Annotated in this window: 62 protein-coding genes; 34 read left to right on the top strand and 28 right to left on the bottom strand. The window is 52.9% G+C overall.

The genetic code is table 11. The annotated features are described in order from the left end of the window. Window positions 1-260 precede the first annotated feature (260 nt). Window positions 261-911: a GIN domain-containing protein gene (locus BM123_RS06940; protein ID WP_090166679.1), complete on the top strand. Its 651-nt coding sequence runs from the start codon at window positions 261-263 to the stop codon at window positions 909-911. 180 nt (window positions 912-1,091) lie between these two features. Here the strand turns inward: BM123_RS06940 and BM123_RS06935 are convergent, their stop codons facing one another. The 15 genes from BM123_RS06935 to BM123_RS06865 all read right to left on the bottom strand — a co-directional run bounded on the left by BM123_RS06935 (window position 1,092) and on the right by BM123_RS06865 (window position 14,207). Beyond that, window positions 1,092-1,850, bottom strand: coding sequence for a response regulator (locus tag BM123_RS06935; RefSeq protein WP_090166677.1), 759 nt, complete (start codon window positions 1,848-1,850; stop codon window positions 1,092-1,094). Window positions 1,851-1,854: 4 nt separating this feature from the next. After that, window positions 1,855-3,489 (bottom strand): sensor histidine kinase, encoded by a 1,635-nt coding sequence (locus tag BM123_RS06930; RefSeq protein ID WP_090166674.1) that lies wholly within the window; start codon window positions 3,487-3,489, stop codon window positions 1,855-1,857. 119 nt (window positions 3,490-3,608) lie between these two features. After that, entirely contained in the window at window positions 3,609-4,268 is a 660-nt protein-coding gene (locus BM123_RS06925) for a M48 family metalloprotease (RefSeq protein WP_090166672.1), read from the bottom strand. 233 nt (window positions 4,269-4,501) lie between these two features. Beyond that, window positions 4,502-6,100, bottom strand: coding sequence for a sulfatase-like hydrolase/transferase (locus BM123_RS06920; protein WP_090166670.1), 1,599 nt, complete (start codon window positions 6,098-6,100; stop codon window positions 4,502-4,504). Window positions 6,101-6,217: 117 nt separating this feature from the next. Continuing rightward, complete coding sequence (locus BM123_RS06915; protein WP_090166668.1) at window positions 6,218-7,591, bottom strand: YHYH protein; 1,374 nt, start codon at window positions 7,589-7,591, stop codon at window positions 6,218-6,220. Between the two features lie 79 nt (window positions 7,592-7,670). Continuing rightward, window positions 7,671-8,648: a cytochrome-c peroxidase gene (locus BM123_RS06910; RefSeq protein WP_090166666.1), complete on the bottom strand. Its 978-nt coding sequence runs from the start codon at window positions 8,646-8,648 to the stop codon at window positions 7,671-7,673. Continuing rightward, complete coding sequence (locus BM123_RS06905) at window positions 8,645-8,914, bottom strand: hypothetical protein (protein WP_090166664.1); 270 nt, start codon at window positions 8,912-8,914, stop codon at window positions 8,645-8,647. The genes BM123_RS06910 and BM123_RS06905 overlap by 4 nt, the downstream gene beginning before the upstream one ends. 29 nt (window positions 8,915-8,943) lie before the next feature. After that, window positions 8,944-9,999, bottom strand: a complete 1,056-nt coding sequence (locus tag BM123_RS06900; RefSeq protein WP_245748464.1) for a YHYH protein — start codon at window positions 9,997-9,999, stop codon at window positions 8,944-8,946. A 108-nt stretch (window positions 10,000-10,107) separates the two neighbouring features. Next, window positions 10,108-10,785, bottom strand: coding sequence for an MbnP family protein (locus tag BM123_RS06895; protein WP_090166662.1), 678 nt, complete (start codon window positions 10,783-10,785; stop codon window positions 10,108-10,110). A gap of 6 nt (window positions 10,786-10,791) precedes the next feature. Then, window positions 10,792-11,439, bottom strand: coding sequence for an SCO family protein (locus BM123_RS06890; protein ID WP_090166660.1), 648 nt, complete (start codon window positions 11,437-11,439; stop codon window positions 10,792-10,794). Continuing rightward, complete coding sequence (locus BM123_RS06885) at window positions 11,429-11,998, bottom strand: toxin-antitoxin system YwqK family antitoxin (protein WP_217642127.1); 570 nt, start codon at window positions 11,996-11,998, stop codon at window positions 11,429-11,431. The genes BM123_RS06890 and BM123_RS06885 overlap by 11 nt, the downstream gene beginning before the upstream one ends. A 31-nt stretch (window positions 11,999-12,029) precedes the next feature. Beyond that, window positions 12,030-12,848 carry a YHYH protein gene (locus BM123_RS06880; RefSeq protein WP_090166658.1) on the bottom strand — a complete coding sequence of 273 codons (819 nt, stop codon included), beginning with the start codon at window positions 12,846-12,848 and terminating at the stop codon, window positions 12,030-12,032. Window positions 12,849-12,879: 31 nt separating this feature from the next. Next, complete coding sequence (locus BM123_RS06875) at window positions 12,880-13,347, bottom strand: hypothetical protein (RefSeq protein WP_090166656.1); 468 nt, start codon at window positions 13,345-13,347, stop codon at window positions 12,880-12,882. Then, entirely contained in the window at window positions 13,344-13,634 is a 291-nt protein-coding gene (locus tag BM123_RS06870) for a hypothetical protein (RefSeq protein WP_090166654.1), read from the bottom strand. The genes BM123_RS06875 and BM123_RS06870 overlap by 4 nt, the downstream gene beginning before the upstream one ends. Window positions 13,635-13,637: 3 nt before the next feature. Continuing rightward, window positions 13,638-14,207 carry an RNA polymerase sigma factor gene (locus tag BM123_RS06865; RefSeq protein WP_090166652.1) on the bottom strand — a complete coding sequence of 190 codons (570 nt, stop codon included), beginning with the start codon at window positions 14,205-14,207 and terminating at the stop codon, window positions 13,638-13,640. Window positions 14,208-14,574: 367 nt separating this feature from the next. On the opposite strand from BM123_RS06865, the gene BM123_RS06860 reads away from it, so the two are divergent. Further along, on the top strand, window positions 14,575-15,162 hold the full coding sequence (locus BM123_RS06860; RefSeq protein ID WP_090166650.1) for a MarC family protein: 588 nt from the start codon (window positions 14,575-14,577) through the stop codon (window positions 15,160-15,162). A 77-nt stretch (window positions 15,163-15,239) separates the two neighbouring features. Next, a complete protein-coding gene (locus tag BM123_RS06855; protein ID WP_090166648.1) occupies window positions 15,240-16,472 on the top strand; it encodes a serine hydrolase domain-containing protein in 1,233 nt (410 codons plus the stop codon). A gap of 107 nt (window positions 16,473-16,579) precedes the next feature. Here BM123_RS06855 and BM123_RS06850 read toward each other — a convergent pair whose 3' ends face one another. Both BM123_RS06850 and mtaB read right to left on the bottom strand, forming a co-directional pair. Further along, window positions 16,580-17,353 (bottom strand): FkbM family methyltransferase, encoded by a 774-nt coding sequence (locus BM123_RS06850; RefSeq protein WP_090166646.1) that lies wholly within the window; start codon window positions 17,351-17,353, stop codon window positions 16,580-16,582. A 25-nt stretch (window positions 17,354-17,378) separates the two neighbouring features. Continuing rightward, on the bottom strand, window positions 17,379-18,731 hold the full coding sequence (gene mtaB, locus BM123_RS06845; RefSeq protein ID WP_090166644.1) for a tRNA (N(6)-L-threonylcarbamoyladenosine(37)-C(2))-methylthiotransferase MtaB: 1,353 nt from the start codon (window positions 18,729-18,731) through the stop codon (window positions 17,379-17,381). 193 nt (window positions 18,732-18,924) lie between these two features. Between mtaB and BM123_RS06840 the strand changes: the two genes are divergently transcribed. Beyond that, on the top strand, window positions 18,925-19,665 hold the full coding sequence (locus tag BM123_RS06840; RefSeq protein WP_090166642.1) for a glycosyltransferase family 2 protein: 741 nt from the start codon (window positions 18,925-18,927) through the stop codon (window positions 19,663-19,665). Between the two features lie 64 nt (window positions 19,666-19,729). On the opposite strand, the gene hisS is transcribed toward BM123_RS06840, so the two are convergent. Next, window positions 19,730-21,076, bottom strand: a complete 1,347-nt coding sequence (gene hisS / locus BM123_RS06835; RefSeq protein ID WP_090166640.1) for a histidine--tRNA ligase — start codon at window positions 21,074-21,076, stop codon at window positions 19,730-19,732. Between the two features lie 170 nt (window positions 21,077-21,246). On the opposite strand from hisS, the gene BM123_RS06830 reads away from it, so the two are divergent. Then, window positions 21,247-21,627, top strand: coding sequence for a four helix bundle protein (locus BM123_RS06830; RefSeq protein WP_090166638.1), 381 nt, complete (start codon window positions 21,247-21,249; stop codon window positions 21,625-21,627). A 58-nt stretch (window positions 21,628-21,685) separates the two neighbouring features. On the opposite strand, the gene BM123_RS06825 is transcribed toward BM123_RS06830, so the two are convergent. Beyond that, window positions 21,686-23,032 (bottom strand): hypothetical protein, encoded by a 1,347-nt coding sequence (locus BM123_RS06825; RefSeq protein WP_139211794.1) that lies wholly within the window; start codon window positions 23,030-23,032, stop codon window positions 21,686-21,688. A gap of 152 nt (window positions 23,033-23,184) precedes the next feature. Between BM123_RS06825 and BM123_RS06820 the strand changes: the two genes are divergently transcribed. Next, window positions 23,185-23,376, top strand: a complete 192-nt coding sequence (locus BM123_RS06820; protein WP_090166634.1) for a CsbD family protein — start codon at window positions 23,185-23,187, stop codon at window positions 23,374-23,376. 85 nt (window positions 23,377-23,461) lie between these two features. Here BM123_RS06820 and BM123_RS06815 read toward each other — a convergent pair whose 3' ends face one another. Further along, window positions 23,462-24,670, bottom strand: coding sequence for a murein hydrolase activator EnvC family protein (locus BM123_RS06815; protein WP_139211793.1), 1,209 nt, complete (start codon window positions 24,668-24,670; stop codon window positions 23,462-23,464). Window positions 24,671-24,705: 35 nt separating this feature from the next. Next, window positions 24,706-26,025 (bottom strand): ATP-binding protein, encoded by a 1,320-nt coding sequence (locus tag BM123_RS06810; protein ID WP_090166631.1) that lies wholly within the window; start codon window positions 26,023-26,025, stop codon window positions 24,706-24,708. 197 nt (window positions 26,026-26,222) lie between these two features. Between BM123_RS06810 and BM123_RS06805 the strand changes: the two genes are divergently transcribed. The 11 genes from BM123_RS06805 to BM123_RS06755 all read left to right on the top strand — a co-directional run bounded on the left by BM123_RS06805 (window position 26,223) and on the right by BM123_RS06755 (window position 36,493). After that, window positions 26,223-26,660 (top strand): hypothetical protein, encoded by a 438-nt coding sequence (locus tag BM123_RS06805; protein WP_090166629.1) that lies wholly within the window; start codon window positions 26,223-26,225, stop codon window positions 26,658-26,660. 113 nt (window positions 26,661-26,773) lie between these two features. Then, window positions 26,774-27,874, top strand: coding sequence for a glutamine-hydrolyzing carbamoyl-phosphate synthase small subunit (gene carA / locus BM123_RS06800; RefSeq protein ID WP_090166627.1), 1,101 nt, complete (start codon window positions 26,774-26,776; stop codon window positions 27,872-27,874). A 109-nt stretch (window positions 27,875-27,983) separates the two neighbouring features. Beyond that, window positions 27,984-29,279, top strand: coding sequence for a phosphopyruvate hydratase (gene eno, locus BM123_RS06795; RefSeq protein WP_090166625.1), 1,296 nt, complete (start codon window positions 27,984-27,986; stop codon window positions 29,277-29,279). Between the two features lie 150 nt (window positions 29,280-29,429). Further along, entirely contained in the window at window positions 29,430-29,765 is a 336-nt protein-coding gene (locus tag BM123_RS06790) for an FtsB family cell division protein (RefSeq protein WP_090166623.1), read from the top strand. Between the two features lie 187 nt (window positions 29,766-29,952). After that, on the top strand, window positions 29,953-30,825 hold the full coding sequence (sucD, locus tag BM123_RS06785; protein ID WP_090166621.1) for a succinate--CoA ligase subunit alpha: 873 nt from the start codon (window positions 29,953-29,955) through the stop codon (window positions 30,823-30,825). 282 nt (window positions 30,826-31,107) lie between these two features. Next, a complete protein-coding gene (locus BM123_RS06780; protein WP_090166619.1) occupies window positions 31,108-32,652 on the top strand; it encodes an aryl-sulfate sulfotransferase in 1,545 nt (514 codons plus the stop codon). Window positions 32,653-32,655: 3 nt separating this feature from the next. Continuing rightward, window positions 32,656-33,348: a sulfotransferase family protein gene (locus tag BM123_RS06775; protein WP_090166617.1), complete on the top strand. Its 693-nt coding sequence runs from the start codon at window positions 32,656-32,658 to the stop codon at window positions 33,346-33,348. A 150-nt stretch (window positions 33,349-33,498) separates the two neighbouring features. Beyond that, on the top strand, window positions 33,499-34,719 hold the full coding sequence (locus tag BM123_RS06770) for an IscS subfamily cysteine desulfurase (protein WP_090166615.1): 1,221 nt from the start codon (window positions 33,499-33,501) through the stop codon (window positions 34,717-34,719). Between the two features lie 115 nt (window positions 34,720-34,834). After that, window positions 34,835-35,248 (top strand): Fe-S cluster assembly scaffold IscU, encoded by a 414-nt coding sequence (gene iscU, locus BM123_RS06765; RefSeq protein ID WP_090166613.1) that lies wholly within the window; start codon window positions 34,835-34,837, stop codon window positions 35,246-35,248. An 85-nt stretch (window positions 35,249-35,333) separates the two neighbouring features. Continuing rightward, window positions 35,334-35,660, top strand: coding sequence for a HesB/IscA family protein (locus tag BM123_RS06760; RefSeq protein WP_090166611.1), 327 nt, complete (start codon window positions 35,334-35,336; stop codon window positions 35,658-35,660). A gap of 335 nt (window positions 35,661-35,995) precedes the next feature. Further along, window positions 35,996-36,493, top strand: coding sequence for a hypothetical protein (locus BM123_RS06755; protein WP_090166609.1), 498 nt, complete (start codon window positions 35,996-35,998; stop codon window positions 36,491-36,493). Window positions 36,494-36,586: 93 nt separating this feature from the next. Here BM123_RS06755 and BM123_RS06750 read toward each other — a convergent pair whose 3' ends face one another. Beyond that, window positions 36,587-38,185 carry a purple acid phosphatase family protein gene (locus tag BM123_RS06750; RefSeq protein WP_175489272.1) on the bottom strand — a complete coding sequence of 533 codons (1,599 nt, stop codon included), beginning with the start codon at window positions 38,183-38,185 and terminating at the stop codon, window positions 36,587-36,589. 260 nt (window positions 38,186-38,445) lie between these two features. Between BM123_RS06750 and glyA the strand changes: the two genes are divergently transcribed. From glyA to BM123_RS06700, 10 genes are all read left to right on the top strand, one after another. Further along, entirely contained in the window at window positions 38,446-39,738 is a 1,293-nt protein-coding gene (gene glyA / locus BM123_RS06745; protein ID WP_090166605.1) for a serine hydroxymethyltransferase, read from the top strand. A gap of 119 nt (window positions 39,739-39,857) precedes the next feature. After that, window positions 39,858-41,180, top strand: coding sequence for a coproporphyrinogen-III oxidase family protein (locus BM123_RS06740; protein ID WP_090166603.1), 1,323 nt, complete (start codon window positions 39,858-39,860; stop codon window positions 41,178-41,180). A 209-nt stretch (window positions 41,181-41,389) separates the two neighbouring features. Next, window positions 41,390-42,568 (top strand): S1C family serine protease, encoded by a 1,179-nt coding sequence (locus BM123_RS06735; RefSeq protein ID WP_090166601.1) that lies wholly within the window; start codon window positions 41,390-41,392, stop codon window positions 42,566-42,568. Window positions 42,569-42,599: 31 nt separating this feature from the next. After that, the gene (lptB, locus tag BM123_RS06730) at window positions 42,600-43,340 is read left to right on the top strand and encodes an LPS export ABC transporter ATP-binding protein (RefSeq protein ID WP_090166599.1); all 741 of its coding nucleotides are present in this window, start codon (window positions 42,600-42,602) and stop codon (window positions 43,338-43,340) included. A gap of 54 nt (window positions 43,341-43,394) precedes the next feature. Next, window positions 43,395-44,708: a UDP-glucose dehydrogenase family protein gene (locus BM123_RS06725; RefSeq protein WP_090166597.1), complete on the top strand. Its 1,314-nt coding sequence runs from the start codon at window positions 43,395-43,397 to the stop codon at window positions 44,706-44,708. A 198-nt stretch (window positions 44,709-44,906) separates the two neighbouring features. Next, complete coding sequence (gene yidD / locus BM123_RS06720; RefSeq protein WP_090166999.1) at window positions 44,907-45,188, top strand: membrane protein insertion efficiency factor YidD; 282 nt, start codon at window positions 44,907-44,909, stop codon at window positions 45,186-45,188. Window positions 45,189-45,210: 22 nt separating this feature from the next. Then, window positions 45,211-46,401, top strand: a complete 1,191-nt coding sequence (locus BM123_RS06715; RefSeq protein ID WP_175489271.1) for a thioredoxin family protein — start codon at window positions 45,211-45,213, stop codon at window positions 46,399-46,401. Between the two features lie 114 nt (window positions 46,402-46,515). Continuing rightward, complete coding sequence (locus tag BM123_RS06710; protein ID WP_090166594.1) at window positions 46,516-47,676, top strand: prolipoprotein diacylglyceryl transferase; 1,161 nt, start codon at window positions 46,516-46,518, stop codon at window positions 47,674-47,676. A 328-nt stretch (window positions 47,677-48,004) separates the two neighbouring features. Beyond that, window positions 48,005-48,829 (top strand): prohibitin family protein, encoded by an 825-nt coding sequence (locus BM123_RS06705; protein ID WP_090166592.1) that lies wholly within the window; start codon window positions 48,005-48,007, stop codon window positions 48,827-48,829. A gap of 289 nt (window positions 48,830-49,118) precedes the next feature. Next, entirely contained in the window at window positions 49,119-50,219 is a 1,101-nt protein-coding gene (locus BM123_RS06700) for an LptF/LptG family permease (RefSeq protein ID WP_090166590.1), read from the top strand. A gap of 10 nt (window positions 50,220-50,229) precedes the next feature. Here BM123_RS06700 and BM123_RS06695 read toward each other — a convergent pair whose 3' ends face one another. The 4 genes from BM123_RS06695 to BM123_RS24420 form a co-directional block, all read right to left on the bottom strand. Next, window positions 50,230-50,796 carry an energy transducer TonB gene (locus tag BM123_RS06695; RefSeq protein WP_090166588.1) on the bottom strand — a complete coding sequence of 189 codons (567 nt, stop codon included), beginning with the start codon at window positions 50,794-50,796 and terminating at the stop codon, window positions 50,230-50,232. Window positions 50,797-50,961: 165 nt separating this feature from the next. Beyond that, the gene (locus BM123_RS06690; protein ID WP_090166586.1) at window positions 50,962-51,402 is read right to left on the bottom strand and encodes a hypothetical protein; all 441 of its coding nucleotides are present in this window, start codon (window positions 51,400-51,402) and stop codon (window positions 50,962-50,964) included. After that, window positions 51,384-51,770: an alkyl hydroperoxide reductase gene (locus tag BM123_RS06685; RefSeq protein ID WP_090166584.1), complete on the bottom strand. Its 387-nt coding sequence runs from the start codon at window positions 51,768-51,770 to the stop codon at window positions 51,384-51,386. The genes BM123_RS06690 and BM123_RS06685 overlap by 19 nt, the downstream gene beginning before the upstream one ends. Before the next feature lie 313 nt (window positions 51,771-52,083). Continuing rightward, complete coding sequence (locus tag BM123_RS24420) at window positions 52,084-53,094, bottom strand: collagen-like domain-containing protein (RefSeq protein ID WP_217642126.1); 1,011 nt, start codon at window positions 53,092-53,094, stop codon at window positions 52,084-52,086. A 12-nt stretch (window positions 53,095-53,106) separates the two neighbouring features. Between BM123_RS24420 and BM123_RS24415 the strand changes: the two genes are divergently transcribed. Next, the gene (locus tag BM123_RS24415) at window positions 53,107-53,670 is read left to right on the top strand and encodes a hypothetical protein (protein WP_217642125.1); all 564 of its coding nucleotides are present in this window, start codon (window positions 53,107-53,109) and stop codon (window positions 53,668-53,670) included. On the opposite strand, the gene BM123_RS24410 is transcribed toward BM123_RS24415, so the two are convergent. Next, window positions 53,667-53,987 carry a hypothetical protein gene (locus tag BM123_RS24410; protein ID WP_217642123.1) on the bottom strand — a complete coding sequence of 107 codons (321 nt, stop codon included), beginning with the start codon at window positions 53,985-53,987 and terminating at the stop codon, window positions 53,667-53,669. The genes BM123_RS24415 and BM123_RS24410 overlap by 4 nt on opposite strands. Window positions 53,988-54,078: 91 nt before the next feature. Between BM123_RS24410 and BM123_RS24405 the strand changes: the two genes are divergently transcribed. Beyond that, complete coding sequence (locus BM123_RS24405) at window positions 54,079-54,237, top strand: hypothetical protein (RefSeq protein ID WP_217642121.1); 159 nt, start codon at window positions 54,079-54,081, stop codon at window positions 54,235-54,237. On the opposite strand, the gene BM123_RS24400 is transcribed toward BM123_RS24405, so the two are convergent. Then, a complete protein-coding gene (locus tag BM123_RS24400; RefSeq protein WP_217642120.1) occupies window positions 54,234-54,842 on the bottom strand; it encodes a hypothetical protein in 609 nt (202 codons plus the stop codon). The genes BM123_RS24405 and BM123_RS24400 overlap by 4 nt on opposite strands. Before the next feature lie 10 nt (window positions 54,843-54,852). Here BM123_RS24400 and BM123_RS24395 point away from each other — a divergent pair, with 10 nt between their 5' ends. From BM123_RS24395 to BM123_RS24375, 5 genes are read left to right on the top strand one after another with little or no spacing between them, the layout of a single operon-like run. Next, complete coding sequence (locus BM123_RS24395; protein ID WP_217642119.1) at window positions 54,853-54,993, top strand: hypothetical protein; 141 nt, start codon at window positions 54,853-54,855, stop codon at window positions 54,991-54,993. A 21-nt stretch (window positions 54,994-55,014) separates the two neighbouring features. Continuing rightward, window positions 55,015-55,191: a hypothetical protein gene (locus BM123_RS24390; RefSeq protein ID WP_217642117.1), complete on the top strand. Its 177-nt coding sequence runs from the start codon at window positions 55,015-55,017 to the stop codon at window positions 55,189-55,191. A 21-nt stretch (window positions 55,192-55,212) separates the two neighbouring features. After that, window positions 55,213-55,605, top strand: coding sequence for a hypothetical protein (locus BM123_RS24385; protein WP_217642116.1), 393 nt, complete (start codon window positions 55,213-55,215; stop codon window positions 55,603-55,605). A gap of 21 nt (window positions 55,606-55,626) precedes the next feature. After that, complete coding sequence (locus BM123_RS24380) at window positions 55,627-56,046, top strand: hypothetical protein (RefSeq protein ID WP_217642114.1); 420 nt, start codon at window positions 55,627-55,629, stop codon at window positions 56,044-56,046. A gap of 39 nt (window positions 56,047-56,085) precedes the next feature. Continuing rightward, the gene (locus BM123_RS24375; RefSeq protein ID WP_217642113.1) at window positions 56,086-56,244 is read left to right on the top strand and encodes a hypothetical protein; all 159 of its coding nucleotides are present in this window, start codon (window positions 56,086-56,088) and stop codon (window positions 56,242-56,244) included. Window positions 56,245-56,379 lie beyond the last annotated feature (135 nt).

Genomic DNA, 56,379 nt, shown 5'->3' with positions numbered 1-56,379 from the left:
AAGATTTCGCTGGGCAATAAATTGAATAAAACCAAAAGCCAACAGCCTTGAAAAACAGCTGACACGAAGCATTTCGGCGAGCTCAGTGCCCACGTGGTTACTGAGCTCGCCAAGTGTACAGTTGCAGGGGAAAGTCAGCATAAGCCGTGGAGTTGAGCTTTCCCAATCGGGGCATTTATCAGGTCTATATGCATCCTTTCTCCTAATGCTTCCGTCTCTCTTTTCAATTGCACGTTTTTTAAACCAACCAAAACACCAGCATGAAACAGTTCCTTTTTCTCTTCCTCGCCCTTGGCCTCTTCCTCACCACCGGCTGCGACAAGGACCAACTCGAAGGTTCCGGTAATATCATCAGCGACGACCGCTCGGGGGATTCCTTCTCCGCCATCGACGTTAGCGATGCGCTTGACGTCACCATCAACCAGGGCAGCGAGCACCGCGTCATCGTTCGGGGAGATGACAATCTCATCACCCGAATCATTACTTCCGTTTCGAATGGAGTGTTTACCGCCCGCCTGCAAAGTGGCAGCTACCGGAATGTCGACTTCAGCATTGAGGTGACGGTACCTACGCTGGAGCGCATCAACTTCAATGATGCCGTCAACGGCGATCTGATAAACTTTACGGCCAGCGAAACGCTGACGGTCGAGCTCAACGATGCTTCCAGGCTCGACATGAGCGGCTCCGCCCCCAGTCTGATCCTGGACATTAATGATGCCAGCAATCTGGATGCCTTTTCCTTCACTACCGAGGCATGCACCGCCGACGTAAATGATGCCAGCAGTGTCCGGCTAACCGTCAATGACCGCCTGGAAGGCAGGGTGAGTGATGCCTCCAGTTTCCGCTTCCGCGGCAATCCTGCGCTGGACATTAGCACCTCGGGGGCCAGTCGGGTGATTGATGCGAATTAGAGCCTTACTTAAAAGACCTTTATTGCTTCCTGCGGCTTCGCCTGAAAATCATCAGCTTGGTCGCAGGATTTTTCATTGAAGCTCCCCCTAAAACGAACTCAACTGATCATCCTTAGCAGTAGCTTTTTCGGTCATATGATCGGTTGAAAATGATTATAAATAAAGTCGCGTATTACTCATCTAAGCGGGAACTTCAATCCGGATTCCGCATATTTTTTCAACATAGTCAATAATATCACGGTCTCGGCTTTTTAGGTGATGAAGAAGATACCACACATCGTTCCATTCTGTAGGACCAGGTAATCGATGTCCCACGATTCCACTAACTGGCAAAGAATCAAAATTTGCCTTGCGGAAATTGTTCTTATGCACACCAACGGCATCATACCCTTGGGCTTCTAAAGCATTGTTCCGATAACCACGAGCGACTTCTCGGGCTATCTCATTTTGCAACAAAACATCATTCCCTGTTTCATTAGGCAAAACGGTAATATCTCCAAGAAAAGGCTTACCGAGCTTAATATTTTTCAGAGCAGGGGCCAAAAAGTGAGCCAAATTCGTTTTCTGTACAATATGCTCAACTCCTATTTCCACTAGATCATCAAAGAGAAGTTGATCGTTTTCCCCTGTAACCGCTATAATTTTCACCTGACTACTCCAATTAGAAGATAGTAAGTACCTCGCGATTTTTACACCGAGCCTCCTACGCATCGAGTCATCCCCAAAGCGAATGTCTAGCACTATTATGATTGGTCCATCGTCAAACAGACCAGACTCATTAGCGAGATAGCGGACCAACTCTCCCCCCTCGACGTTTCCACCGGCGGCGGGGTTCGTTATTTTTTGAACTACCGTAAACTCCGGTGCCCGCAATTGAATGTTTTCTTCCAGCGCTTTTAGGTAGTGATGATCGTCATCAACAAAAATAATTTTCTTCATTCTTTTAAGCAATTGGCATTGTTATAGCGATGGTGGTTCCTTCGCCTATTATTGATTTTTCTACCGATACAGAGCCGCCTACCCTTACCATATAAGCACGAATAATTTTGGCTCCGAATCCAACCTGTGTATTCGTTTCTTCGAAAATAGTATCATGAACAGCAGCAGTCATTCCCTTTCCAGTATCTTCCACTCGAATTATAGCTTCGCGACCTGAACGTTCAAGAGTTATTGTTATGCGTCGATCCCTAGTTGTCTCATTGAAAGCGCGTACCGAATTCGTCAGCAAGTTTCGTAATACCGCTTCCAGACTACGAGAGCCTGTCTGTATGATGATCTCTTCGTGAATATTGAGGTAAACTTCTACTCCATGAGCGATAAAAGTAGAATTTAACAGTTGGACGACCCTGGTAATTATGTTTCCTAGAGCCACTTTCTCAACTTTATCCAAAATATCACCAGCTTCATGTTTTCCCCAACTGTAAATGGCAAGGGCATAATTTTGACTAGCAATAATGTGATCTTGTATTTCGTAGAGCTTACGCTCCGTTTCCTCTGGCCTAAGATTACCCTTAGCTGCTTCCATGAGAGCAGAATCAATTACAAGCTGAGGACCAAGTAAAGAGGAAATAAAATCATGCGCTACTGCACGGTAAGTTTCAACTACCTGGGTAACATCCGTTGAAACCAGAACGATTCTTGTTTCTTCATCAATTGAATACTTCGTCAAGGTAACCGAGCTTGAGATTAATTCTCCATCTTTAAGGCCCTGATTCCTGTAACTGGCAAAATTCTCCCTCTTGCATTCATCAAACTTTTCTTTTATAAAGGGGTAGCTGCTTATATCTACTAATTTCCTACCATCATACATATCTCCGTACAACTCTTTCCAGCGCTTATTGGTACTTCTGACCGTACTATCCTCCTCCAACAAGGCTACCCCTGCCAGAGTGGAAGACATCGCTACTTTGTATTCTTGTAAATCTTGTTGCTTGCCAAGGTATTGTCGAAATAGCAAATACAAGAGCATCAAACTCAAAAGACAAACGACACTTACAACTAATGAAGAATTTTTTATTCTAACATAAAGCTTATTTTTAATCGATTCAAAGTACTCATCTTTGACAACTACTCCATAAATCCAGCCAAGTTCATCATCCAGACGATAAACACCAAATCGCATGTTCGTTGTGTCCCGCTCAGAATCGCGTAGTATGTAATTCGCACCTACCGTTTCACCGCGATTAGCTTCTACTGCCTTTTTAATGCGTTCAAAGGCCTGCTGCTGTCGCTCTCCTCCAACACCCAAATTAGTACTATCATTGAGCGCGGGGTCGGGGCTGGCGAGCATTGTGCCATCCAAACTATCCACGAAAAACAGCTTTCCTTCTAGACCGATTCTTGATGCCGCAGCGACCTTGCGTAGCTCTGTTAATCGCTTTTCTTGAAAGATCTCCTGAAGAGTATTCTTCATTGCCGTCTCCGTGTTAGCCTTGAAGTATTCGCCTCGCCCCGCGGTAGTTGTCAGACCATTAATCTGCCGATTAATATTCCAGATATTGAAAGCTAGCCCCATAATGAGTAGTATCATTATCCAAATCACGTTAATCAGGAATTCTCTCTTCCAGAGAAGTGCCATGGCAGTTAATTTTCACCAAAGATGAGAAAGGATTAGGTGTCAAATACACAAAAGATAAAACCCCGACTTAACAATGGTTAAGTCGGGGGGGGGGGTACAGAACATTTGGGCTCCGAGATTTATCTTCCCAACAGATAGTAGCTAAGTAGGGTAATACGATCTTCATCCGTAGGGTGAGAAAGAGATACAGATTGATAATCACTTGGTTCAGACTGAAAAGCAATGAACTTTGCAGCATCAATGATTTCCCAAGGCTGATAACCTGCCTTTAGTAGTAAGTTAGCCGAACCCTGATCACAAGCGATTTCCAGCAACTGGCTATCGTTCATTTTAGCCAATAGTTGAAGTTCTTCTGGATAACGAGCGGCATTGACAAGCGTCTCCGGTTCCACATGATAAGCGTGAGAAATTTCGTGCCCAATCATATACGCCAGTGAAGATTCTCGTTGCTCCAAGCGATACCAGGCCTCAAGGCCGATCCAAATTTTCCGACGAAGAGGACAGGTCATAGCATTGATAAGCGTACTTCCGTCCCGGGTAGTGATTGGAACTGCAATAAAGTCCCCCAGGCCCGTTCCGGCAAACTTGCTTAACTCGTCTGTGATAGCCTGTAGCTGGCGGCGACATGTGTGATTTACCTCCTCGTATTCGGAAGGAAGGCTGCAGTATATTTCGTCATCGTTCGCTAGTATCGGTTGGAAACACTCCTGAGCACAAACTCCTGAAACTACTACAAGAAAGAAGTAAACGCTAATAGTAAAAAATGTCTTTAAAATCATCACCTTGTATTTTGATTAATACAAAGGTGCAGCCGGAGAGCCCTCTACCGTCTGACCATGATTTAGCAAGCGGTTGCTATTCGTTTAACCCCTTATTAATAATAATAATTAACTGAACACTTAATAAGAAGATGTTTTTTACCTTTTCTTATACTAATGCATTTACACAACTATCTTCCCCAAAACCGAAGCTACCACCATCACTTTTTCGAGCAATTACTCTTCCTCCACCCTCACCGTCTCACCACCTTCATCACCCGGCTCCCACCATCCACCGTACGAACTTCCGCCAGTAAAGGCCCTCGCTTCAAGCCAGTAACGGACACTTCCAACAGCCGCATACCGTGGCCTTCTTCTTGCCGTAGTAACTGCCCGCCAGCGTTAAAGACCCGGACGGACTCGATGCGCTCCCCTAAAGCATCCACCACAAAAAAGTCCGTCGTCGGGTTGGGGTACAGCAAGAGGTCTACAGCAACATCCGGCTCTCCGGCGCTGGTCGTGCAGGCGCCGCAGTCCATCGTCCCGCAGTCAATACCTGTTTCTTCGCCGTTCCGGATCAGATCCCGGCAAGACCAGCCCGTGCGGATGACCGAAGCTTCCGCCTCCAGATCAGCCTCAGCGGCCAACTGTTCGGCAGTTAGCGTTCCGGCCAACAGATTATTCACCTCAAAGGAATCCACCAGCAGGTCATACATTTCCTCCCGGCCATCCTCAAAACGGAGGAGCTTATACTGCGCATTGCGGATGGCCCAGCCAGAACCACCGTTGGTATTTTCGACCTCGACGTAATTGTAGGCCCTGCTTTCTGCTTCCTCATGGTTGGCGCCTAAGAGAGGGTAAAAGCTCAGGCTGTTAAACCGCCCGCCCGGCAGCTCCGCGCCGGCAGCCTCCAGGATGGTGGCGTGCAGGTCAGTAACGTGCACCAGGGCATCTTCCCGCTCTCCGGCGCGCTCCACTCCCTTACCCGCAACGATGAGAGGGACCCGAACGCCGCCTTGATAGACGGAGCCTTTACCGTGGCCCGTAGGATAATCCTGCATTACGTTTCCGGGCGTACCGTTGTCTCCGACGAAGATGACCAGTGTATTCTCCCGCACTTCAGGTGTGAGCCCGGCCAGCAGGCGGCCGGTTTCGTAGTCCAGGGCTTCCACCATTGCCACGTATTGGCGGATGTTATTCGTAGGGTTCCCCACCGAATAGGTGCCGGCAGGCGGCACGTGGTAAGGGCTGTGAGGTGCGGCGTGCGCCAGCCAGAGAAACCAGGGGCTCGACTGTTCAGCGATCCATTCACCTGCCGCATTAGACAGTGCAGTAGTAACATACTCCGTTGATGGCACGGACATCCCATCCTGAATTCGTGCCCAGTTGTAGTAGTCTGCCGGGGCCCCGCTCAGGTATCCGTCGTAAGTATCCGGCCCAAAAGTTAGTGGTACGTTATTACTGGCACGCCTGGACAAATGCCACTTCCCAATGAGTGCATCAGCATAGGCATTCCCCGTTCGGGCGGTTAATTCATCGAAAACGGACTCGTCCGTATCTACCAGATTTCCCGGCACCCCGAGCACACCGTTTTTAACCCCGTACTTTCCGGTCATAATCGCCGCTCGCGTAGGCGAGCAAACGGGAGAAGCCGCAGCATTGGTGAACGTTACACCAGCAGCTCTCAGGCTATCCAAAGTTGGTGTAATGGCCATCAGATTTCCGTCGTGGTATCCGTTCAGACGATCAACACCAAGGTCATCAGCGATGATGAGGAGGATATTCGGGGGCTCCTGGGCTCTTGCACCGGCAAAAGAGAAAAAAGCAAGTAATAAGAGGCCGGTAAATTTCATACGTGGTTTGGTTTATTTTTTCACCCGGGATGGTTTCACCGAAGCTGACTTCATTGCACCTGCGGTAGCGCCGGAAAAACAGTAATAGTAGTATCACATGCCGTAGCGACGATCATACTATTCTACGATGACCTTGCGCGTCACCTCACCTCTCTGGCCCAAAATACGTACAAAATAGACACCCCGGTAAAGTGTTTGCGTATCAAAGTAGGCGATCGTTTGTCCGGACCGAATACTTTTTTCTTCCACCAGTTTTCCATCACTGCTGACCAATTGCACGGTATAATCTGTTTCGGCCAGGCCGAGCAATTGCACTGCTATCAGGTCCGCTGCCGGATTGGGAAAAACGCTGATGTTGGCGCCTTCAGCAAAACCGGCAACGGAGGTGGTTCCCTCATAAACTGTTGCTCCGGCAGGCACCGTTGCTCCGCTACGGTTTTCACTCACCCCGGCAAAAGTGGGCCCCACGGCATAAGGGTAGGCGGAGGTCCAGTCTTCGTTTACCGTCGCAAAGTATGCATAGGTTCCTTCCGGATATTCCGGTGTGACGCAAAAGCGGCCATTGTGCTCATCGAGCACATCCTCATCATCAGAGGCAATGAATTCATAGTCTTCCCGGAAATAGCCGAGGAAATAGGTATCACTGACCGCCGGCCCGTCATCCACATCGGTGCCATCGGCATGCTCGGTCCGCTCGGTGATATCGCGCAGGCGGTAGCCGGATTTAATGCGGGTGATCTTGCCCGTTCCGTCTGCATTTTTGAAGCCATAAGCCCCGTAGATCGGGAAGCCATCGTAGGCGAAGCCGATCAAGGGGGCGTGCTTCGTGCTGTCGATAGCATAGAGGCCTTCGGCGTCGTAGAGGTTGCAAACCTCGGAGGTGACGTTCAGGTCCAGCTTGAAGGCCGAAGGGTTCTGATGGTGATGATAATTACCGTTAGCCGGGTGCCCTTTGGCACAGTCGAAGCCTTCGCGTTCGGCGGGAACGGCGTCCCGGTTCCAGGCCTGGCTCGCACGCGGGCCACCCGGGCATGTGGCGTTACCGGGGCCGCCGCACAGTGCATTTGTCTGTGGGTTCCAGGCTACTCCGTCGCGGTAATCAAACAGAGCCACACCATTAATAAAAATCCCAATATTGCCACCGGTGGTCGTAATTGGTTCTCCTTCGTTTAGTACCGGGACGAGTGGGATTTTATAGACGCCATTCTGGTTGGCGGCCTGAGAAGGGTTACGGTCCTGAAAAGGGCCGGTAGGATAAGCAGGAACGCCCGTTGCCGTAACGTATACGAAGTCATCGTCGTAGGCTACCTGCTGGCAGTTGACCAGGATATTATTCTCAATAAGGTCGGAATTACCCGCCACGTAGTAGGTCCCCGTTTCCGTATTGTTCTGCAGCCAACTCGTAATGGCGGGCGAGAGTTGGGCGCGGACGCTGGTGCAGAGTAAGGAAGTAAAGAGCAAAGTGAAAAGGAGGGTGGAATATCTTAGCATGTAAGTGTGTGTTTTTTTTGATAGGACTGCTTCTTTAGGAAAAACCTTCGGAAAGGTCGCTACCCACCCGGCGGACGAACTAGTGAGGGAAGCCATGATTACGGTTAAAGACAAAGTCCCGATCATCAAGTGTCAACAAGAAGGCGACTATGTCTGATTGCTCGTTGGCAGATATCGGCATGGGTCTGACGTCCCGGCTGGCGTAATGTTTAAGCACCTGCCGAAGTTTTCGGAACCGGCCGTCGTGCATATACGGATGGGTGTAGCTCAGGTTGCGCAGGCTTGGAATTTTGAACAGCAGGCTGTCTTCCGGCAGAGCCGTGATCATCATGCGCCCGAAGTCATTCAGCGTCGTATCCACCCGCAAGCCATTACGGGCAAAGCCGCCGGTTGTGAACAAGGGCTCAAAGTGGCAATCATTACAGTAGGTCTGAAATAGCTGGTAGCCCTTTTGCTCCTGCACCGAAAAAGTATCCTTTCCCGCCTGCACCCGATCGTATTTGGCCCCGGCAGAAACGAGGGTAAGCTGAAACTGCGCCAGTGCTTTGAGCACCCGCTCTCCGGTTACGAGACTGTCCCCAAAGGACTCTGAGAAGGCTTGCCGGTATTGCGCGTGCTCACTAAGCCGGCGGACGATATCGCCGATGCTACTTCCCATTTCAGCGGGATGACTGATGGGCGCCAACGGCTGAAGTTCAATACTGTGGTGAGCGCCGTCGTGGTGAAAAGACGTAGACCAGGCCAGATTGAAGAGGGCGGGCGCATTACGTGTACCGATCTGATCATTTATCCCGTGGCTCAGGTCGTGGTCCGTGTGGGCAAAAGCATTATAAGGGGAATGGCAACTTGCGCAGGAGATCGTCCCGTCAGCGGAAAGAATCTCATCGTAGAAAAGTCGACGGCCAAGCTGAACTTTTGCCGAATCGAGAGGATGCGCCCTGAAGTCGTAGGCCGTAGTTGGAAAGTGATCCGGATACGCAATGCCAGGGGGAGACGACAGCGTAAAGGCCAGTCCACTCATCATTACCACCACCAGCAAGATCACTCCCTGCCTCATACAGTTATGCTGCTAAACAAATATTTCAGTCCGCCAAAAGTAAGGGCCGTTGCCAGTACCGTAACCGTAAGCAAAGAGAATATGACCACCCCCGTAGAAACGTCCTCCGGCTGATTCAGTTGATACCCGGACTCCTCTGGCTCAAGGCTAATGGCATAAACACTGTTCTCCGTTAGTGGCAAGCGTTCGTTTTCATCAGCCTGCTTCAGGAAGAGAACAGCAGCAATACTAACAAAAACGATAATGAGCAGGAAGAGCGGTTTCATGGGTGGAATTTTTCATGGTGAATGGCGGCTTATTCAGCGTAAGCGCCGCTCAGGCAGTTGATAAAATTATTAGCTCCGGCTTTATCCACGTGGTAGTGGTAGCCCCGGACTTCATCGTAGTGGCCCCGGCAATCGTCCAGGTCAGTAGCTTCTTTCCCGTTGGCGTCCAGCCTTTCGTAAATTCCGTGGCCATCCATGGCGTATCCGATCATGGCGGCATGACCATCGGCCTGGGGAATTTTAGTAGACACGCCCGTTGCTGCGTGGTAGTGGTAACCGGCGTGCAGGTTAATATGCCCACCTGCGTCATCAAAAGGAGCCAGCGTGTAAGCTCCAAGAATGGCATCGGTTGGCGCCGGGCCGTCGAAGCGAATACCGTTAAAGGCCACTCCCCGCACCATCATGCCGCCGCCCGGACGCCCACCAGCGCCGTCTGCCGGACGTTCCCGTGGTGGACCATCGGGTCGGCCGCCAGGGCCGCCAGGGCCGCCACCCGGACGACCGCCGCCGCCAAAGGCCTGGGTGGTTCCCGTCCGTACCGGTGTTACCGGGATCAGGTATTCCTGGGTTACATCCGACAAATAGGATGGCAGACACTCCACGCAAAAATTCTTGTACTCAGCACCAACGTTAGGGTTAGCGGCGTTGGCACAGTCTTCTTTAGTTTTCGTCCTGAAGATATCACCATTGGCGTCGTACATCTGCCAGGTATCATCATCATAGAAAGCAGCCAGATTTTCGATGAAAGCACCGTCCACATCGTAAATCTCCCCTCCTTCAATCCAGACACCGCCGGCATCGGCACCATCACTGATATTGGTCGGGCACCAGGGGCCCATCTGATGATCCGATGGAGACGAGGAAGAGACTATTTTATAACAGGTCGTTTTTGTTCCGTCGGAGAGTGTGCAGGCAACGGTAGAGACCGCTTCTGCTAAACTGGGCTCCAGAAAAAGTTTGGGATCTACGTCTATGACGACCTGATCAACCGTGACGGAATCCCCTTCTGCTTTTTGCTTACCCGAAGGATTTTGCGCACAAGAGACCAGTAAAAGGAGAGATAAAGAGTAGTATATGTGTTTCACCAGCGTGGTGTTTTTGATGTGTAGAATACTCTTTTGACACCTATTGGCTAAAAATCCTTTGCGCGCAGATAAAAAGCCTGTGGTCCGACTAAAAAAGAGCAAGCAACATCATTCCACCCGAAACATCCTCGTTAGCCGGTCGGCCACTTTCATTGAAAGTTCGCCCGGGCTCATAACCTGATATTGCTGGCTAAGGTCAGTGGCTGCGAAGAAACTATCCAGATCGATGATGATGGAAATGCTTCTGGCGGGCTTGATGGCAAGGGTCACCCGTCGTTCTGAATTAAACGGTGCCTGAAAGCCCCCGACGTGGAACTGGAAGCGCTGCTTCCGCGCCGGGCAATCCGGCGAGGTCCCCTCCAGTTTAAAGTTGATGTAGCCGCTACGCCAGGTCCAGTACATTCCGTTCGTAGGGTCGAGGTCTCCGCCGAAGACGCCGCTGGCGGCTGTCAGGCTATCAACACCGAGGGTGAAGCGTAGCCCATCGTAACGAAGCCCCGGCGGCAAGGTAAGTGGCAGTTGCAGGGAAGCCACCTGCGCCGCATCGATCAGGTGATGATGATCTTCTTCAGCGAAGACGACCTCTTCGCCTTCTAACAATTGTAATTCGGAGAGGTAAAAACGCAGCACCTCAACTTCCCTTGCACCTGCGCTGGCGCCGCCTTCTTCTTCAAGCTCTAAAGCCACTCCATTCAGCAGTGGCCGAAAGTCGATCCGCAAGCTATCCGTCCGCTGCCCAAACAGTAGTGACGGGAGAAAGCACAGCCATAAAAGACCTCGATACATCCAGATTTATTTAGCGGAGAGTAAGGTACGAACGTCCAGAATCAATTGATTGACGGAGGCTTTGTTCAGGCCATTGTAAATGCCCCTGATGTGTCGGTTCTGATCAATCAGCACGAAGTTTTCCGTGTGCAAAAAATCGTCCTTTTCTTTCTGCTGCCCCAGGTCTTCTTCTACAAAATAGTCCTTTCGTCCCAGACGGTAGATTTGGTCGCGATCCCCCGTCAGCAACCACCATTTGTCCGCCTTCACCCCCTTGGCTTCGGCATATTCCATCAATACGGACACCGAATCATACTTTGGGGTAACGGAATGGGACAATAACATTACTTCCGGGTTAAAGCGGAAAGAATCCTGCAAAACGGCCATGTTCGTGGTCATCTTAGGGCAAATACCGGGGCAGGCCGTGAAAAAGAAGTCCGCTATATAAACCTTCCCCGTCAGGTTTTTCTCCGTAATACTATCCCCCAGTTGATTAAGCAGGCTGAACGGGCTTATCTGGTGGAACTCGTCCAAAGAAAGGTCCCCGGCATCCAGCCAGTGTGGCGTGAAGGACGCGTCCGCATAATAGGGAAGGTCATAGCCTGCTGGCTCATCAGGCGAACAGCCCGCCAGACAAACGCAACAGAAACTAAAAAGAAGGAACTTATTCCACATAAACAAGGTCTTCGTTTTCCAGGCTGAAACACAGGTTAGCCCTTTTCAAGCCAAAAATGCGCCCGTCGCGGGCCTCATAGTTGTTGTATAATTTGCCGTTCTCCCGCCAGGATTGCTGGAGTCCTTCCTCCTGGCCATTCACCAGTTGCATCGCTTTAAATTTAGCCCCGCTTTTATACCATTGTTCCTGCAGGCCATTCGCAATGCCTTTTTCCATTCGGTTATGCGTCCGCAGGTTACCGTTTTTCCACCAACTTCTGGTTTCTCCGTGCTGGCGGCCAGCAAGGTATTGCGATTCAAAACTCAGGGAACCATCCGCAAACCACTTACGGTAATACCCTTCTCTTTTACCCTTAACATAATCAATAGCCACGGCAGGGGTTCCGTCTGCATATTCTTCCACCGCCATACCCGAGAAAGGCTCTCCCTTATATAAAGTGATTCCTTCAGTGGGTGCATGAGTAAGCAGCTCTTTACGGATTACAGCCGTACTGACTGGCGCAGGGTGGCAGCCTGTCATTAACAGGGAAAGCGCCAGCAGCGGATATAAAGCGTTCATTTGAAGGATACGGCAAAAGCTTGTCATTGATTTAATTAATCGCATTAGGCGTTCCCTGATAATCCCCCGGAAAGAGAATGTAGTAAGCCCCCAGGAAAAGATCATTTTGGATGTGGTAGTGGTACTCTGACTCGGTCGTGTGCTGCGTAGTGGAGCTGTGTCCGCCAGATGCGTCCAGATCAGTGGGGTAAGTCCCGGTAGCACTACACTTACGGCCGTAGAGGAAAAAACCGTCGGCAATGATCCCGATGAGTTTATCATCGTCTTCGGACCACGCTTTGGTTTCCAAATGATAGTGGTAGCTCTGCGGGCCGGTGTGTGCGGCGGTATAATCCAGCGAAACAACGGCATTATCAAGTGGTACGTTGGGGCCTTCCTCATCGTTATAAATCATGGCACCACTAACGGCAATGCCGATGGCACCAAGCCCGGTAGCAGAAGACGCTGAGGCTAACTCCGGACTGGCCGGAACGGTTAGCGAATAGGAACCGTTGAAATCGTCAATATTCCCCGGAGCCATATCCTCAAAAGAGGTTAATGTTGGCGCTACGAATAAGGGATGGTTGGAGGCAGCAGCTTCTGTTGCCAGCGTATTCCCCATGGGGTCAACCGCAGATCGTTCCGTCGTATTGGACCAGTAGGGAGAAGTGTGGTTGGGCAGGCCGTTGGACTCAATGTTCACCTCGTTTCCGCTGAGGGTAATGCTTACATTATCCGTATCGAATTCAGCAAATGCTGCGTGTAGTTCTGCAGGATCAGTATCCATGCCGGTGCCATTATCATCATCGTCCTGGCAGGAGCCCAGGATAAACAAACAGAGGGGAAGAAGGAGGAGAAAAAATTTATTCATTGATAGCTTTTTTTCCTTAGACGATGCTCTTCTATCTATCCTTCGGTGGACGTGGCCTTTCTTCATTTTCCATCAAAAGAATCCGCTGCAGAGCAGCTTCAACAAAGCTTGGAAAAGCAGCCTGCTGTTCTGGCCGGAGCATTTTTTTAATATCAAGGAAATGTTCGTAAGTACTATTAATTTTTTCTCGCTCCAATGTACCGATGCCCGGAGGCAGTGGCCCTGGATTAGCCGCCTCATCGGTCGTCAATTGCAAAAAATATTCCTGCAGCAGTTCTGCCTGCTGGTCATTAGCCGCTCTGATTTGTGCCTTATGTGCCTTCGCCAAATCAAGAAATTTTTCGTCTTGAGCGGCATCGAATCCAAAGTGCTCCATTACCCGTAGCGGGCGGCCATTTCCACCCGGCTTTGGAGCAAAAATGATAAATGCCAGTAAGACTACATTAAGCAAAAGCAGGCCGATCGTGGCAATTTGGTAGACTTTCAGCTTATTCATCATTCGTAATATTGATAATTAGACACCAGCTCGGTTGCGGCATATCCATCTCCCATTGACAGGGCATTATTGCCACTCGAAAAATTGACCAGGGCATAAACATTAACCCCCAGCACTAAAACTGCGGCCGCGGCAATCATTCGCCATTGCGGCATGGAAATTATCGAAGCATCCACCTGAGCGATCCGGTCTTCAATCCGACTCAGAAGACCCGGCGGAGGGCTGGCTCGTCTGAGCCCCTTCAGGTGCTCCATGGCGTAATCTAATTCATCGTGTCCGTCTGTATTCATCTTTTACTGTTTACTTTTCCCGAGATGGGGATGATCATTTTTCAACTTGTCTTTCAAGCCTTTTTTGGCTCGCATCAGTAACGACTCTACGGCCTTAAGGGAAAGGCCCATAATGTCAGCAACCTGCTGCCGGGGTAATTCTTCAACGTAACTGAGCACAAAAGCCGTTTTCTGCCGGGGCGCTAAGCTGTAGATCGCCGAAAAAATGGTCTGGTTCGTTTCTGCATCCTCTATCTTAGCACTTGGGTGGCTAAAATCTGGTGGATCATGGTGCGATGGTGCACCACTGAGAAAACGGTACCGATCCCGTTTCTTGATCGCCGTGAGGGACGTATTTACGGTTATCCGGTATATCCAGGTAGTTACCTGGCTTTCCGACTTGAAGCCGGCGGCCGAGCGCCAGATTTTCGTAAAGACATCCTGCGTAACCTCCTCAGCATCCGCTTCCCGTTGGAGGTAGCTGAGAGCGGTGTTGTATACCCGGTCAGCATGCCGGCCATAGAGATCGCGCAGGGCTTCTCCATTGCGGTTGGCAATGGCAGCGAGCAGCTCATGATCGGTAGTTTGCGGCATCAATGTTTCTTAATCGGTGGTTTGACCTTCGTTAAGGTACAATCCTTCGGTATAAAGCAAGAAAAGTAGTGGCTGAGCGGATTATTAAAAAAGCAGGTTACGCTCTCAGTAATACTCCTGCCCGGTTCGTATATCCCGAAGCACTCCAGCAAGCTAAGCAGGGGGCGCAGACGCAGGTGCCGAGGAAGCCTGGAAAGCAAGCTCAATCGCCCCGTGGAAAGCCCTTTTTCAACATTGCAAATATTAATCATTCCTCATTTGTACATTTTTGGATCGTTGCGTGTTAATTGCAACCGTCCATTACGGCCCCTTTAAATTTCCTTACTCCCAAGTCCGAACGGATTGGGTTCAATAGCGCTTACCTACTATGGAATTCAGCATCCTCTCTACTGCCCTGTTACTCTTTTTCATTCTTGATCCTTTGGGTAATATCCCTCTGGTACTTACGCTCTTAAAGGATATGGACAAAGGACGCCGCCAACGCGTCGTGATCCGTGAATGTTTGATCGGTCTTGTCATTCTGGTTGCCTTTCTTTTCGGTGGAGACACTTTTTTGAGTGTTTTTCACCTTGAGACGGAAGCAGTCCGTATCGCTGGCGGGCTAATCTTCCTGCTCATAGGCCTGAAGATGGTTTTCCCCTCTGCTGACGCGCCCTTATTCCCCGCTGATCAGGAACCGCTCGTCGTGCCCATCGCACTGCCTATGATCGCCGGCCCTTCCGCCCTGGCAACCCTGCTCGTGCTTTCGCATAACAACCCCAATAATCAGTATGGCCTCCTCGCCGCCCTTTTGCTGGCCTGGGGTGTCTCAACAATCATCCTTTTCTCCGCCCCTCTCCTCTACCGGGTCCTACGCAAAAAGGGCCTCATTGCCCTGGAGCGCCTGATGGGGATGCTGCTACTGATCCTTTCTGTACAAATGTTTATTGACGGAGTTCGGGGAGTGCTGGGCTAACGGGCAGTACCTCACACCACTCCTGTTTAAGTTTCTTTCCCTTAGCTTAGCTTCTCTCATTTAACTAGTGATCATCTATGCTCAAGCACCTAATCTTTCCGGGACTTCTGTTTCTAAGCGGTTGCCACGTTCCCCGTTTCTTCACCCGGAACTTCGCCAACATCACCGACCATAAAATTTTTCCCTACACCGAGGTAAATACCGGCGATAACATCTATCAATTCCCCTACAGCGAGCGCGAACCGCTCGCCAACATGACCCTGACCGAAAAAGGAGAAAAACTGCCGCTTACCGAATGGCTGGACGAGAAGACCTCTACTACCGCCTTTCTGGTAATACAGCACGACAGCATCCTCTATGAGCAATACTTTGACGGCTACACGCCCGACAAGATCTCCACCATCTTTTCCGTCTCAAAATCCATCACGTCTTTGCTAACGGGCATCGCCGTCGATGAAGGCAAGATCGAAGACATCAATGACCCCGTCACCAAATACATTCCCGAACTACTGGAGGGGGACCCGCGCTTTCAGCGGCTGACGATCCGCCACCTCCTCGACATGCGATCGGGGCTCGATTACAAAGAGTCTTACAGCAACCCCTTCGCCGACATGGCGAAACTCTACTACGGTACGAACCAGCTTCGGCAGCTCAGCAAGCTCGGCTTCAGCCACGAGCCCGGCACCTACCACCGGTACCAGTCCGGCACCACCGCCCTGCTCGGCATCGTCGTGGAACGCGCCACCGGCACGGAGCTGGGTAAATACCTGGAGGCCAAAGTCTGGCAGCCCATGGGCATGGAATTCCCCGCTACCTGGAGCCTGGACGATAAGCGCCATCGCTCCGCCAAGAGCTACTCCGGCCTCAACACCACCGCTCGTGACCTGGCCAAAATTGGCGCACTCTACGCCAACAACGGCCGCTGGCGCGGCCGGCAGATCGTCTCTCCCGAATGGGTAAAAGCTTCCATCACCCCCGATATGGGCAACGACGCCTACCAATATCAATGGTACAGCGTAACGGAAACACATAAAGGAGACGACGGCAAAACGATGTACTTCCCGGATTCACTGGCTGCCGCCGCTGCAAACGCGGAGATGGACAACGACAATTCCTTTATCCTGGCCTCCAACAGATACCCCGGTAAATGGTACCTCGAGTCCACCAACGGAGCCTTTTACGCTCAGGGAATCCTTAACCAGTTCATCTACGTTGACCCCGCAAAGGAGCTTGTCATCGTCCGCCAGGGGCGGAAGTGGGATAATGGGTATTTATGGTTGTTTGAGGTGATACGGGAGAAGATGGAGTGAGGCGCAAGTTCTCCGGCCCAATGACTCCACGACAGAGCAGGTAAAAAATATTCCGAAAACGCACCGGGGTAGGCAGTGCTATAGCTCTTCTGTAAAAGCAGTCCTAACTACAACTTAACGTACCAGTCATCCCATCTTGAGAGCCCAACAAACTTTCGTTTGTATCCGTTCCGGCTTAACAGCTCAAAGATTTTCCTCCTGCTCTTGCTGAAATTGTGCTCACACGAAATCACCTTGAAGGAGTACTTCGAAAAGTCGAAATTAGATAGTATCTCATACTCGCTCCCTTCAGTATCAATCGACAAATAATCGATCACTCTGGGGGCTTGGTGCTTATCCAGTAAATCCAGCAGAGAGACAGAGTTTACATTATATTTTTTTCCATTATTTCTACTGTTGGCATGGCCGTCGGAGCGACTAAACCGGTCAATGGTGGACAGTTCACTGGCCGGCGTTTCATTGAAGGTCAGCGTAGCACCTGATTCAGCCCACACGCAGTCCGTATCTATTATACACTGCCGGTTTTTGCGCAGGTCATCGTGCCAGCATTTTGCTGGCTCCGCAAGAATCCCTGTCCAGTTATATTTTTTTTCCAGAAGGAAAGTATTACTCAGGTCGACTCCGTTTGTGGCACCAAACTCCACAAAAAAGCCATGCTCTTTATACCCAAGTTCGTGCAAAGCAAAAACATCTTGCTTTAACTGAGCAGGAGAATGCTCCCCCACAACCAAAAGTTTAGAGATTTCATCTTTCGAAAGATTCAGAAGGTCGATATTATTCGCATCCATCTCTCTCAGAATCTGTAACTCTGCATAACTCACAACGCCTATATTAAAGTGTTTCAATATAGATTGTGCCGTTCTTTTGATTGATTCTTTCATTTTTGAGCGTTCAAAAAAGGCCTCTTTAAGTGTGTAAAGCCGGAAGCTGTTCTACTACTTCCACGGTCACCAGCCCCTCCTCATTAACATCCCCGAGTTTCATTTCCACCAAATGATTCACCCAGCTCTCCTCGGCTGGGAAGGAGACCTTCACGTAATTATCCGTGAAGCCGTGGAGGATGCCATCGGTCTTTGATTTTTCCAGCAATACGGGGCGGACTTCGCCGAGGTGGCGCTCATAGTGCGCCCGCTTTTTCTTTTCGCTCAGGATGCCGAGCATTTTGTTGCGGCGCTTGCGTTCGGGCATCGGCACGGCGCCGTCCATCTCGGCAGCCGGGGTGTTGGCACGCTCGGAGTAAGTGAAGACGTGGAAGTAGGATACGTCGAGCTCCTGCACGAATTTGTAGGTCTCCAGAAAATCCTCCTCCGTTTCGCCGGGGAAGCCAACGATAAGGTCGACACCGATGCAGGCGTGCGGCATCACCTGTCGGATGTGGGCTACGCGCTCGGCGTAGAGCTCCCGGCGGTAGCGGCGCTTCATTTGCGCCAGTTGCTTGTTGTTGCCCGATTGCAGCGGCATGTGAAAGTGCGGCGCAAACCGCTTACTGCCGGCGACGAAGTCGATCAGCTCGTTCGTACACAGGTTGGGCTCGATGCTGGAGATGCGGAAACGGGTAATGCCCTCGACTTCGTCCAGGGCGCGGGCGAGATCGCTGAAGAGTGCTTCCTTGCGCGGGCGCTGCCCCTCGATGACGGAGGTCCCGTTGCCGAAGTCGCCGATGTTGACGCCAGTGAGAACGATTTCTTTAACGCCCCGGGCGGCGATGGCTTCTGCATCGCTGACGATCTGCGCCACGGTAGAGCTGCGGCTTTTGCCGCGGGCCAGGGGGATGGTGCAGAAGGTGCATTTGTAGTCGCAGCCATCCTGGACCTTGAGGAAAGAGCGCGTTCGATCCCCGAAGCTGAAGCTGGAGATGAAGGTATCGGCCTCTTTCACCTCTCCGGCGCGGACCATGCCTTTGGTTGCCCCGCCGGCAATGCCGTCGATGTAGTCCAGTATCCGGAATTTCTCTGCTGCTCCAAGGACGAGGTCAACACCCTCGATGTTAGCAATCTCCTCCGGTTTGAGCTGGGCGTAACAGCCGACTACAACAATCTTTGCACCTGCGTTCGCGCCCAAAGCCCGGCGTACGATGTTGCGGCACTTCTTATCCGCAAAGTCCGTTACCGAACAGGTGTTGATCACCACGATGTCAGCGCCGTCTTTAAAGCCCACTTCCTGGTACCCGGCTTCGGTAAACTGCCGGCCGATGGCGGAAGTTTCGCTGTAATTCAGCTTGCAGCCGAGGGTGTAGAAGGAGACGGTTCCGAGGGTCATTTGTAGTTAGATAGTCAAGTAGTCAGATAGTCAAGCAGTCCGTCGTCCTAGCACTGTTTGACTATCTGACTACTTGACTGTTTGACTTATACGGCGCGGACGCGGGTGCAAAGATCGGGATAAAGAAGCAGTGTGACCAAACATCCCTGCGAATCCTTTTTATACCTAAGTATCCTATTCTACCTTTGCAACGATGTACAAAGACAAAAAAGTAGTCGTCGTCATGCCCGCTTACAACGCGGCCCTGACGTTGGAGAAAACCTACGCCGAAGTTCCCCGTGACCTCGTTGACGAAGTCATCCTCTGCGATGACGCCAGTAAAGATGAAACTTCCGCCCTGGCCAAACAACTGGGCGTAGACCACGTGATCACCCACCCGCGAAACCGCGGCTATGGCGGCAACCAGAAATCACTCTACAATAAAGCCCTCGAAATAGGGGCCGACATTGTGATCATGGTTCACCCGGATTATCAGTATACGCCGTTGCTGATCCCCACCATGTGCAACATCATCGGCGAAGGGCTTTATCCCGTCGTGCTCGCCAGCCGGATTCTCGGCAAGGGCGCACTCAAGGGCGGTATGCCGCTGTACAAATACGTCGCTAACCGCTTCCTTACGGCTACGCAGAACTTCCTCGTCAATTACAAGCTTAGCGAGTACCACACCGGCTACCGCGCTTTTAGTCGTGAGGTACTTGAAAAAATCGACTTCAACGCCAACGACGACGACTTCGTCTTCGACAACGAGATGCTCTCCCAGATCATCTACCACGGCTTCGACATCGCCGAGGTGACCTGCCCGACGAAGTACTTCGATGAAGCGAGTAGCATCAACTTCGTGCGGAGCTCGAAGTATGGGTTAGGCGTGCTACGGGTGAGCATGATGCACCGGCTGAATAAGTGGGGGCTGGCGAAATCTAAGATTTACCAGTAAGGTTCGGTCGAGGAGTTGCACTCCGAGTATGCTTTGACTCCGGAGTACAACTCCTCGACCAGGATCACAACTCCTCCTCCCGCATCGTCTCCTGCTCTCCACTGGCCATTGTCTTCACCGAATATTCTCCGCTCTCCGCCTCGCGGCTGCCGATGATGACCACCTTTGGCACCCCCCGTTGGTCGGCGTACTTCATCATCTTTTTCATCTTTGCTGCCTTGGGGTAGAGGTCAACGTGCACGCCACGGGCGCGCAAGCGGGAGACGAGGCCGAAGCCGTGGTGGAGGGTTTCTTCGTCCAGGCAAAGGATCAGATACTGCAGGTCTTCGGAGGCATCAGCCGGGAAGGCGTCGAGTTCTTCCAGCACATCGTAGATGCGCTCGGCACCAAAGCTGATGCCGACGCCGGGCATGTCCTTCATGCCGAAGATGGCCGTCAGGTCAGCGTAGCGGCCACCGCCGGCGATGGAGCCCATTTTGATGTTTTCCTGTCCGGGGGCGTCGGTGTCTACGGCGACTTCCCAGATCGCGCCGGTGTAGTAGTTGAGGCCACGGGCGAGGGTGACGTCGAATTCGATGCGGTTGTTAGTCGGTTGTGAAGCGACCAGGTCAAACACCTCCTGCAGTTCGGCGATGCCTTGTTTACCGACTTCGCTCGTAGCGAGAAGCGGCGCTACCGACTCAAGGGAGTTGGCGTCGAGGAAGCTTTTAATGACCTCCAATGCACCTGCGGCCGCGCCCCGGTTGGTGAGCTCTTCGGCAACTTTGTCCCAGCCAATTTTGTCGAGCTTGTCGATGGCGATGGTCATGTCCATCATGTTGTCGGCCATGCCGGCGATCTCGGCGAGGCCCGCCAAAATTTTCCGGTTATTCAGCCGGATCACGGCCTTGAGGCCCAGCTCGTGGAACACCCCGTCGAGCAGCTGCGTCAACTCCGCCTCGTTGAGGAGGCTGTCGGAGCCCACCACATCGGCGTCACACTGGTAGAACTCCTGGTAGCGGCCTTTCTGCGGGCGATCCGCCCGCCAGACGGGCATAATCGCGTAGCGCTTGAAGGGAAAAGCCAGATCGTTCTGGTGCATCACCACGTAGCGGGCGAAGGGCACCGTCAGGTCATAGCGCAGGCCGCGCTTGCTGATGCTGGAAAGTACCTTGCCGCTGTCTTTCGCCGCCAGATCTTCCGCGTTGGCTTTGCCAAGAAAATCTCCGTTGTTGAGCACTTTGAAGAGTAGCTTATCGCCTTCTTCACCGTACTTCCCCGTCAGCGTAGACAGGTTTTCCATCACCGGCGTCTCAATCGGCTGGTAGCCAAAGCGACGGAAATGCTTCCGGATTACATCAAAAATGTAGTCACGGCGGCGTACTTCAGCGGGGAGGAAATCTCGGGTTCCTTTGGGGATACTGGGCTTCATGGGGACAAAGGTAGAAGATTCTCGATTCTCGATTGGCGATTCTCGATTTTTGATTTGGCTACCGCGAGTACACAAAACTATTCAAGTTAGTCACAACAACAAGATAAACATTTTGTATTTTAAATTTAAAATACCTAGATTTGGTGTCCTTATTAATCAAAAACAGCAGCATGACACCTAACGAAAGAGCGGCGCAGCTCGAAGACCGGCTAATTGATTTTTGTGTCCGAATACTTAACCTCTCAGAGAAACTTCCTAACACTTATGCTGGCCAGCATTTCTGCAAACAGATTGTGCGGTCGGGTAGTGCTCCTGCACTGCTTTACGGAGAAGCGAGAGGGGCAGAATCCAACAGCGATTTTCGGCATAAGATTAGCGTTGCGCTAAAGGAGCTTCGGGAAACTCACATCAACCTCAGAATCATAAAGCGTAAAGGCTTCCTATCCGGTGAACGTCTGAACGGTATCCTTGACGAGAACAATCAACTGATCAGCATCTTCGTCTCTATTGCCCGAACATTAGACAAAAAGAAAAGGGGAACTCGTATTTAGTCCTCCCCTTGCGGCAGCTAAATCAAGAATCGCCAATCAAGAATCGAGAATCGAGAATCTACAGCTCCGCCAGCAGCCTCTCCGCCTTCCCCCGATAAGGGTGCCCCCGGGTTTCTACAATTTCGGACAACGTCGCTTCGGCGGCCGGGCGGCGGCCCTCGGCGAGATAAGCCAGGGCTTCGTACCACTCCGCGAAAGGGTGGTAATAATCCCCTTCGGGAATTTGGGCGAACCAATCTAAGGCGCGGGTAGGTTGCTCCAGCGCCAGGGCAGAAACCCCCAGATACAGAGGGGCTGCAGGGTAAGCAGGGGCTACGGGCAGAAGTTCCTCGTAAGCCGTGGCGTAATCTTTCCGGTCGTAATAATAGAGGATGCGCTGCAGGTCGCGTTCCTGCTCGTTGCGGGGATCGAATTTATCGAAGATGTTAGGAAAGGGCTCGAAGTGAGCAACCGATTTCTTCTGCGGAGCCTCGTCGCCGAATGTCGTCCAGACCAACCAGCCGAATACGACGGCCAGCAGTACGGCTACCACCGTCTCCAGGGCAGGGAGTTTAAAGGTGCCAAAATTGAAGGAGCGCCCCCGACGAGGAGACAGCTTAACGTCTTTGGGCGCGGACGCAGGTGCAGGAGCGGTCTTTTTAGCATAGGTGGCTTCCTCCCGCAGCAGGGTCTCCATGAGGTCTTGCCGGCCGGCAACGGTGACGACCTGTTGCCAGTCTTCGCGCAGTTCCATGGCGCGGCGGAAGACGGCGTCTCCGGGGCGGCGGGCTTCCACGTCCCAGCGTTCGGTAGTGTCTAACTCACCTTCGTAATAACGGTCAATGAGGTCTTCATCCGCCGGACTGGGCAGGTAGAGCGGATCGATGATGCCAACGGATTGCCAGCCTTCCCGGATCATGAGCAGACACTTGCTGCGGCGTTCTTCCACTTCCAGCAGTTGGCCGTCTACTTCCAGTATCTGGGCCATGCGGCCCACGCTCAGGTGGTGGTAGTCAGCCATAAGCAGTAACTCCTGGCAGCCCGTGCCCATTTCCTGAAAGGTGCGGAGCATCAGTTGCTGGGTCTCGTTGAGGCGGACGGGTCTGGGCAGGTGGTTCAGGGGGTTCTGCTGGGGGGCCACCCCCAGGTCACTGACCAGCGGAAGTCGCTCTGCAGCCATCACGGCCTCCTCCAGGTTACCGTTGAAGTAGGCTTTAGCAACCGTCTTCACGTAGCGGTCCACTTCCCCAACGTAGGCATCCTCTTCATCAATACGGGCTTCGTACCAACCGATCAGTGCCCGTCGCAGGTGGCCCAGGGCCACCCCGGCCGGCTGTTGCCACTTCGCCGCCCACTGCAGGAAGGGTCCACGCAACGCGTGGTAGTAAGGTGATAATTCCGCAAGGTGCTGGCCCTGTTGTTGCATGGGGGCAAAGGTAGTGCGTTCCACTGCTTTTTCAACCTGCTTTGCACCTGCGCTCCGGCGCCACCTCGTCTGGCCACTGATCCACAAAATTTTCGGAGACCGAACATCCATCCCGCTGCTCACGTACTATCGACAAACCAAAACTTTATATTATGAGTGCAACAAATGATAAAATTCGCGGAAACTGGAACCAACTTAAAGGTAAAGTGAAAGAGCAGTACGGTGAACTCACCGATAATGATCTCGCTTACGAGGAAGGCCAGGAAGACCAACTAATCGGTCGCCTCCAAGAAAAACTGGGACAAACCAAAGAAGAGGTCACGAACTGGATCAACAGTCTCTAGACCCGTTCTAACCAAATACCAAATTAATCGCCCCGATTCCCTCGCCGGAATCGGGGCTTTTTGGTTATCGAGTGTCAGTAATTTGTTATTCCCCCAACCAAATTTCGGGATTCAGTGGCGTTTTCCCCTTCCAAAGTTCAAAGTGAAGCGGGCCACCTTCTGACCGGGTGAGCCCTAGTTGTTCGCCGGCAATGACGCCCTGACCGACTTTAATACGGGGATACTCCAGGTTTGAATAGACCGTGTAATAGCTACCGTGGCTTAGCATCACGACCGTCCCTAAGCCAGCAATGTCCCGCACACTAATCACCTTACCCTCGAAGATCGCTTCTACGGAAGCGCTGGGGCCGGCATCGATGTCTACTCCGGAGTTTTCGATCTTCACCGAAGGCACCTGTGGATGGGGCTGGCTGCCAAACCGACGAACAATCGTGCCCTGAGCGGGCCAGCCCAATTTGCCCCGACTGCTACCAATGGAGGAGCCGATGGGCGCGGCCGCAGGTGCAGTGTTTCCCGTCCGGCGTTTAGCGGCAGCCCGCTTCGCTTCGGCTGCCACGACCCGACTGATGGCTTTGCGGATTTCCCGCTGGAGTTCTTCACTTTGCTTTTGCTGTCTGGAGATCGTTGCCAGCAAGCTTTTTTCGCTGGAAGAGAGTTGATCTACGATCTCCGTCTGAATGTCCAGCTCCTGCCGCAGCGTCGCATCCTGATCTTCGGCGGCAAAGAGCAGGGAGTCCTGCTCAATCCGTTGAACGCTGAGCCGGGCAATGCGGTCCGTCAGCGAAAGCTGTGTCTGGCGGATGAGCCGGCTCTGCCGCCGGCGATAGGTGCGGTATTGCTGCAAATGTATGCCCCGGCGGAAAGCATCGTTGAAGCCCCGCGCACTCAGCAGAAAGGTAAGCCAGCCCTGACTCAACTTCGCCCGGTGAGCCGCCCGCAGGGCGGCGCCATATTCTTTGCCCATCCGGTCCAGGTCATCCGTCAAAGATTCCACCACTCCGGAGTCACGGCTAAGGCGGGTGGCATTACGGGCCACTTCTTCCCGGAGGGTCTCCAGCAACTCCGTGCGCTGCTCTATTTGCTGCCGGAGGAGATCTGCCTGCCCTACCGCCGCGCCGCGGCGGGTGCGGGTAGCTTGTAGTTTCCGGGTCGTCTTCTTCAACTCCTGTTGTAAGCGCTGCCGTTTTTGCTTGAGCTCGTAGGCGGATTGGGCCTGCAGCGTCCCCAGGCCGATTGCCAACAGGCAAAGGCAGAGAAATAGACCATGAAGGCAAACGTTTTTGGTAGTTAGCAAAGCTCGAGCGTAATGGGCTGGCTGCAAGATAGTTGTCAGAGGGGTATGTCTTCTACACCGAGGGCAACAAACTTTATATCATAGCCCCTTAGATGGTTTTTTATCAGATTTTCAGATTTTACCTCGAGCCGGGGAAGTGAAACCCTCTTTTTTTGCCATTTGACTTCGGCAATTATGGCTTTCTTATTGATTTCATCCACTGCTACAAGGTCAATCTCGTTCTGATTTCCACGCTCCCAATAGTTTCCTACACGGGTAAATTCGCCACTATTTCTATACTGCTCTCGGAAAAACTGTTCAAGGCTGAGTCCTGCAAAGCCCCGGTAATCTCTTTTGACCAATTCAACTAATGTCTTGTAGTTTTTAGCTTCAATCATGTGTTGGTACTTAAAGATGAAGCGAAACCAAAATCGCAGAAAATTATCCGCAATAAAGAACTGAATGGTCGTACTGTTTTCTTTACTAAAAATGGGTTTCTCTCGTTTAACGATATTGTATACTCGCTCAAGGCGGTTGATGTGACCTCCAATAGGCCTTTGCAGCACGCTCTCAATCTTCGGCCGGGTAGTAAAGCCGTTCGAAATCAAAGAAAGAATGGAGAAATAGACAGTATGATCTTTTCCTAAGTCTGCAATCAAAGCATTTCGCCCTTCTTGTAAGAAAAAGGACTGCGGATGGAATACAGTCGCTATGATTTTGCTAAAAGTTAATGAGTCACGCTCAACGAGGTGCTCAATGTATTTAGCCGTTCCTCCGGTAATAGTATAAAGCGCCAGTAAGTCTTCAGGATGAGCTTTAGGCGAGTGATCAATCAGGATCATTTTTAAAGTGGCGTGGGTAAAAGGCGAGACCTTTAGAATACTAGATGCCCGACCAAAAAGGGGCTCACGCGAATCTAAAAAAATTCGGTTCATCATAGATTGGACTGAACCACAGATGATAAGGTTGAGTTTGACTTCCTCTTTATTCAGGTCCCAGTCCCGTTGGATTTCTGAGAAAACAAACGGGTTAATGAGGCTAAAATCTTGAAATTCATCAATGACAAGATTCACATGGTGCTTTCTGGCGAGCTGGCAAATAAACTTAAAAACCTGTTGGAATTGAGTTATCCTCCCTATTGGTTCTTCCCCATAGACCTCCTTGATTTGCTGCACAAAATCTAAACAGAGTAAGCTTTCGGCCTTTTTGCTAACGAAAAAATAAAGGTAATCATCCTTGCTAAGGCTTTGCAGTATCAGGCGGGTTTTACCTACGCGCCTTCTTCCGATAACAACGGTCATTTGGCTATTAGCAAAACTGCGCTTCTTTGCTTCAGATAATACAGATAGCTCTTCCTTTCGTCCATAGAATTTCATGGTTCAAAGATAATCATTTTCTGAAACCTGTGTTTCTGAAACATAGGTTTCAGAAACACAGGTTTCAGAAAATGCCTTGTGTGTTTCAATATTCTAAATCTTTACGTTTTTTTGGGTGTGCAAATTATTTTGATAATTTGCATTATTAACAAACAGTAAGGCTGTGCTAACCGTCTTTAAAGCTAAAGCCCGAATCTGTGAAAAATCTCATCCTCTTTTTTCTACCGCTATTAGTCATCGCTTGTGGAAGCAGTGAGAACGAAGCTTTCCTCCCTGAAGAGCCTGCTTATACCTGTGACAATTGCGATACAGCTGTACTGATTGGTACCTGGCGACTCACGGAGTTCTATAGTGACCCCGGTGATGGCTCCGGCACTTATCAGGTGGTAGAAAGCGAAAAGGAAATCACCTTTAGTGATATTGGGACCTGGACCTCTAACGGAAATCTCTGTGGTTTTTCCCCGGATGCAGGGCCTGGCAGTCTTGGCAGTTACGTTCCGGTCACGAACAACATGTTGGTAGCTAACTGTAATTTTGATCCGATACGGGGGTATCAACTGCAAAACGGGCGGTTTACGATTATTTACGCCTGCATTGAAGGCTGCGGAGAACGCTATCGCAAGATCAGAGATTGACTTTAAAATCCTTTCCCCATCGTACATAACCAAAACATAACGCGGCCAGCCTTAGCCTAAGCCTCCGACTTGTTTATCTTTGCGCAAATCTGACCCAACCCTCCCAAGAAATCATGAGTCAACAACGCGCAATTCTGCTGCTGGCAGACGGTACCAGCTACGAAGGCAAAGCCGCCGGTAAGATCGGTACGACCACCGGAGAAATTTGCTTTAACACCGGCATGACCGGCTATCAGGAGGTCTTCACCGACCCCTCCTATTTCGGCCAGCTGCTGGTAACGACTAATGCCCACATCGGAAACTACGGTACGGCCAACGCCGATACGGAATCCGCAGGCGTGAAAATTGCCGGCCTGATCTGTAAGAACTTCACCGTTCCCTTCAGCCGCCAACTGGCCGATGCTTCCATTCAGGATTACCTCGAAACTGAAGGTCTGGTGGGCATCAGTGACGTCGACACTCGCGCCATCGTTCGCCACATCCGCACCAAAGGGGCGATGAACGGCGTTATCTCCAGCGAGGAGTTCGACCTGAAGAAGCTCAAAAAAATACTGGATAAGGCCCCGGACATGGACGGCCTGGAACTGTCCAGCAAGGTAACGACGGACAAAGCCTACACCCTTGGAGAAGAATCCGCCAAGCACCGCGTAGCCGTGCTCGACCTGGGCACCAAGCAAAACATCCTCCGCAACTTCCTGAAGCGGGATTGTTTCGTGAAGGTCTTCCCCGCCAAAGCGGGCATGGACGAAATCATGAGCTTCAAACCCGATGGCCTCTTTATCAGCAACGGCCCGGGAGACCCCGGGGCGATGGACTACGCCGTTGACACCGCCAAAGGAATGCTCGAGCAGGGAAAGCCACTCTTCGGCATCTGCCTGGGGCACCAGATTCTGGCGCGAGCCGTCGGGATTCCTACCTACAAAATGCACCACGGCCACCGTGGCATCAATCACCCGGTCAAAAACCTGATTACGGGTAAAAGCGAGATCACGAGCCAAAACCACGGTTTTGGGGTAAGCCCGGAGGCCATTGCGGCTAATACTGACGTAGTGGAAGTTACCCACCGGAACCTCAACGATGATACCATCGAGGGAATCCGTGTCGTTGGTAAACCGGCTTTCAGTGTGCAATATCACCCGGAGGCCAGCCCCGGCCCGCATGATGCGGCTTACCTTTTTGATCAATTCGTTGATCTGATCGCAGAGCGAAAGTAGAGGAATGAAGGATTAAGGGAGTGAAAGATGAATTGCTCCCTTTACCTCTTTTCCTTGCACCTGCGTCCGCGCCCACTTTACCTCACACTAACAGAATAAAAAATATATAATGAGCAGTATCCTTGACATCAAAGCCCGCCAGATTCTCGACAGCCGTGGCAACCCTACTGTAGAAGTAGAAGTGTTAACCGGTGACGGAGCCATTGGCCGTGCGGCCGTTCCTTCCGGCGCCAGTACCGGCAAGTACGAAGCCGTTGAATTACGCGACGAAGACAAAAGCGTGTACATGGGTAAAGGCGTGCTGAAAGCGGTCTCCAACGTGGAAGAGCGCATTGCCGAAGAACTGCTTGGTGTAGACGTAACCGACCAGCGCTACATCGATGAGATCATGATCGGTCTTGACGGCACCCCTAACAAAAGCAAGCTCGGTGCCAATGCCATTCTCGGTGTTTCCCTGGCCTGCGCCAAGGCGGCTGCGCTGGAGCAAAACCTCCCACTCTACCGTTACATCGGTGGCACGAACGCTCACACGATGCCCGTTCCGATGATGAACATCCTCAACGGTGGTTCTCACGCAGACAACAGCATCGACTTTCAGGAATTCATGATCATCCCGCTGGGTGCTGACACTTTCAGCGAAGCCCTCCGGATGGGCGTAGAAACCTTCCACCACCTCAAGAAGGTGCTTAAGAGCAAAGGCTACAGCACCAACGTTGGTGACGAAGGAGGCTTCGCCCCGAACATCAAATCTAACGACGAGGCCATCGAGATTGTCCTGCAATCCATCGAGTCTGCCGGCTACAAGCCCGGAGACGATATGATGATCGCCATGGACGCCGCTGCCTCCGAATTCTTCAACAGCAAGGAAGGAGTGTATCACTTCCACAAATCTGACGGACGGAAGATCGAGTCTGCCGCTATGGTAGACTACTGGAAGCAGTGGGTAGACAAGTACCCCATCTTCTCCATCGAAGACGGCCTCGATGAGGACGACTGGAAAGGATGGGCGGCACTCAACCAAAGCTTCGGCGACCGCTGCCAGCTGGTAGGCGACGACTTGTTCGTAACCAACACCGAGCGCCTCAGCCGTGGTATTGCCGAAGGCAGTGCCAACTCCATTCTCGTGAAAGTGAACCAGATTGGTTCCCTGACCGAAACCATCGACACCGTGACCATGGCCCACCGCGCCGGTTACACCAGCGTGATGAGTCACCGCTCCGGTGAAACGGAAGACGTCACGATTGCCGACCTCGCCGTTGCCCTCAACTGCGGACAGATCAAGACCGGCTCCGCCAGTCGCTCTGACCGGATCGCGAAGTACAACCAGCTGCTCCGCATCGAGGAGGAACTGGGCAGCACGGCTTACTTCCCCGGTCGTGATCTGCTGAAGAAGATCAACAGCTAAACGATAAATCTGCGAGCTGTTATTAATAAATAATGGCTCGCAGAGCTTCGTAAGGTAGCATCGGTTTTAGTCGCCTGGAAGAAGGCCCTTCGAGAATCTACCTTATCTTAGCTGCCAGTCATCCAGCTTTTAACACCCATTTTCGTTCTCATGGCCCTCCGCAAGAAGAAACAAGACCCCGTTGCTGCTCTATGGTACAAGCTCCCACCCTACGTGCGGAACCGGTACTTCCTGGCACTGGTGGCCTTTACGGTGGTGATGGTGTTCATTGATCGGCACGACGTCATGACCCAGTTTAAACTCAACCGGACGGTACACCGATTAGAAGATGATCTGACCCATTACGACCAACTCATCGACGATGCCGAGGCCGAAAAAATGGACATGGAGCAAAACAAAGAGCGTTTTGCCCGGGAGAGCTATTACATGCAGAAGGACGACGAGGATGTTTTCATCATTGTAGACGATGCAGAGAAAGAGCAATAGTCCGGCTGGTAATTCTTACTTTTGCGGCGCTTTACTTACTTAGGCAACCTTTTTCAGGGCGCTTACGCAGGTGCAGGCGAAGGTCTTTTTAGAAGCAATGCAGAGGGAACGATCCTATTCTGCTGTTTTTAAGAGCCCTGAACTTGCAGCATACTTACCAATTCAACATTAATCCCCCATTTAGCTTATGGCAGTTCTGGTTCATAAAAATTCAAATATCATTGTTCAGGGTATCACCGGAAAAGAAGGTGGTTTTCATGCCGGACAAATGAAAGAATACGGTACCAACCTCGTAGGAGGTGTTACTCCTGGAAAAGGAGGACAAGAGGCCGTAGGTGTCCCGGTTTTCAATTCTGTCAAGGAAGCCGTGGAAAAGGTTAATGCTGACGTAAGTGTCATCTTTGTTCCCCCAGCCTTCGCTGGCGACGCCATCATGGAAGCAGCTACGGCAGGTATCAAAGTGATTATCTGTATTACCGAAGGCATCCCCGTACAGGATATGGTGAAAGTACGCTCGTACATCAAAGATTTCGACTGTCGCCTCATTGGCCCCAACTGCCCGGGCGTAATGACGCCCGGTGAAGCTAAATGCGGTATTATGCCTGGCTTCATTCACAACCCCGGTCGTATTGGTATTGTATCGCGCTCAGGCACCCTGACTTACGAAGCCGTTGACCAGGTAACCAAGGCCGGAATGGGCCAGAGCACCTGTATCGGAATCGGAGGTGACCCTATCATTGGAACCACCACTAAAGAAGCCGTTGAACTGCTAATGAACGATCCTGACACGGATGGCATCGTAATGATCGGTGAGATCGGTGGAACGATGGAAGCTGACGCTGCTTACTACATCAAAGAGCATGGCACCAAGCCCGTAGTTGGCTTCATTGCCGGCCAGACGGCACCTAAAGGCCGTACGATGGGCCACGCAGGCGCCATCGTTGGCGGACACGAAGACACTGCTGAGGCCAAGATGAAGATCATGGCCGAGTGCGGTATCCACGTTGTTAGCAGTCCCGCTGAGATCGGTAAAACTATGGTAGCGGCACTTGGCAAATAAGCCTTTTCCCGCAACTTTGCTGCCCACCTAAACCGAGCAGTAAAACTCAGGCGTTCAATCATTCGCTTTCAGGAGAAAAATCCTAAAGCAAATGATTGAACGCTTTTTTTTTGAGCTGACCAGAGTCTGAAATACGCTGTGTCATGAATCCGGCTAACGTATCGTGTACGACAGAGGGGAAACGCGCAAAATGCTCCTCTTACCGTCTTACGAACTTATCTTTGCCCTCGTCTTAAACCTGAGCTGTTGAAACTAATTATTCGGCCGTCAACCCTTTTGTTGATGGCGTTACTCTATTTCGCATCCTGTAGTAAGGGACCTGCGAACATTGAAGATATCCTTGTTTCCCCGCTTTTAGCTGAGGTGAATCCATACGGGCGTGTACCGCTGGCCGGTATTCTTAAGTTTACCACTAAGGAAAATTGTACCGTCGAGATTACCGTGCCCGGTGAAACACCGATAGTAAGAACTTTCCCCAAGCCCAGGAGAATTCATGAGCTGCCGGTATTGGGCTTATACCCCGGCGTGGAAAACAAAGTCGAAGTACGGATTACGGATGCCCGTGGAACGGTTTACACTACCGAGACAAGCATGAAGACGGCCTCCCTGCCTGCGACCTTCCCGGAGATTGAAATTACAGAGCTGAATCGGGAGCAGATGGAGCCAGGCCTTCACATGGTAGACTTCCTGATGGCCAACGGCGGCAAGTTTTTGCCCTACACCATTATGTTTGATGATCAGGGAAGCATTCGCTGGTTCATGGATATGAGCGAGCAGGAGCAAATCACCTACACTACTCACCGGCTGAGAAACGGGAACTGGTTATACCTCAACTGGATTCACCTCCTGGAAGTAGATGACACGGGTAAAACCATCAGGGAAGAACAGATGTGGGGGAACGCCGGCAACCACGAGATCATCGAAATGCCCAACGGGCAGCTGTTGATGGGCGGCTCGAAAAAGGATAGCTACGTCGTCAGAAACGGAGAGAACGTCCCTACCCGTTTCGACCATGTCGTCCTCTGGGACCGGGCAAACAACCGTACCGTAAAAGACTGGGATATGCGCTCCATGCTGGACGTTAGCCGCGCCATCTTTCCTGCAGACTACGGCATGGACCCCGCTACAGACTGGTTTCATGTCAACTCTATCGCTCAGGGCCTGTCAGACAATAGCATATACGTTTCCGGCCGTAACCAGGGCATCGTAAAAATGGGCCTGGATGATACTCCCCGCTGGATCCTTGGGCCACACGTTGGCTGGGGGCAGGCAGGCTTTGACGGGCGCGGCCTGGCTACGCCGAAGTACCTGCTTACCGCTGTTGATAAAGACGGAACGCCCTACCCTCCGGAAGTACAGCAGGGAAAAGTCTCTGCCCCGGACTTTGACTGGCCGATGGGCCAGCATGCGATTAACGTGCTGGATAACGGAAATCTGTTGATCTTCGATAATGGCCTCCGTCGCAACTACGATCCTAAGCCCAGTTATTCCCGGGCAGTAGAATATGCTATCGACGAAAAGCAAAGAACAATCCGTCAGGTTTGGCAATACGGTAAGGAACGGGGCAAAGATCTGTGGTCACCTATCACAAGTGATGTTGATCCCTTACCGAACACAGGAAATCGACTCATCACTTCTGGAAACATCCGGGCATCGGCCGACGCTGGCCATGCGAAACTGGTGGAGATTACCTACCCGGATAACAATGTGGTCTTCGAGGCGAAGCTTTTCTTTAAAGACGCGCTCGGAACCGGAGAAAAAAGTTGGGGACAGTTTGACATCGTTTTCCGCGGCGAGCGATATGACCTTATTCCCACAAAAAAATAAAGTATGTCTGTTAAAGTTGTTGGTTTAGGAATGCCCAGAACGGGGACTTCCTCACTCAAGGCAGCGCTCGAATCCATTGGTTTCGGTCCCTGCTTGCATATGGATAACCTGTTCAATACACCTCCTCTTGTGAAATCCTGGCGGCAGTTCCTGGAGCAGGGAGAAGGAGATTTTGATCAACTCTTTCCAGATTTTCAGAGCAGTACGGACTTTCCCGGCTGCCTGATGTATCGGGAAATCTATCAGCAGTACCCCAACGCTAAATTCATTCTGGGCACCCGTGATGCTGATGCCTGGTATGACAGCGTAGAACGCACTATCTATACGGTAGTGCCCAACACAGCAGAAGGCTGGGCTGAGATCAGGAAGCGTGGCGAGGATAACCCTCGCTTTGAGAACATCGGTAATGCCCTGTGGCTGGTTGGCGAGTACTTACTCAATCGATACTTTCAGGGCGACTTCCTCAACCGGAAACTTACGCTGGAACGGTACAACCAATTCTATGAGGAGGTGAGGGCATTTATCCCCGCTGACCAACTACTGGAATACGAAATCAGTCAGGGCTGGGAGCCCATCTGCCGGTTCCTGGGCGTAGACGTTCCAGCGCAGGAATTTCCGTATAAAAATAAGACCATTGACTTTCAGCAGCAGATTGGTAAAATGATCAATGGAGGAGGAAAACTGACAATTAAGTAAGATTTAGCCCTTAGTTCAGCAGATAAAAAGTAGGTAGAAAGCCCGAAGTTGGCGCTTTATGACATTGGCTCGTTATTTAGACGAAAACCAAACGACCCTGGAGTTGTTATCTTTGCGCCTCTTTTACCAACATTTAGAAATCTGACACTCATGGGCCAACGCCTGATCTACCTCGATAACAATGCTACGACCCCTACGGACCCCCGTGCGGTGGAAGCAATGATTCCTTACTTCTACGAAAACCCGGGCAACGCTGCCAGCCGGAACCACCCTGCCGGCTGGGCCGCCGAAGGCGCCGTCGACACAGCCCGTGAGCAGATTGCTGACCTGATTAACGTCGATCCTCGTGAGATCATCTTCACCAGTGGCGCTACGGAGTCTGACAACCTGGCCATTAAAGGCGTTTTTGAGATGTACGCCCGTAAAGGCAATCATATCATCACGGCAACAACGGAGCACAAAGCTGTTCTTGATGCCTGTAAAAAAGTTGAAAAGAAAGGTGGTGAAGTCACTTACCTGGAAGTAGACAGTGAAGGGCTCATTAGTCTCGAAGCACTGGAAGCAGCCATCACGGATAAGACGATCCTTGTGTCCATCATGTGGGCTAACAATGAAACCGGGGTTATCCAGCCAATGAAAGAAATCGGAGAGATCTGTGCCAGGCACGGTGTACTCTTCATGTCCGACGCTACCCAGGCTGTAGGAAAAATCCCCGTTGACCCTAAAGAAACGGGTGTGCACCTGATGGCCTTCACAAGCCATAAGATGTATGGCCCTAAAGGCGTAGGTGCGCTTTTCGTTAACCGTAAGAACCCACGGGTAAAAGTTACCAGCCAGATGGATGGTGGCGGTCACGAGCGCGGAATGCGCTCCGGTACGCTCAACGTTCCCGGCATCGTTGGCTTCGGTAAAGCAGCTGAAATTGCCAAGGCGGAAATGCACGAAGACGCCGCTCGCCTGAGTAAACTACGGGACAAACTGCAGAACGGATTGCTCGAACTCCTCGAAGAGTCTTACGTCAACGGAAGTCAGGAGCACCGGATGCCTCACGTAACAAATATCAGCTTTAAGCACGTTGAAGGAGAAGGTCTGATGATGACCTTCAACCAAAACATTGCCCTTAGCTCAGGCTCTGCCTGTACCTCCGCCAGCCTTGAACCCAGCTACGTGCTGGTTGCCCTGGGTCTGGGAGACGACCTGGCTCACTCCAGCCTCCGTTTCTCACTCGGCCGCTTCACCACTGAAGAAGATATAGATGCCACCATCAAGCAAGTCGCTGACGGTGTGAACCATATGCGCGAACTCAGCCCAATCTGGGAGATGTACAAAGAAGGTGTCGATATTGATGCCATCGAGTGGACGGAGCATTAGGACCAGTTGCAGGTTGCAGGTTGCAACGTAAAACCTCTAACTTGAAGCCTGCAACCAGTAACCTGCTAAAGGTGTTATTTAATTAAACAATCACAACCAAGAAAATTCCAAAGCCATGGCTTACAGCGATAAACTCCTCGATCATTTCAAGAACCCACGCAATGTAGGTACGCTTGACAAGAACAGCACCGGTGTTGGTACTGGCCTCGTTGGTGCGCCTGAATGTGGTGACGTTATGCGCCTGCAGATTCAGGTAGACCCTGAAACGCAGAAGATCACGGATGCTAAGTTCAAAACTTTTGGCTGTGGTTCTGCCATCGCCAGCTCCAGCCTCGCCACCGAGTGGCTCAAAGGTAAGAGCGTTGATGAAGCCCTCGCCATTGACAATATGGCTATCGTTGAAGAACTCGCACTGCCTCCAGTAAAAATCCACTGTTCCGTACTCGCTGAAGACGCCATCAAGGGCGCCATCAAAGACTATCAGGAAAAGAATGGCCTGGAAGTGACTGTGACGGAATCAGCACATTAATTAGACGGTAGCCTGTAGACGGTAGAACGGTAAATCAGTTCCGTGCTTCTACCATCTACAGACTACAAACTACAACTCTACCCCTATGCTCTTCGTAGCCGATAGTGCCAAAGAACGATTACAATCGATTCGGGAGACCAAAGGCCTCACTGAAGACTATTTCCTGCGTGCTACCATCACCAGTGGAGGATGCTCCGGGCTTAGCTACGTCCTGGACTTCGACAATGAAGTGAAGGACAAAGATCAGGTCTTCGAAGACAACGGAGAAACCGTCGTCTGTGACCTCAAGTCTTTTCTCTACCTGCACAACTCCACCCTGGAGTTCAATGGAGGGCTCAACGGTACGGGCTTCTCCTTCAACAACCCTAACGCCAGCCGCGAATGTGGGTGTGGAGAGAGTTTTGCGGTGTAGTACCCCAATCAGATTAGCTTAAAAAAGCTCTGTTCACGGTGTGAACAGAGCTTTTTTATTCCATCCCAATCGCGACACCAATAAAGATGATAAGAATGGCGGGGCTAAATGCAGTGAATAAGATCAGCAGGAGCATGAGAGAAGGTTCAGATAACCGATGACACGTGCTCGGGTGGGTATCACAACTGCTAAGATATGCGAGTGAATAATTCTTATCCTCAATTTAAAAGAACGGACATCCTTTAGCCAACTGGCTTGTTCTCGACCAAAAGGCCGACACTGCGCCGCCTCCAAAATGCGGTAGCCCTAAAATACCAACGAACCAAAAGACCAATATGGAAGGACCACAAATTCGCTTCGATCATTTCCTCGAGCAATTTCCGCAGATCGAACTACCGATGACTTTCTCCGACGATACCGCCCGGACGATGAGCAAAGAAATTCCGCCGATACCGCCGCGGGTCATTGAGCAGTATATCTTGCCCCTCGAGCCCGGGATGGCAGATGAACTCACCGAGTTCGTCGCCTGCCTCCGTTTGCCCGATGCCGACGAATACGTTGGCCTGGTGTATTGGCGGGCTGATCTGGCGCAGTATCACTACACCCTGGTAACGATCAACCTGAAAACCCAGGAATTGATCGACCGGATGGTTATCGCCGGCACCAGCTACGACGGGGAAGAAGTTACCCAGTCTCACTCCGTACTTACCGAAGCACTAATGATCTACCAGGTAAGCGGCCAGAGCCCCGGAGGCACCTTTGATTATAAGGCCTCCAACAGCACCGCCCGCCGCTTCCAGATTGCAGAGTCGGGTAAAATCATAGAAATGTAGCTTCATGGGTGAACGCAACTGAGCAATGGTGTATCGAGAAACCCGCATCTTGCAACTTGCAACCTGCACCTTACAACCTGCAACCTGCCTCCCCTACCTCACCTCAAACTTCCCCAGCACCCGGCCAGCCCCCTTAACGACCATCTGTAGTCGTTCTCCCCGGGGCAAACTTGGCAGTTGGAGGTTTTCCGAATAAGGGCCAGGGCCCCGAACAGATAGTGTCTTCTGCCAAAGCAGGCGCATCTGGCTATTGAACACTAAAACGGTTGGTGAGCCTGCGGCGGGCATTTGGAAATTTACCCGTAGCCGGTTTTGTGCGTCCCGGCTAAGAATAGGTTTCTTATCCGCACTCTGCATGCTTGCCCCTGGTCGACGGCCCGCAGGAAGAGGCCCTTGTGCTACCGGCGGCGTTCCCGCCGCCCGGCGCTGAATACGAAGCACGTCTCCACCGTTGTCGGCGTCCCAGTAATACATACCGGCGGGGCTTTTGAAGCGGGCCAGGTAGTCTACTTCGTTCACCACGTAGGAAGAGCGGTCAATGTCTACCGTTCTGATTTGGATCTGGCGGAGGCCTACCCACAGCCATTTGAACTGATTGAAACGGCCGGAGGCCCTCGTCCAGGGTTTATTATCGTCATTGGCCCGAAGGGGAGCTCCCCAGCAGCCTTCGCCCACATAGACGGTTCCGTAACGATCATCACGAATGAAGCCCTGGCTTGCGCCCAACTCACGACTCGGGCGAATGGGCCAGGTTTGTTTTACGGTGTGGACGTCGGATTCACAGACAAGATTCATCCCGTATTTCGTAAAACGCGTAGCCCAGAGGGTGATCAGTTCGTCGCGCTCCGGCTTAGCGCTTGTATGTGGCCGCATGGAATGATGATACTGGGCGATCTTCCAACTGGATTTGCTGCGGGAGAGATCGTTCTCCAGCCAATCGAGCTGGTCTCCGCCGGGCGGAAAAAGGGTATTCAGGGTGTACGTACGTAACAATCCGCCGGCAAAACTGAGTGCATAGTAAACATCCGGATTGGGCACATCAAACAGATTATAGATGGATGCGTTGGACCGTTCGTGATTGCCCCGGGCGGGCACGATGGGTGTCAGTCGCCCGTCTGAACTAATCGTTAATTGCCAGTCATCGAACCAATCCTGCCATTCCGCAGCGGTATCGCCGTTGGTCATATCCCCGCCGAAAAGAACGAAATGGGGCTTCAGTTTACTCACTAAGCGGTTGGCAGACTGAGCTACGTCGCGGTTATTTCGACTGTCTCCACCGGCAATTATACTGAGCGGTTTATCGGGGGTGTTATGCGGTGTTTCGAACAGCATCCGCTGGCTGGCGCCATCAGAGTCCACCACCAGAAAGTAATAAATAGTTCCTGGTTGCAGCCCTTTGATACGTACAAAAACATTACGCATACCCGCATGATTGACTTGTCGGGACGGGCTGGCCGTGAAGCGATATTTTTCCGTAGCCCGCCCGTGGTCCTGGGTATCATAGACCACCTTTACACTCGAACCAGTGGGTTGCTCAAAACCGATAACCATACTGGTGGCGGGGTCTTCCCGCCAGGTGAGGCGGTAGCGGCGGGTGGACGCATCAAGACTCAGGGAATAGAGGAAGACGGGAAGAAAAAGCAGCAACATCAGGCGCGGACGCAGGATGCAGGCGACGTTTTGGGGGCGCAAAGTTTGGTCCAGGGGAAGCTTAACTCCTATTCCCTGCTTTCCAATCCCCTCCCCTTGCACCTGCGGTCGCGCCCTGAAAAACTGTACTGCGTGAAAAAACCAATTGGTTATATGCATGAACCATACTCTCTTTATAGCCGGGAAATCGTAACCAACTAACAATTTTAATGGGCTAAGGATTGCCAGTACCGACATTCTTTCACGTAATTTTGTGCTTTCGCTAACGACTCGCTTTCGGGCAACAAAGAAACAACCTAAATATGGGACGTGATACTGCTGTTTTCAACCTTATCGATCAGGAACTCGAACGCCAGCGCAATGGCATTGAGCTCATCGCCTCTGAAAACTTCACTTCTCAGGCCGTTATTGACGCTATGGGGAGCTGCCTGACCAATAAATATGCTGAAGGCTACCCAGGCAAACGCTATTATGGAGGCTGCGAAGTCGTAGATAAAATTGAGCAACTTGCCATTGACCGTCTTTGCGAACTCTTCGGTGCTGAATACGCCAACGTGCAGCCGCACTCCGGCGCTCAGGCCAACGCCGCCGTTTTCCTGGCCTGTCTCAAGCCCGGCGATAAGACCCTCGGTTTCAGCCTCGCCCACGGCGGCCACCTGAGCCATGGCCACCCGGCGAACTTCTCCGGCAAGCACTTCGAAGCCCACTTCTACGGCGTGGAGGAAGCTACCGGACGGGTTGACATGGACAAGGTTGCCGAGAAAGCCCGTGAAGTGCAACCCAAGATGATCATCTGCGGTGCCTCGGCTTACAGCCGCGACTGGGACTACGCCCGCTTCCGCGAAATCGCCGACGAAGTCGGCGCTATCCTCCTCGCGGACATTGCCCACCCCGCCGGCCTCATCGCCGCCGGACTACTCAACGACCCGCTGCCCCACTGCCACATCGTTACGTCAACGACGCACAAAACTCTCCGCGGCCCGCGTGGTGGCATTATCATGATGGGCAAAGATTTTGACAACCCCTTCGGCAAAGTCTTCAAGAAGAGCGGCAAGCCCTTCAAGATGAGTCGCATCCTCAACGGTGCCGTCTTCCCGGGAATGCAAGGTGGCCCATTGGAGCACGTCATTGCGGCCAAGGCTGTCGCCTTCGGCGAATCCCTTCAGCCCAGCTGGAACACATACGGTAAGCAGGTGATTGCCAACGCACAGGCTATGGCCGACGCCCTCGTTGCTAAAGGCTACCATATCATCAGTGGTGGCACGGACAACCACTCCATGCTCATCGACCTGAGCAATAAGGACGTGAACGGTACCCAGGCAGAAGACGCGCTGAACGCTGCCCACATTACACTCAACAAAAACATGGTCCCCTTCGATAAAAAGACGGCCATGAACCCCTCCGGCATCCGCATCGGCACGGCCGCCGTTACGACCCGCGGTTTCACCGAAGCTGATTGTGTGAAGACAGTTGAATGGATCGACCGCATTATTAATGATGTGGAAAACCAGGAGGTGATTGATGCCGTGCGTAGTGAAGTGCATGCGTTTATGCAGGCCTTCCCGCTTTATGAAGAAAGTAGTGTGGCACTGTAGTTTTGTGGTAATGTAGGCCGTCGTTGGAGGCGCTGCTGAATTCTGCCGTAATGTACACCGCCTCCAACGCGCGGCAGCTACTACAGTACGACCAAACTACCCGACTACAGTACTAAACAATGCTCTACCTCCACATTCCCTTCTGCAAACAAGCCTGCAGCTACTGCAACTTCCACTTCAGCACCAGCATGAAGACGCGGGAGGCAGTGATCGGCGGCATCTGCAAGGAACTAAAAACCCGGCGGGGGGAACTGGCGAACGGGCCGGTTCCCTCCGTTTATTTTGGGGGCGGGACGCCTTCGATATTAACGGCTGAAGAGTTAAAGCGGATTTTTGAGGTCTTGTTTCAGGAAGGGTACCTGGATAAAGGAGCCCGCTCATCGGATGTATTTTCCGGCCTGACGCAGTCGGACGGCAGTTCATCCGATGTGTCGGGTGAGCAAATTAGTCGGCTTCCTGCCGACACATCGGATGAACTTTTTACCGGCGTTGCCAGGCAAAAAGATGCATCCGATGAGCGACCAGACTACCAGGCAACCGAAATTACCTTAGAAGCCAACCCCGACGACCTTGACGAAGCCACCATTCAGCTTTTGGCCGATTCTCCCGTCAACCGTCTCAGCATCGGCATCCAGTCTTTCTTCGAGGAGGATCTTCGCTTCATGAACCGGGCACACAGCGCGGCGGAAGCCCGCGCTGCCGTAGAGAAAGTCAACCGGGCCGGCTTCCACGACGTGAGTATTGACCTCATCTACGGCGGGCAAACCACCACCGATGAGATGTGGGCGGAGAACCTTCGCATCGCCACCGATCTGGGGGTTAACCACATCAGCGCCTACGCGCTGACGGTAGAGCCCAAGACTGCCCTTGGGGTACAGGTTGCCAAAGGCAAAGTGCCGGATACCAATGATGCCAAATTCAACCGCCATTTCAACAAGTTGGTGGATCATCTTACGGCCAGCGGCTACCGCCATTACGAGATATCGAACTTCTGCCTGCCGGGGCACGCCTCCAGGCACAACTCCGGTTACTGGTCCGGGCAGCCCTACCTTGGCATCGGTCCGGGCGCCCACGGATTTGACGGACAGCATACCCGGCGCTGGAACGTGAGTAACAACGCCGCCTACGCCAAGGCCTGGGCGGAGATTAATTCCGCCGAAGACTTCGCCGCCGCCGATGGCTTCCTCTACGAAGAAGAACACCTCTCCGCCACCGACCGCTACAACGAGTTTATCATGACGGGCCTGCGACGAGACGTCGGGGTGCAGCTCTCCGATATCGAGCAGCGATTTGGCCGGGAGAAGGCGCAGTTTTTTGCCGAAAGCCAGCAAGCCAACGTGGCCGAAGGCCTGTTCCTGAATATTGGCGAAGGAGTCTATCGCCTTACGCGGGAGGGACGGATGCGGGCGGACGGAGTGGCGTCGGATGGGTTTTGGGTGTAGTTTTACAGTTGACTATAATCGACGGTACTATCGCTAACGAAGGAAAAACTGACTTGTAACCGGGGCAGCCCTCTTCCGAAAAGACAACCACATATCGCCTTCGTCGTTTAATATACCTAAGCCGAAGTAGTTTAGGGTAGCTAGCACGAAGCTAGCAAGTGATATAATTTTAAATCACTTCGCCTTAGGTATAAAACAAGTTGATAACCATGCAATCATTCTGGCGATTATTTGCGGCGGCGCTAGGCGGTGGAATACTGGCGGCGGTGCTGGTACTGGCCGCCGTTGGCGGCCGGAAGGCGGCTGTTCAGCCTGCTACTTCAACGGACATGGCACCTGCGGCTGCGCCCCTGTCTGTTCAGAACGAAACACCGATGCTGGTTGCGGATGATTCGGAGGCTTTCCCCGAGCTTCCCCTGCCCGTTGACCTCCGCGCTGCGGCGCGCGTGGCCACTCCTGCGGTTGTACACATTACGGCCCGTAACGGTGGCCGTCGGCGGGAAACCGTTAAAGCCCTTTTTAATCGGGGAGCCGATGATGAGCCGATGATCGCCGGCGGCGAAGGCTCTGGCGTGATTTATACCTCTAACGGCTACCTGATCACCAACAACCACGTGGTAGAAACAGCCACCGAGATAATCGTTACCACAACCGACCGGCGCACTTTTCCCGCCAGTCTGGTGGGCGCTGACCCAAAATCGGACCTGGCTGTATTAAAAATTGAAGCTAATGATCTGCCGTTTCTGGAACTGGCGGATTCCGACGCGGCGGAGCCCGGCCAGTGGGTACTGGCCGTGGGCAGTCCCCTGGGCCTGACCAGTACCGTAACGGCAGGCATCGTTAGTGCCAAAGGCCGCAGCATTCAGTTGTTTCCTGAGTTGGACGCCATTGAAAGTTTTCTGCAAACAGACGCAGCCGTTAACCCCGGCAACAGCGGTGGACCACTCGTTACCGCTGACGGAAAGCTACTGGGCATCAACACTGCCATTGCATCCAGAACGGGCCGCTTCCAGGGCTACAGTTTTGCCATTCCGATTAACCTGGTTCGGCGTATTGCTGATGACATCATCGAATATGGAAGTTTCCAGCGAGCCTTCCTGGGCGTGGAAATTTCCACGCTTACCCGCAGCGACGTTAAACGCTTGAAATTGAAAAACCGGACGGAGGGTGTCGTCGTCGACGCTATCTTTGCCGGTGGTTCCGCCGAAACAGCAGGATTGCTGGTTAATGATCTGATCATAGGCATCGGCGAGCGTCCCATTCGGGACCTGCCGGAACTGACCGAATTTATCGGTAGAGCGAAGGTTGGTGAAACGTTAAATCTTAAGGTTGTGCGCAACGGATTGGTCCGGGAGGTCATCGTGAAGATGTTAGCAGCAAAGGAATAGTGTTGAACAAGCAGAATTGTAATTCTAAGATATGCGATTAAGAAGCGAAAGCCTCATTAAGAAATACGGAAGCCGCACGGTAGTGAAAGGCGTCTCTCTTTACGTAGACCGGGGAGAGATCGTAGGTTTGCTTGGGCCTAACGGAGCGGGTAAAACGACCACCTTTTACATGACAGTAGGCTTCATTAAGCCCAATGAAGGGCGTGTATACCTCAACGAGGAAGACATTACGGAGTTACCGATGTATAAGCGCGCCCAGCGTGGAATCGGCTACCTGCCACAGGAAGCTTCTGTGTTTCGCAAACTGAGCGTAGAAGACAATATCGCTGCCGTTCTGGAAATGACGGACCTGAGCAAAGCAGAACAAAAAAAGAAGCTGGAAGACCTCATTGAGGAATTCAGCCTGGAGAAAGTGCGTAAAAGCAAGGCCGATACACTCTCCGGCGGCGAACGCCGGCGAACGGAGATTGCCAGAGCACTGGCTACGGACCCCATGTTCATTCTACTGGACGAACCCTTTGCCGGGATCGACCCCATCGCGGTAGAAGACATTCAGTATATCGTTGCTAAACTGAGAACCAAAAATATTGGCATCCTGATTACAGACCACAATGTTCAGGAAACGCTGAGCATTACCGACCGGGCCTACCTCATGTTTGAGGGCAACATCCTTAAAGCCGGAACGGCCGAAGAGCTGGCGGCTGACGAGATGGTGCGTAAGGTCTACCTCGGTAAAAACTTTGAGCTGCGCCGTAAAGTCATCGAGCTCTGATTCTCCTCCTCTCGCCCCCGTGCTATTGTATATTTGCGCTCCCAAATAATCCCCATGAATATTGCCGTTGTTGGAACGGGCTACGTTGGCCTGGTAACCGGAACCTGTTTTGCTGAAACCGGAAACGAAGTAATTTGTGTAGACATCGATGCCGATAAGGTAGAGAAGATGCGGCAGGGCGAAGTGCCCATCTATGAGCCGGATCTTGAGGTGCTCTTTGAACGCAACCAACGGCAGGGGCGCCTTAGCTTTACAACCGACCTCAAGCAAGCCGTAGATCATGCCGAGATCATTTTCCTTGCCTTACCGACACCACCCGGAGCGGATGGCTCGGCCGACCTGCGCTTTATCCTGGGCGTAGCAGCGGAATTGTCCCAAATGATCACCCGTTACACCGTAGTCGTTGACAAGAGCACCGTGCCCGTAGGAACCGGCGAACAAGTACACGCCGCCCTGGCTGAGCATCTGAGTGAAGATCTGTTTGACGTGGTCTCTAATCCTGAGTTCCTGCGCGAAGGTGTAGCCGTAGACGACTTCCTGAAACCCGATCGAGTGGTGATCGGCACGTCCAGCTCACGTGCTGAAGAAAGCATGCGACGCTTGTACGAACCCTTCGTTCGCTCCGGCAATCCAATCATCTTTATGGACGTTCGCTCCGCGGAGATGACAAAATATGCCGCTAACTCTTACCTGGCGACACGTATCTCCTTCATGAACGAGATCGCTAACCTGTGCGAAATCGTAGGAGCTGACGTCGACGCCGTTCGTAAGGGCATGGGCAGCGATTCCCGCATCGGCAAGCGATTCCTTTTCCCAGGTGTAGGTTACGGAGGTTCCTGCTTCCCAAAAGACGTGCAGGCGCTTGCCCGTACGGCCGGGCAACACGACTACAGCTTCCGCATTCTTGATGCCGTAATGAACGTCAATGATTACCAACGCCTGCGGATTGCAGATAAAATTGAAGCTTATTACGGAGAAGACCTTAAAGGCAAAACGGTAACTCTCTGGGGACTGGCCTTTAAGCCCAATACGGATGACATTCGCGAAGCCCCGGCCTTATATACCATTGATCGATTGCTCGCCGCCGGAGCGCAGGTGCGAACATTTGACCCCGAAGCAATGGACAATGTAGAAGCCCTCTACGGAGACAAGGTTGTTTTCTGTGAAGACCAGTATGAAGCTGCTACCGGTGCCGATTGCCTGGCAATTATGACGGAATGGTCCGTTTTCCGGACCCCCAACTTCGATAAGCTTAAGGGGGCTCTTAGTAAGCCGGTCATCTTTGATGGCCGTAACCTCTACGATCTCCGCCGAATGGTAGAGGCCGGCTTCTACTACGACAGCATCGGACGAACTACCGTGGGCTAAGCCCGCTTCTGAGATAAAACGGAAAAAATTTACTTTTTTTTCAAAGAGACCGAACATCTGAAAATGGGCGCCCGTTGAGCCCAATAACAGTGAAAGTTCTGACCTTTGCGAGAGGCCCCGTTTATAATAACCGGGCCTCTCTTTTTTTTAGCTACAGCCTTTAAACAACCAGACTGCGGTCTCTGTCGTTTTATCTTCATGCTAAAGTGGCTGCTCATCTTCCCCATTCGTTTATATCAGGTGACTTTGTCTCCCCTGCTCGGTCCCAACAAGTGCCGGTACCAACCTACTTGTTCCCATTATGCTATTGAGGCAATCAAAGTGTGGGGTCCATTAAAGGGGAGCTGGCTGGCCGCCAAACGAATTGGCAGCTGCCACCCCTGGGGTGGCCACGGCCATGACCCGGTCCCCAAAAAGCCGGGTGCCGACAATACCGAAAAACAAGAGCACGAAGTGCTGCGCGGCAAACCCTTATCTTAGGGCTTGTTTAAAAATTCTTTCCATGAAAATATTCTCCAAGCTATCCCTTTTCGCCCTTATTGCGTGTTTTTCCCTTAGCCTCAACGGTCAGGGTATTGAGTTTTTTCACGGCAGCTGGGAAGAAGCCCTGGCAAAGTCCGAAGCTGAGGGCAAACTGATCTTCGTTGACGCCTACGCCAGCTGGTGTGGTCCCTGTAAAAAAATGGCGGCCAATGTTTTCCCGTTGAAGGAAGTAGGTGACTATTTTAATGCAAACTTCATCAACATGAAGTTCGACATGGAAAAGGCAGAATCTACCGAGTTTAGGGAGAAACACAGCGTTCGTGCCTTCCCAACACTGTTTTTCATCAATGGAAAGAATGAAGTAGTACATCAGGTAGTAGGTGGTAAGCAAGCGCAGGGGCTGATTTCTGCCGGCGGAGCGGCCATGGCCAAAATGGACGATCTGCCCGCTCTCGGAGAACGCTGGGAAAGCGGTGATCGCGACAGCAAACTGGCCTTCACTTACATCCGTGCGCTTGTGCGCCGCGGCGAGCCCCATATGAAGGTTGCTAATGACTATCTCCGGACACAAAAAGATCTGACGAGCGAAGACAACCTGAACATCCTGCTGATTGCGGCCACTACGGCCGATAGCCGGATCTTCGATTTGATGATGCAGAATAAAGCTGGCATCATTGCTCAGTCCGGACAGTCAGCCTTCGACCAGCAAGTTAGAACGGCCGTTAATGCTACCAAGGACCGTGCGATTGAATTCAAGGATGAGAGCTTGCTAAAGACCGCCGTGAAGAAGCTATCCAGCGTAGACCCGACCGCCGGCAAGCAGTTAGCCCTGCAGGGCGCTTACGAACTGGCCGCCAAGGGAACCGACTCAAAGGCTTTCTACAAAGCGACCAGTAAATACCTCGATAAGGCCGTTGGTGATGACATTAATAAACTTACCGATGTTTACAAGGTCGTATCCACTTCTCGCTTTATCCACGAGCAAAAAATTCTTGACCTGGCCGTTGACGCCGGCTCGCGTGCCGCAGCCGGAGACCCTACGGGCGGATTTCAAAAATATTACCGGCTAGCCGATTTCCTCTTTAAGCAGGGAAGAGAAGAACAGGCGCTTAGCTTCGCCAGGCTGGCCAAAGAAGCCCTCGACCCCAAGCAGGCCAACTACATCCGGGCCGTAGATGGTCTCATCAAACGGATTGAAGAGGCACGGTAGTCCGGAAGTACTGATTATCGTACAGCGGGAATTACCTTCGTGGCGTGTTGCCTGCCGAAGTGCGCATTCGCCTTTAGCAGTGTCCCCTCACTAACCGCTTAACGGATTTCCGATATGTACCCAGATTTATCCTACCTTTTTCATGACCTCTTCGGCACGGCGAGGGATAACTGGTTGAGTATTTTCAAAACCTTCGGTTTCTTTCTTCTGCTCGCCTTCCTGGTGGCAGCCAGACTACTGAAGTGGGAATTGGAGCGACGAGAAAAACTGGGGCAACTAAAACCCGTCCGGACGACAATAGTACCCGGCAAGACGGTGACCGTCTATGATTATGTCTTCAATGCCCTGCTTGGCTTTGTAATTGGCTATAAAGCCCCCTACGCCATCTCTAATATTGAGATGTGGAAGCGCGATCCTGGTGGGGTACTGCTTTCGCTGGAAGGCTGGTGGTGGAGCGGACTGATCATCGGCGCCATCTTCCTGGCTTATTACTTGTATTTAGGGCGAAACCAACAGGAGGAGGCTCCAAAAGAAGTGAACGTCTACCCTTCTGACCGGGTAGGCCCCATCACCATGATGGCCGCCGTTGGGGGCATCCTGGGGGCAAAATTCTTCGCCATCATTGAATACCTGCCCCGCTTCTTCGAAGATCCGCTGGGCGTATTACTGAGTGGTGACGGACTGGCCATCTATGGAGGCCTTATCGGTGGAGCACTGGCCGTTTACCTTTATCTGCGCAAGCACAAAATCAAACCCGTTCCGGTGCTCGACGCCGTAGCTCCTTCCCTGATCATTGCCTATGGCGTGGGGCGGATAGGCTGCCAGCTGAGTGGTGACGGTGACTGGGGTATCGTGGCAAAGGCCATTCCCGACTGGTGGTTTTTACCCGATTGGGTCTGGCGTTTTGACTTCCCGCACAACGTGTTGGGGCGGGGCGAAAAAATTCCCGGTTGCGACCTGGAATACTGTACCCGGTTAGCCGAAGCCGTCTACCCTACTTCCATTTATGAAACCCTGATGGCATTTGCCATTGGCGGGCTGCTCTGGGCATTCCGCAAACGGCTTACGGCTATCCCCGGGTTACTGTTCGCGATCTACCTCTTCTTCAACGGCGTAGAACGATTCTTCATCGAGTTCGCCCGGGTAAATGATCGCTACAACCTACTGGGAGTAGAGCTCAGCCAGGCACAGATTATCGCCATTTGCTTTATGCTGGCGGGGCTGATCGGTGGCTGGTGGGCCATGAGGAAAGCTGGTGGGCAAACAACCACTTAGCGGGCGGCAGCCTCGGACAAGTTCAGGCGATACCGCAGGTGCAAAGAACGTTTTTTGATGGCAATGCGGAGGGCGGGTAAAAACAGGCTTGGCGCCGAAAGACTTAGCCCCCACCTGAATGCTGACCTTTCGATCTTAAACGGCGAAATATCACCATTTTTAGCAGGCTCTACCCAGGTTAGTCGCTCCCTGGCCTCCCTCCGTCGGAAAAAGACCTTTGGGAGACAACCCTTCCCTGCTATTTTACCTTTCCATTGCACCCGCGTTCTGCGCCCCAAAAACAGGTGGACGCGAAAAAGGGTATCTTTCCAGTAACAATAGAAGAAATATGAATCAGAAGAAATTCATGACTTACGGCATCATCGGCTTTTTCCTGCTGGTGGCGCTCCTGATGTTCAGCAACGCTACGTTCGTAACGATTGACTCCGGTGAGCGGGGTGTGATCTTCCGGCCCTTCAGCACGGGACTGGACAAAGCCAACATCTACCCTCCCGGTTTCCACGTGGTGGCTCCCTGGAATGACATGTACGTCTACGAGGTCCGCGAACGCCAGCTCGAAGAAGAAATGGAAGTCCTTTCCAGCAATGGCCTGAACATTAAGGTGGACATTACGGCCCGTATCCGACCTAATTTCGGACAGGTTGGTGATCTGCACGAAAACTTCGGCCGGGAGTACGTCGACCGACTCGTCCGCCCGGAAGTACGCTCCGCCGTCCGGCAGGTGATTGGCAAGTTTACACCCGAGGAACTCTACAGTACGAAGCGCGATGAGGTCGAGACGCTCATTTCAGAAAATCTGAGCAAAGTACTCGCCACTAATTTCATTGACCTGCAGGCCGTTTTGATTCGCGACATTGAGCTACCGGAGAAAGTCCGGACCGCCATCGAGGAAAAGCTCGAGGCGGAGCAGGGCTCCCTTAAGTACGAATACATTCTGACCCGCGAGAAGCAGGAAGCCGAGCGTCGCCTCATCGAGGCGCAGGCCAAGGCCGATGCCAACGCCATTCTTTCCGCCAGTCTCTCCGACAAGATTTTGCAGGACAAAGGAATCGAGGCTACCCTCGAACTGGCGAAGTCTCCCAACAGTAAAGTCATCGTCGTAGGTGGCGAAGGTGGCGGCGGTCTCCCTCTCATCCTCGGAGGAGGGAACTAAATTGTAGTTGGGCAGACGGTAGTGCCGTAGAAGGCAAGTTGTAGCTTTCGCCTTAAACTTTCTTTAACCGCACACTGTCTTTTCCCCAGGCAACGCATCTGATAACCGGCCGTATCTTCGCCTTCGGAGATACGGCCGGTTTTTGTTTACAGGCTTCTTTAAACCCTTCTGTGAACCTCTGTGACAACCTCCGTGTATCCTCTGTGGTTATTTCAGCCAAGGTTCCCCATTGTTATTTCTGTCGGACTTTCTACAACTTACCATCCTCCTCGTCTACCAGCTAAAAAGCATGCTAAAAAAACTCGATTGGTACATCATTGGTAAGTTTCTGAGCACCTTCTTCTTTACGGTGCTTATTTTCTCGATGGTGAGCCTGATCATTGATTTCAGCGAAAAGATCGAGCGTTTTATTGAGAGTGACATCTCCAAAATGGAGATCACCTTTGAGTATTTCCCTACATTTTTACTTTTCATTCTCGGCTTCCTCTGGCCGATGCTTACGTTGATTTCCGTCATCTTCTTCACCAGTCGAATGGCAAACAACTCGGAGATCATCAGTATCCTGAACTCGGGGGTAAGCTTCCGTCGCCTCCTGCGTCCCTATTTAGTAACGGCGGGGTTTTTGACCCTGCTATACGTCGTCGGTTTGCACTACGTCATCCCCTATGCCAACAACCACCGGACGGAACTGGAGCGTACCTACTTCGGCAAAAATAAAGACGAAGGCCGGACGGCCAACGTACACATGTTTGTGGCGCCGAATACGAAAGTATTCATGACCCACTTCAGCAAACGGGACAGCTCCGCCAGAAATTTTCGCATTGAGTCTTTTGAAGATAGTGAGCTGCGAAAACTGACGAAGGCCCGCTCGGCTAAGTTTATCCCCGCTACGGATTCCACGGGAGCCTTCTGGCGCCTGTCCAGCTACGAGGTGCGCACCTTCAATGGACTGGAAGAAAGCCTTGAAATCGGCGGCGGGCATAAACTGGACACCGTCCTTAACCTCTTCCCGGAAGACTTTGTGGACTACAAAGAGCAGCAGTCGGCCATGAGTACCCCAGAGCTCCTGGCCCATATCCGCAAACAACGGGAACGGGGTGCGGGCAACATTCGTAAGTACGAAGTAGAAATGGCCCGACGAACCGCCGAGCCATTTACCTTAATCATTCTGGTGCTGATTGGCGTCTCCGTCGCCGGCCGCAAGACCCGTGGTGGGATGGGCGTCCAGCTAGCCATCGGGATGTTCATCGGGGCACTGTTCGTATTCCTGAGCCGCTTTGCTTCCACGATCAGCGTGAGCGCCAATTTGCCCGTCTATCTGGGCATGTGGATGCCGAACATCATCTTCTTCGCCGCAGCAATGTATTTCGTGTCTAAGGCGCAGCGATAGGGAAGGTTACTTAGTCTTTCAGCTCAAACTTTACGGGTAGCATAAATTGAACAGCAACCGGCTTGCCCTTTCTTATGCCGGGCTCGAAGCGAATGTTATCTTTCTTCATTTTACTTACGACCTTGTTCACGGCTTTACCCAAACCGGCGCCAGGGTCCCGCACTACTTTGATCTCGGTAATAGCTCCGTGTGCCTCCACGACAAAGCTTACAACGGCGAGGCCTTCTACTCCTTTCTCCCGCGCCTTGTTGGGGTAGCGAACGTTGTGATAGATATACTGCAGCATGGCTTGATCTGCGCAGGCCTTCCGCTTTTTGTACTTCATTAACTCTCCGCACTTCCTACCGGGAAACAGCGGCATTTGATCAGCCGTTTTATAGACTTTACGCCCGGCTACTTCCGTGTAGTCCTCCGTGAAATCAGCGGAGGCTTGCTCTGGCAACTCGACCGTAATGGTCGTTTTGTCTTGCCCTGAGACAGCGGTGGCGGGAAACATTTGCGGGATAAAGCCGAGGGCTAATGCGCAACAGGTCAGGCTAACGCCCAACCACAAATAAGGTGATTTGGAAATGATCATTTCAGGGGGTGTTTTTATAAAGACGTTTTGGAGTAGGGTTTTGGTGGGTGGGGTACGATGTTTTTTTCACAGCAGGGGTTGAATGGAAGAATTGGAGAATGATAGAATGACTTGACCAGGAAATTCTACCATTCTCTAATTCTATCATTATAACCCCCTGTTTTGTTATTGCTGGATATTCACCATCATCGTCACCCCCCAGCACCCCGTCCACAGGATCGTTCGCCACCAATTAACGGTGATGAGTTGGGCAGACAGTGAAAGGTGATTCTCTTCAATATCCAGGGCGGCGTGGAGGGGCACTGCCCGAAAAAAGGTGATGGCCCAGGCGAGGAGAATCAGAATAGTATTCAGCAACAGGTCAGTGCTTCGGGCCGTCAGCAGTAAACATCCGTAAACGGCTAACTGCCCGAGCATGATGGGCATTACCACGTAGGTGACGCGGCGGGTATAGGCCCGATGCCAGATCCGGAAGCCCTCCCGGTGAAAATGTTGAAACGAAGGGTAAATAACCAGCTGTACGAGCCAGATGAGGACCAGGGCAGCGGTATCGAAAACCAGCCGCAACGCATGGAGGGTCGGGAGCTCTAGGAAGTTAGTCGCCATCGGTAGACTTTATGAACGCGCCAGAGGATGAGGCCGAAGGGGATCCACCAGATAAAGTCGTTAGTGATCAGGGTGTAGAAGAAGCCGAAGGGGACGAGCCCGGTGGCGTAATTCATCAGGAAGCCGGCGGGACCGAAGAGTTTGCCCAATCCGCCAACGGCAACGATCGGCCAGTGCCGCATCGGGTCGTAACTGGCCCACCAATAGCCCAGACCGTAGACACCGATGACCATGCCCATCCCCTGCCACACCATCGGGTGGCGCATGGGTTCCATGCCGACGAGCTCCCAGAAATGCTGAGGAAAAAGAACCACCCAGGCACCCCAGAGGATATTGTAGATGGCCGCCAGGCGGAGGGTGGTTTGCATCCAGGCGGGGCTGCCCGTATCGTGTTGCTTGTCGTTTGTCATCGAAGAGCGTAACAGGAAGTGGCATGAATGGTTACAAAAAACAAGGAGGTATTTCCACTGCTCATTAGCGTTCCATGGCACCTGCGAACGCGCTGAGCCTATCGAAGTGTCCGCGCCTGAACATCAGAGTGGAGTTGGCGCATACGCAGGTGCAGGGGGAAGTTGGAGGAGCCATGAAGGAAGCTCCGTAAAACAAGAAAACCGTACCGCTACTGGAGCGATACGGTTTTCTATGTTCAAGTCAGTAGCCGGAAAAACCGGCTGTGTCGTCCTAGAAGATTACGAGGGTAATCATCTGGAGCGTATCAAGATCAATTGGATTACCATCTAAGTCTAAGAAGCGAATGATCGCGTCTCCGTCTTCGTAGGTGATCGTCTGTACTACACCGAGGGTATTGGAGTTAACCTGGAAGATGTTGTTAAACATCGTCAGGTCTTCTTCGAAGAGGCTTACCCGGAGGTAGGTCTCAGCGGGGTTACCATCATCCTCAGCGGTAAAGGTCAGGTTGCTACCTGCGTCATATACTTCCGTGAAAGTGGTACCAGCATAGCTGGCAGCTGCACGAGCAATTCCGGATGGGCCACGAGGACCAACGGGGCCTTGCTGGCCACGTACACCCTGTGGACCCTGGATACCCTGGATACCTTGCTCGCCCTGGAGGCCACGAGGACCTTCAGCACCATCTTCACCGTCCTGGCCAGCGGGACCTTCCGGACCCATCATACCCATTTCGCCCTGCGGGCCGGCAATGCCGGGAACACCCTGAAGACCACGGGGACCTTCAAGACCGATAGGACCTTGTGGACCAACGGGACCAGCTTCACCCTGGATACCCTGGATGCCCTGGTCACCTGCGGGACCTTTGAGGCCCTGTTCGCCTTGCTCACCGCGAAGACCTTGTGGGCCTTCGGGACCTTCCGGGCCTTGAATGCCTTGTGGGCCTTGCTCGCCCTGGAGACCACGTTCACCCTGGAGACCACGCTCGCCTTGAAGGCCGCGCTCGCCCTGAGGACCTTGTTCGCCATCAGCACCATCCGTACCGGCTACACCTTGGAGGCCTTGTGGGCCTTGCTCGCCTTGTGGGCCACGCTCTCCCTGGATGCCACGTTCGCCCTGAAGGCCACGTTCACCCTGAAGACCGCGCTCCCCTTGAGGACCTTGCTCACCATCAGCTCCATCAGCACCCTGGATACCCTGGATACCCTGTGGACCTTCAGGACCGCGGGGGCCTTGCTCACCACGAGCGCCATCAGCACCAGCTAGTCCCTGAGGACCCATCATACCCATCTCACCTTGTGGGCCAGCAATACCGGCGACACCTTGTTCGCCTTGTGGACCAGTAAGACCGATAGGACCTTGTGGACCTTCAGGACCGGCTTCACCCTGGAGACCCTGGATACCCTGGTCACCTGCTGGGCCTTTGATGCCCTGTTCGCCTTGTTCACCGCGTTCACCCTGGATGCCCTGAGGACCTTCAGGACCTTCAGGCCCCTGTACACCTCGTTCACCCTGGATGCCTTGAATGCCCTGAGGACCTTCAACGCCATCAACACCAGGTGCGCCTTCGAAGCCACGTGGGCCACGTTCGCCCTGCTCACCGTCAGCACCGTCTTCGCCATCAGCTCCGGCAGGACCTTGAATACCCTGAGGACCTTGGTCACCCTGAATACCCTGAAGTCCGCGTTCGCCTTGTGGGCCACGCTCACCCTGGATTCCCTGGAGACCACGTTCGCCCTGCGGGCCCTGGTCACCTTGAATACCCTGGATGCCTTGCTCGCCGCGCTCACCCTGGGGGCCTTGCGCGCCGTCTTCGCCGTCAACTCCGTCACGACCGTCCTGGCCGTCAGCTCCAGCTAGACCCTGAATACCCTGAGGACCTTGGTCACCCTGAATACCCTGAAGTCCACGTTCGCCTTGTGGGCCACGCTCGCCTTGGATGCCTTGGAGACCACGCTCACCCTGTGGGCCTTGCGCGCCGTCTTCGCCATCAGCTCCGGCAGGACCCTGAATACCCTGAGGACCTTGGTCACCCTGGATACCTTGTAGTCCGCGTTCGCCTTGTGGGCCTTGCTCTCCCTGGATTCCCTGAAGACCACGTTCGCCCTGTGGGCCCTGGTCACCTTGAATACCCTGGATGCCTTGCTCGCCGCGCTCACCTTGGGGGCCTTGCGCACCGTCTTCACCGTCAGCTCCTGCTACACCTTGGATACCCTGAGGACCTTGGTCACCCTGGATACCCTGTAGTCCGCGTTCGCCTTGTGGGCCTTGGTCACCCTGGATGCCTTGGAGACCACGTTCGCCCTGCGGGCCCTGGTCACCTTGAATACCCTGAATGCCTTGCTCGCCGCGCTCGCCCTGGGGGCCTTGCGCACCGTCTTCGCCGTCAACTCCGTCACGACCGTCCTGGCCGTCAGCTCCAGCTAGACCCTGAATACCCTGAGGACCTTGGTCACCCTGAATACCTTGAAGTCCGCGTTCGCCTTGTGGGCCTTGCTCGCCTTGGATGCCTTGGAGACCACGCTCACCCTGTGGGCCTTGCGCGCCGTCTTCGCCATCAGCTCCGGCAGGACCCTGAATACCCTGAGGACCTTGGTCACCCTGAATACCCTGAAGTCCGCGTTCGCCTTGTGGGCCTTGGTCACCCTGGATGCCCTGGAGACCACGTTCGCCCTGTGGGCCTTGATCACCTTGGATTCCCTGGATGCCTTGCTCGCCGCGCTCACCCTGAGGGCCTTGCGCGCCGTCTTCGCCGTCAGCTCCGGCAGGACCCTGAATACCCTGAGGACCTTGGTCGCCCTGAATACCCTGAAGTCCGCGTTCGCCTTGTGGGCCTTGGTCACCCTGGAGACCACGTTCGCCCTGCGGGCCCTGGTCACCTTGAATACCTTGGATGCCTTGCTCGCCACGCTCGCCCTGTGGGCCTTGCGCGCCGTCTTCGCCGTCAGCTCCGGCAGGACCTTGAATACCCTGGGGACCTTGGTCGCCCTGGATACCCTGTAGTCCGCGTTCGCCTTGTGGGCCTTGGTCACCCTGGATGCCTTGGAGACCACGTTCGCCCTGCGGGCCCTGGTCACCTTGAATTCCCTGGATGCCTTGCTCGCCACGCTCGCCCTGTGGGCCTTGCGCACCGTCTTCGCCGTCAACTCCGTCGCGACCGTCCTGGCCGTCAGCTCCAGCTAGACCCTGGATACCCTGGGGACCTTGGTCGCCCTGAATACCTTGAAGTCCGCGTTCGCCTTGTGGGCCTTGCTCACCCTGGATTCCCTGGAGACCACGTTCACCCTGTGGGCCTTGGTCACCCTGGATTCCCTGGATGCCTTGCTCGCCACGCTCACCCTGGGGGCCTTGCGCGCCGTCTTCGCCGTCAGCTCCAGCTAGACCCTGGATACCCTGAGGACCTTGGTCGCCCTGAATACCCTGAAGTCCGCGTTCGCCTTGTGGGCCTTGGTCACCCTGAATACCCTGAAGTCCGCGTTCACCTTGTGGGCCTTGGTCACCCTGGATTCCCTGGAGACCACGTTCGCCCTGCGGGCCCTGGTCACCTTGAATACCTTGGATGCCTTGCTCGCCACGCTCGCCCTGTGGGCCTTGCGCGCCGTCTTCGCCGTCAGCTCCGGCAGGACCTTGAATACCCTGAGGACCTTGGTCGCCCTGAATACCCTGAAGTCCGCGTTCGCCTTGTGGGCCACGCTCGCCTTGGATGCCTTGGAGACCACGCTCACCCTGGGGGCCTTGCGCACCGTCTTCGCCGTCAACTCCGTCACGACCGTCCTGGCCGTCAGCTCCAGCTAAACCTTGGATACCCTGGGGACCTTGGTCGCCCTGAATACCTTGAAGTCCGCGTTCGCCTTGTGGTCCTTGCTCACCCTGGATTCCCTGGAGACCACGTTCGCCCTGTGGGCCCTGATCACCTTGGATTCCCTGGATGCCTTGCTCGCCACGCTCACCCTGGGGGCCTTGCGCGCCGTCTTCGCCGTCAGCTCCAGCTACACCCTGGATACCCTGAGGACCTTGGTCGCCCTGAATACCCTGAAGTCCGCGTTCGCCTTGTGGGCCTTGGTCACCCTGGATGCCCTGAAGACCACGTTCGCCCTGTGGGCCTTGGTCACCCTGGATTCCCTGGATGCCTTGCTCGCCGCGCTCACCCTGTGGGCCTTGCGCGCCGTCTTCGCCGTCAGCTCCAGCTACACCCTGGATACCCTGAGGACCTTGGTCACCCTGGATACCTTGTAGTCCGCGTTCGCCTTGTGGGCCTTGGTCACCCTGGATGCCTTGGAGACCACGTTCGCCCTGCGGGCCCTGGTCACCTTGGATTCCCTGGATGCCTTGCTCGCCGCGCTCACCCTGGGGGCCTTGCGCGCCGTCTTCGCCGTCAGCTCCAGCTACACCCTGGATACCCTGAGGACCTTGGTCACCCTGAATACCCTGTAGTCCGCGTTCGCCCTGTGGGCCTTGGTCACCCTGGATTCCCTGGATGCCTTGCTCGCCACGCTCACCCTGGGGGCCTTGCGCGCCGTCTTCGCCGTCAGCTCCAGCTACACCCTGGATACCCTGAGGACCTTGGTC

It is taken from the genome of Neolewinella agarilytica, assembly GCF_900110645.1.
Classification (GTDB): domain Bacteria; phylum Bacteroidota; class Bacteroidia; order Chitinophagales; family Saprospiraceae; genus Neolewinella; species Neolewinella agarilytica.
The sequence above is the reverse complement of the archived record's forward strand: the minus strand, read 5'-3'. Positions and strand labels throughout refer to the sequence as shown.

Coding starts and splice junctions, on each gene's coding strand:
- BM123_RS06925 (WP_090166672.1), bottom strand. CDS start 4,268: ATGATTTTAAAGACATTTTTTACTATTAGCGTTTACTTCTTTCTTGTA.
- BM123_RS06860 (WP_090166650.1), top strand. CDS start 14,575: ATGGAATTCAGCATCCTCTCTACTGCCCTGTTACTCTTTTTCATTCTT.
- BM123_RS06940 (WP_090166679.1), top strand. CDS start 261: ATGAAACAGTTCCTTTTTCTCTTCCTCGCCCTTGGCCTCTTCCTCACC.
- BM123_RS06790 (WP_090166623.1), top strand. CDS start 29,430: ATGGCCCTCCGCAAGAAGAAACAAGACCCCGTTGCTGCTCTATGGTAC.
- BM123_RS06735 (WP_090166601.1), top strand. CDS start 41,390: ATGCAATCATTCTGGCGATTATTTGCGGCGGCGCTAGGCGGTGGAATA.
- BM123_RS06910 (WP_090166666.1), bottom strand. CDS start 8,648: ATGAGGCAGGGAGTGATCTTGCTGGTGGTGGTAATGATGAGTGGACTG.
- BM123_RS06810 (WP_090166631.1), bottom strand. CDS start 26,025: ATGAAATTCTATGGACGAAAGGAAGAGCTATCTGTATTATCTGAAGCA.
- BM123_RS06850 (WP_090166646.1), bottom strand. CDS start 17,353: ATGAAAGAATCAATCAAAAGAACGGCACAATCTATATTGAAACACTTT.
- iscU (WP_090166613.1), top strand. CDS start 34,835: ATGGCTTACAGCGATAAACTCCTCGATCATTTCAAGAACCCACGCAAT.
- BM123_RS06875 (WP_090166656.1), bottom strand. CDS start 13,347: ATGATGAATAAGCTGAAAGTCTACCAAATTGCCACGATCGGCCTGCTT.
- yidD (WP_090166999.1), top strand. CDS start 44,907: ATGCTAAAGTGGCTGCTCATCTTCCCCATTCGTTTATATCAGGTGACT.
- BM123_RS06755 (WP_090166609.1), top strand. CDS start 35,996: ATGGAAGGACCACAAATTCGCTTCGATCATTTCCTCGAGCAATTTCCG.
- BM123_RS06865 (WP_090166652.1), bottom strand. CDS start 14,207: ATGCCGCAAACTACCGATCATGAGCTGCTCGCTGCCATTGCCAACCGC.
- BM123_RS06770 (WP_090166615.1), top strand. CDS start 33,499: ATGGGCCAACGCCTGATCTACCTCGATAACAATGCTACGACCCCTACG.
- BM123_RS06920 (WP_090166670.1), bottom strand. CDS start 6,100: ATGAAATTTACCGGCCTCTTATTACTTGCTTTTTTCTCTTTTGCCGGT.
- carA (WP_090166627.1), top strand. CDS start 26,774: ATGAGTCAACAACGCGCAATTCTGCTGCTGGCAGACGGTACCAGCTAC.
- BM123_RS06880 (WP_090166658.1), bottom strand. CDS start 12,848: ATGAATAAATTTTTTCTCCTCCTTCTTCCCCTCTGTTTGTTTATCCTG.
- BM123_RS06885 (WP_217642127.1), bottom strand. CDS start 11,998: ATGAACGCTTTATATCCGCTGCTGGCGCTTTCCCTGTTAATGACAGGC.
- BM123_RS06840 (WP_090166642.1), top strand. CDS start 18,925: ATGTACAAAGACAAAAAAGTAGTCGTCGTCATGCCCGCTTACAACGCG.
- BM123_RS06855 (WP_090166648.1), top strand. CDS start 15,240: ATGCTCAAGCACCTAATCTTTCCGGGACTTCTGTTTCTAAGCGGTTGC.
- glyA (WP_090166605.1), top strand. CDS start 38,446: ATGGGACGTGATACTGCTGTTTTCAACCTTATCGATCAGGAACTCGAA.
- BM123_RS06705 (WP_090166592.1), top strand. CDS start 48,005: ATGAATCAGAAGAAATTCATGACTTACGGCATCATCGGCTTTTTCCTG.
- BM123_RS06830 (WP_090166638.1), top strand. CDS start 21,247: ATGACACCTAACGAAAGAGCGGCGCAGCTCGAAGACCGGCTAATTGAT.
- BM123_RS06695 (WP_090166588.1), bottom strand. CDS start 50,796: ATGATCATTTCCAAATCACCTTATTTGTGGTTGGGCGTTAGCCTGACC.
- BM123_RS06690 (WP_090166586.1), bottom strand. CDS start 51,402: ATGGCGACTAACTTCCTAGAGCTCCCGACCCTCCATGCGTTGCGGCTG.
- BM123_RS06760 (WP_090166611.1), top strand. CDS start 35,334: ATGCTCTTCGTAGCCGATAGTGCCAAAGAACGATTACAATCGATTCGG.
- BM123_RS06725 (WP_090166597.1), top strand. CDS start 43,395: ATGAATATTGCCGTTGTTGGAACGGGCTACGTTGGCCTGGTAACCGGA.
- BM123_RS06915 (WP_090166668.1), bottom strand. CDS start 7,591: ATGCTAAGATATTCCACCCTCCTTTTCACTTTGCTCTTTACTTCCTTA.
- BM123_RS06710 (WP_090166594.1), top strand. CDS start 46,516: ATGTACCCAGATTTATCCTACCTTTTTCATGACCTCTTCGGCACGGCG.
- BM123_RS06935 (WP_090166677.1), bottom strand. CDS start 1,850: ATGAAGAAAATTATTTTTGTTGATGACGATCATCACTACCTAAAAGCG.
- BM123_RS06820 (WP_090166634.1), top strand. CDS start 23,185: ATGAGTGCAACAAATGATAAAATTCGCGGAAACTGGAACCAACTTAAA.
- BM123_RS06825 (WP_139211794.1), bottom strand. CDS start 23,032: ATGCAACAACAGGGCCAGCACCTTGCGGAATTATCACCTTACTACCAC.
- BM123_RS06905 (WP_090166664.1), bottom strand. CDS start 8,914: ATGAAACCGCTCTTCCTGCTCATTATCGTTTTTGTTAGTATTGCTGCT.
- sucD (WP_090166621.1), top strand. CDS start 29,953: ATGGCAGTTCTGGTTCATAAAAATTCAAATATCATTGTTCAGGGTATC.
- BM123_RS06930 (WP_090166674.1), bottom strand. CDS start 3,489: ATGGCACTTCTCTGGAAGAGAGAATTCCTGATTAACGTGATTTGGATA.
- mtaB (WP_090166644.1), bottom strand. CDS start 18,731: ATGACCCTCGGAACCGTCTCCTTCTACACCCTCGGCTGCAAGCTGAAT.
- BM123_RS06685 (WP_090166584.1), bottom strand. CDS start 51,770: ATGCAAACCACCCTCCGCCTGGCGGCCATCTACAATATCCTCTGGGGT.
- BM123_RS06895 (WP_090166662.1), bottom strand. CDS start 10,785: ATGTATCGAGGTCTTTTATGGCTGTGCTTTCTCCCGTCACTACTGTTT.
- BM123_RS24420 (WP_217642126.1), bottom strand. CDS start 53,094: ATGATGGGTCCTCAGGGACTAGCTGGTGCTGATGGCGCTCGTGGTGAG.
- hisS (WP_090166640.1), bottom strand. CDS start 21,076: ATGAAGCCCAGTATCCCCAAAGGAACCCGAGATTTCCTCCCCGCTGAA.
- BM123_RS06780 (WP_090166619.1), top strand. CDS start 31,108: ATGGCGTTACTCTATTTCGCATCCTGTAGTAAGGGACCTGCGAACATT.
- BM123_RS06870 (WP_090166654.1), bottom strand. CDS start 13,634: ATGAATACAGACGGACACGATGAATTAGATTACGCCATGGAGCACCTG.
- eno (WP_090166625.1), top strand. CDS start 27,984: ATGAGCAGTATCCTTGACATCAAAGCCCGCCAGATTCTCGACAGCCGT.
- BM123_RS06775 (WP_090166617.1), top strand. CDS start 32,656: ATGTCTGTTAAAGTTGTTGGTTTAGGAATGCCCAGAACGGGGACTTCC.
- BM123_RS06890 (WP_090166660.1), bottom strand. CDS start 11,439: ATGTGGAATAAGTTCCTTCTTTTTAGTTTCTGTTGCGTTTGTCTGGCG.
- BM123_RS06700 (WP_090166590.1), top strand. CDS start 49,119: ATGCTAAAAAAACTCGATTGGTACATCATTGGTAAGTTTCTGAGCACC.
- lptB (WP_090166599.1), top strand. CDS start 42,600: ATGCGATTAAGAAGCGAAAGCCTCATTAAGAAATACGGAAGCCGCACG.
- BM123_RS06740 (WP_090166603.1), top strand. CDS start 39,858: ATGCTCTACCTCCACATTCCCTTCTGCAAACAAGCCTGCAGCTACTGC.
- BM123_RS06715 (WP_175489271.1), top strand. CDS start 45,211: ATGAAAATATTCTCCAAGCTATCCCTTTTCGCCCTTATTGCGTGTTTT.